The organism is Pseudoalteromonas sp. S4492 (genome assembly GCF_005886115.1).
GTDB lineage: Bacteria > Pseudomonadota > Gammaproteobacteria > Enterobacterales > Alteromonadaceae > Pseudoalteromonas > Pseudoalteromonas gelatinilytica.
Genome location: NZ_PNCP01000020.1, coordinates 1 through 57,671, shown reverse-complemented (window position 1 = coordinate 57,671; position 57,671 = coordinate 1). Strand labels below are relative to the sequence as shown.

Genomic DNA, 57,671 nt, shown 5'->3' with positions numbered 1-57,671 from the left:
TTTTACTTATGAGGATCTGGCTCTTTGTATTAATTATAGAGTATACAAAGGGTGAATGACGTTATTATGACACCGGTGTCAGGTAGCGTCAATACACATACCTTTTTAAAGGGTATTATAAAAATCTGGTCCGATGCCTTAGTAATTTTGATATACTGAGTGCAACGTCGCTTCATGATTTCGATGATTTATCTCAAGTTGGCTTACAAGCTCGCATTTTTGGGCTGCTTGGGTATAATGCGCGCGTAATTATTTTGATTAACTAACCAATAGTTGTTACCGAGGAGGACACTAAATGCAAGTTGCATTAGTAGGGTTAGGCGTTATGGGTAAAAATCTTGCCCTCAACCTGATTGAAAAAGGGCTGACATTAGTAGCTTATGATAAAAACCCAGATGCGGGTGCCGAGTTACTAAGCTGTGCGAAAGCACTAGGTTTGGCAGACCGTTTACATATTGTGTCTGATTTAAATGATATGGTTAGACGCTTAGAGCCGCCTCGTTCGATTCTACTTTTAGTTCCTGCTGGTGAATTGGTTGATAAAGTATGTACAGAGCTTGCAGAAGCAGGTGTTGACTGTGATGACATTATCGTAGATTGCGGCAACAGTAACTACAAAGATGGCATTAGCCGTAAACTTAAATATCAAAACAAATTTGAATTTGCCACTATGGGTATTTCTGGCGGTGCAGAAGGTGCACGTCACGGCCCTGCAATGATGGCAAGTGGTTCAGAAGGCGGCTGGGAGCGTGTTGAGCCGTGGTTTGAAAAAGTAGCGGCAAGCTACAAAGGTGAGTCGTGTTTCGCGCGTGTAGGCCAATCTGCAAGTGGTCACTTTGTGAAAATGGTTCATAACGGTATTGAATATGCGTTAATGCAATTAATTGCTGAAATGTATCAATTACTACGTTTAGGTACTAATCGTTCACCAAAAGAAGTGGCTGACATTTTCAATGAATGGTCAGAAGGCACTTTAAATAGCTACTTACTGTCAATTTCAAGCCATATCTTAAGTCTTGAAACGACAGAAGGTGAGCCGCTCGTTGATTTAATCGACAATAAAGTTGGCGCGAAAGGCACGGGTTTATGGACTGCACAAAATGCCCTAGAGCTTGGTATTGCAGTGCCATCACTAGTTGCAGCTGTTCAAGCACGTCACTTAACAAATACCTGTGATACGCATGCTGCTAAAGAAATGACTTACGCTGCTAAAGCAACGGATACGGTTGATTTAGACTTAGCTGAGTTAAAAGATGCATTTACATTGGCAAGTTTACTTGCTTATCGTCAAGGTTTAGCCCTTATCAAAGGTGCGTCACGTGCGCATCAGTGGAAAGTTGATCTTTCTAAAACGCTACAGACATGGCGCGCAGGTTGTATCATCCGTGCTGATTACTTAGACAATGTCGCTGAAGGTGTAGAATTTATTGATTCTATGCAGCGTGAATCAGCAGCATTACGTAAGGTAACGGGTGCAGCCGTTGCATCTGGTTTAGCTTTCCCTGTGTTAACAGCAACGCAAACTTACATCGCAACGTTAACAACGCCAAGTAATGGTCATCTTGTACAAGCACAACGTGACTACTTTGGTGAGCATGGTATTAAAACTCACAGTGGTGAGATTTGCCATTTAACTGACTTAGTTGAGATTGACGAAAAAGTTCGTTAATTATCAAAAGTATAAAAAGGCACCCGTAGGTGCCTTTTTTGTACTTGCTGCATTAACGGCTTAACTCACCGCGCAGATTGTCTTGCATCAAGTGACGAATTGTCTCTACTTCAAGCTTTTGACTAAATAGGTAGTGTAACTTGGTCAAACATGCTTCTAATGTCATATCGTAGCCACTGATCACGCCACAGTTTAATAAAGCATTACCGGTTGCATAACCGCCCATATTGACATGGCCTTTTAGACACTGTGTTAGGTTAACAATCACCATGCCACGTTTGCTTGCGTCATTAAGAATATCTAAAAATGCGGGATCTTGCGGGGCATTACCCACACCAAAGCTCAGTAAAACAAGTGCTTTGATATTGTCATTAACTAAGCTTTTCACCACCTCAGGACTGATCCCCGGATATAGGTAAAGTACACCAATAGGCTGTGGCGTGATATTCGATACCTGTAGTTCGTTATCAACGTAAGGGCTAAGTTGACCTTTGATTAGTTGAATATTAATTCCTGAGAGTGCTAATGGTTCAAGGTTTGGTGATGCAAACGCATCAAAGCCATCAGCATGGGCTTTTGTCGCACGGTTACCACGGAATAATTGATTATTGAAAAACAGGCTTACTTCTGCAATTGGATAATTAGCGGCTAAATACATTGCATTCAGTAAGTTGACTTGGCCATCAGAACGAAGTTGCGACAAGGGAATTTGCGAGCCTGTCACAATCACAGGTTTCGTTAGGTTTTCGAACATGAAAGACAAAGCAGAAGCCGTGTAGGCCATGGTATCGGTGCCATGTAAAACCACAAAGCCATCATAGTCTTGGTATTTACTCTTAATATCGTCAGCAATTAATTGCCAGTGGGCAGGGGACATATCTGAAGAATCAATGAGTGGGCAATATTCGTGAATATCAAACAAAGGCATTTCATCACGATTAAACTCTGCATTATTGACCACTGTTTCGGTTAAAAAACCCTCTGCCGGTACATAGCCGCGGCTCGATTTTTTCATACCGATGGTACCACCCGTATAGGCGATATATATACGTTTACGTTTCATAAAAAAAGCCCAGTTAAATAACTGGGCTTAGTATACCTAAAATCGTTTAGCTAAGTAACTTATTGAATTACATTACACACTAAACAACGAGCGTAAACGCCTTGTGGATCGTTGTAATCTTTTAGGTTATCAATTTCACTACTTAACTGATTAATAAGGCTTTGTAAGTTAGCTTGTGTTGCTAGTACTGAGTGTGATGAATCAGACTTAGCAAAGAAACTCTTAACAGCCGCTGTGCCAAAGATATCTTGCAGCATTTGCTCTTGTGGTGTTAATGACTGTTTGATGGTCTTAACATCATAATGATTAAGTTTAGCAAGCTCAGCAGCAGCCTTAATTGCATCTTGCTTATCGCCAAGTTTATCAACTAAACCCAGTTCTTTTGCTTGAGTTGCAATCCATACACGGCCTTGGGCAATTTTATCCACTTGCTCAGGGGTCATGTTACGTGCTTCAGCTACGACATTTAAAAAGCGTTTATATGCATTTTCAACGCTCATTTGAATGATGTTTGACATCTTCTCATCTAGTGGACGTGCAATAGAGAAGCCAGCAAGGTCAGTTGTTGCAACACCGTCAGAGTAAATACCTAACTCAGCCATGGTGTTTTCAAACGTCATGAAAGTACCGAACACACCAATTGAACCTGTAATTGTGCTAGGGGCTGCCCAAATTTCATTGGCAGCTGATGCAATCCAATAACCACCTGACGCAGCTACTGAGCTCATTGATGCGATAACCGGTTTACCTGCTGCTTTAAGTGCTAATACTTCAGCACGAATAACTTCAGAGGCAAACATACTACCACCACCTGAATCGATACGAAGCACAACCGCTTTCACTTTATCATCAAGACGTGCTTTACGAAGTAGGGCAGCTGTAGAGTCACCACCGATTTCACCTGCTTTACGTTCGCCATCAACAATGGTGCCTTTAGCTACAACAACAGCTACTTTTTCAGTAATTGGGTTATCGAACTCAACAGGCGGTTTTACAAGTGATAAATACTCACGGAAGCTTACTTGTTTAAATGTTTTACCTGTTTCTTCAGCACCGACTAATTCAATAAGTTGCTGGCGAATTTGTTGCGATGTTTTTAAAGAATCAACCCATTGATTATTTAACGCGTACTGACCTGAGTTACCGTCAACTGCTTGCATTTTTGCAAGGTAAACATCCATATCTTCATCAAAATTGCTTTCATCGAATGGACGGCTCGCTGCAACGTCAGTTTTGTACTCGTTCCAAAGTGCAGTTAACCAAACGCTGTTCGCTTCTTTTGCCGCATCTGACATATCATTACGAATGAATGGTTCAACCGCTGATTTATAAGTTCCCACACGGAAAATATGTTGAGTCACTTTTAACTTTTCAAGCGCGTCTTTGAAGTACAGTGGGAACATACCATAGCCTTCAATGCTCACACCACCATATGGGTGCATAGACACTTCATTGGCATGGGCAGCAATATAATATTGTGCTTGTGTATAGTAATAGCCCGTCGCAATAACTTGCTTGCCTGCATCTTTAAACGCATCAATTGCTTTAGTTATTTGTTTTAGCTTATTAATGTGCGCGCTTGGCATTTTTTGTAGGTCAAGAAGCATAACTGTGATGCGATCATCTTTAGTTGCTTCGTTGATCACTTCAATGACATCATCAAGAAGAATTTCTGATGGCGCTTCTTTGCCCATAGTTGCATCGTTGATGGCTGCTTCTACAGGATCAACATAGGTTTTTTCTTCAACAATAGGGCCATTTAAGTTTAGGCGTAGCACGGTTCCGTCTGCTACTTTTACTTGATCTTCTTCACCTGTTATGGCGACAAAGAAGAGTATTACTAGTAATAGAAATAATATGTTTAGGACCAAACGGCGGGAAAAATTAATCCCGGTCCAAATGCCTTTAAATATCTTTGCTAGCAAAATAAATCCTTAATTCAGTACAGCTTAGTAGTGAACTCATCTTAGCTTAGAATAACTTTAAAATTAACTGTTAAATAGTAACAGAGTGTTTAAAACGACAATTTGCTACAGATTAATTACGAGTGAAAAGTTGATTATTCTAAGTTATTGCCGCAGAATCTATTTCAAATAGAGGTTCGACCAGTTAACGGGGCACACAATGTTAGAACAAAAATTACAATTACCGCATACCGAACTTCGTAATCGTTTGGTTATGGGCTCAATGCATACCGGCTTAGAAGAAGGCTGGCATAACCGTAAACGCTTACGTGCATTCTACGAAGCACGTGCTAAAGGTGGCACGGGCTTGATTATTACAGGTGGCTACAGCCCAAATATTCGTGGCAAGTTATCTCCGTTCGCATCAACATTTAATTCTTTCTATGATGTGATCAAGCACAAAGCATATACTGATGCTGTGCATCAACATGGCGGAAAAATTTGCTTACAATTATTGCATGCAGGTCGCTACGCGTATCATCCATTCAATCAAGCACCAAGCTCGATTCAGGCTCCTATTAATCCATATAAACCTAAAGAAATGTCGTTAGGGTCGATTAAAAAAACCATCAAAGACTTTGCAAACTCAGCAAAACTGGCTGAAAAAGCAGGTTATGACGGTGTTGAAATTATGGGTTCTGAAGGCTATTTGATTAATGAATTCATGGCTAACCACACCAATAAAAGAACAGACAACTATGGTGGTAGTCTAGAAAACCGTATGCGTTTGGCGGTAGATATTGTTAAAGCTGTACGCGCTAAAGTAAGTCAAAAGTTCATTATTATATTTCGTTTGTCTGTGATGGATTTAATTCCTAATGGATCAACACCCGATGAAGTAAAGCAACAAGCCCTGGCACTTGAACAAGCTGGCGTTGATATCTTTAACACTGGTATCGGTTGGCACGAAGCTCGTGTCCCAACCATTGCCAGTATGGTACCAGCAGGTGCCTTTAAAGAAGCATCAAAACGCTTAAAAGATACGGTATCAGTGCCAGTTATCGCGGTTAACCGTATTAACACTCCAGAAATTGCCAATGGAATTTTAGAAGCAGGCGAGTCTGATTTAATCTCAATGGCACGTCCTTTATTGGCTGATCCTGAGTTCTTTAATAAGTACGCGAATAATAAAGCTGAGCAAATTAATATTTGTATTGGCTGTAATCAGGGCTGCTTAGACCATGTATTTAAAAATAAACGTGCTACCTGTTTGGTTAACCCACAAGCTGCGTTTGAATTAGATTATAGCCTTGAAAAAGCACCATCTTCTCGATTAGTACTGGTTGTAGGTGCAGGCCCTGCAGGCCTTGCTGCAAGTTGTTACTTAGCAGCGAAAGGTCACAAAGTGACTTTAATTGAACGTAAAGAACAAATGGGTGGCCAATTTAATTTAGCCATGCAAGTACCGGGTAAAGAAGACTTTAACCATACCCTTAACTACTTTACTAATGAATTAAAGCGTTTAAATGTCGATTTACAGCTAGGCACTGAATTTACCGACAATATGCTTAATCAATACGATGATGTGGTGTTTGCAACAGGTGTGCGTCCGCGAGAAGCGAAAATCGAATGCAGTGATGGCAAACGAGTATTCGCTTACGATGAAGTCATTCGTGGTGAAGTAAAACTCGGTGAGAAAATTGCGATTTTAGGTGCCGGTGGTATCGGTTTTGATATGGTTGCCTTTTTAAGTGAACACAAAGGACAAACAATTGAGCAGTTCAAAACTCAATGGGGTATTGAATGCGAAGCCGCGCCCGAAAAAGACAATCGCCAAATTTACATGCTTAAGCGAAGTGCAGGGCGGTTTGGTAGTGAACTGGGTAAAACAACGGGGTGGATCCATCGTCAAGTTGCCAAACAGCACGGTGTTAAACAAATCGCTGAGTGTCAGTATCTAAGCTTTGATAAGCAAGGTTTGAAGATTACTGTAAAAGGTGAAGAGCAAATCCTCGATGTTGATACTGTGATTGCCTGTATTGGTCAGGTGTCTAATACTGAAACGTTCGACAATCAAACCGAAAACGCTAAAGTTCACGTGATTGGTGGCGCAAAACTAGCTGCTGCTATCGATGCTAAACGTGCGATCTTTGAAGCGCTACAAGTTGCTCGTAAAATTTAATTGAAAGTAAACTAGAAAACGTGCGGTCTGTGTGATTAATCTATTTAGTCACGAGACCGCTATGTTGAAAACACACCTAATACCCCTTTACCAACGCATCTTAAATAAACTGCAGTTTCTAGATGGGCTTCCCAGCCTGTTAATTCGCTTGATCTTAGCCCCAGTGATGATCATTGCCGGCTTTAATAAACTAGCTTTGAGCGGTGATGTAACTCACATCTATCAATACTTTTTAGCGTCAGAAGATATTGTTGCTTGGTTCGGCAATAGTGAATGGGGTTTAGGCCTACCCATGCCCTCTGTATTAGCTTTTTTAGCTGCATGGACTGAGTTTTTAGGAGGGATCTTTATATTATTGGGTTTATTTACTCGTTTAACCGCAATTCCGTTGATGATCACTATGTTGGTTGCTGCGACGACCGTGCATGCTAGTAATGGCTGGTTTGCTGTAACACCCACAGATGCCAGCACGAGCCCTGCAAGAGTGCTGAATTGGCTTGCAATACCAGGAAGTGAAGCTAGTTTAGTTAATTCAAATGAAGCCAGTGAGCGATTAACGAAAATGCGTGAGTTGCTAGAAACACATGGTTATACAGAGTACCTCTATGCAAAAGGGAAACCAGTGATATTAAATAATGGTATTGAGTTTTCGGCTATCTATTTTGTGATGTTATTAAGTTTATTTTTTACAGGCGGTGGTCGTTTCGTCAGTATTGATTATTGGTTAACTAGAAAAGTATCGAATAGCTTTATTGCTCATAAAGATCAATGATAAGCTTGGGCTTTCTGCCCCTATTAATAAGGGGCGTCGTACTTAAGCATTTACGGAATATTCATGGACGCTTTAACGCTATTACAAACTCGACAATCAGATCCTCGCCTTATCGCACCAGGGCCTACAGCTGAACAACTTGACATAATTAAGCGTGCAGCCATTAAAGTACCCGATCATGGTTGTATTGCGCCTTGGCGTTTTATTGTGGTTGAAGGCGACGCACGTAATAAATTGGGTGAAATTTACCATCAAGCCGCTGTTGCTGAAAACCAAGATGATAGAACCATTGAGCGTGCTAAAGAGCTACCGCTGCGTTCACCTATGATGATCATTGCCATTGCGGATGTGAAAGAAAATCCAAAAGTGCCACGTATCGAACAGGTTCAAAGTGCGGGCTGTGCAGTACTCGCTATGCAACAAGCCGCATTTGCTCAAGGTTTAGGGGGAATTTGGCGCACAGGTTATTTTGCACAAAGCCCTGCTGTTAAAGCGGCACTTGGCTGTAAAGAAGACGATGAAATTGTAGGTTACCTCTATTTAGGTACGCCAGAAATTGACATTAAAAAACCTATTAGGCACAAACCTGAGTCGTTTTTTGAGAATTTATAAATAGTAGGAACTTTTATACAGTTAAGCAGTCAGACACTATTAAGCTTACTTATGTTAGTTTTTTCAGATTTAGCTTAGCTGTAAGAAGCGCACGGATGCAAAAAACGAAATAATTCTTCTTCAGTGTGTTTTTTAATCGGTTATTTTTTGTTAACGTATGGATGGTCTTAAAAAAATAACGATAAAGAAGACGAGAACAATGGGAAACTTATTTTTACGTGAAAAAGAAAATTGGTTCGCTTGGTCAGTTTGGGGCGTAATAGGCGCTGTAGTAACCTTCTTAGTTGCTATGTCTACGAAGCAACCTCATTACCTTGGCTTATCTGCTGTAGTAGTATTATTTCTACTTACATGGTGGATGCAAAGTACTAAACGATTCGATTTTGGCCGCGCTTTTAAAATTTGTTGCTACGTTTTAACGATCACCTGTTTACCCGCTTTCGCGTTAGTCATCATACCAAGTTACAATCTTAATAAAATTGATGTGATAGTGCAGGGCTCTGGATTTGCTTTAGTTAGTTTAATTGTTTGCTTAATTTGTTCATTAATTGCAAAACGGCCTAAACAGTATTACTGAAAATTACTTTTTTAAAGTTTTTTACAATTAAGACTTTACAACGAACGCGGTAAACACTATTATGCGCGCCGTACGGAGAGATGGCAGAGTGGTCGAATGCACCGGTCTTGAAAACCGGCAGGGGTTTGTAGCCCCTCTAGGGTTCAAATCCCTATCTCTCCACCATTATTTAAAAAACCGCCTAATTGGCGGTTTTTTGCTATCTGGAGATAAGTAATGTCTATAAGCGAGTCTTCTTCTACACAAATGCGCATAATTAAACATGTTTTGCTTTGGTGTATCTTTTCTTATTTTTATCACAGCGGCATTAATGTGCTTGTCGCTATGGCCCATGATGCGCAGCCCGACTACGGTTTATTGTCTTCGATTGCTTATGGTATCGGCTTTAATGTATTAGTCGGTCATTTGATCAGTAAGTATGATAAACATTGGCCATTAATTGCTGCTGCTGTTATTGCAACTGTGGGTCTTATTGCTGTGCCTTTAGTTATGTTCGGTAAAGAGGGGTTAATGAATGGGATTTTTATTGCCTCAATGATTGCCACACTACCTGTTTCTACATTTGTGATTGCTAAAATAAAGGAGCGAATTAGTGCAAACACTGAGCAAACGCAGTAAAACTAAGCGATATTCGTCGTTTTTTTATGTTAGTATGGGCACGTCTTTTAACTAAATAAACGTGAATTAAAAACATGTCAGATAATTTTACAACAGACGCTGAAAAAGCAAGTTACGGTATTGGTTTACAAATGGGTGAGCAATTAAAAGCAAATCCATTCGAAGGTTTAAACTTAAATTCTGTATTTGAAGGTATGAAAGACGCATACACTGGTAACGATTTCCAAGTTGAAATCCCAGCAATTCAAGCAGCTTTCGAGAAAATCAATGCTGAGATCCAAGCTCGTCGTGAAGAAGAAGCTAAAGTTCTTGCAGCTGAAGGTATCGCATTCTTAGAAGAAAACGCGAAGCGTCCAGAGATCACAGTTACTGAATCAGGTCTTCAATTTGAAGTATTAACTGCAGGTGAAGGTGAAAAACCAACTGCTGATTCAACTGTTCGTACGCACTACCACGGCACATTAATCAACGGCACTGTATTTGATAGCTCTTATGAGCGTGGTCAACCAGCTGAGTTCCCAGTAGGTGGCGTTATCAAAGGTTGGACTGAAGCACTTCAAATGATGGGCACTGGTTCAAAATGGCGTTTATACGTACCTCATGAGCTTGCTTACGGTGAGCGCGGTGCAGGTGCAGCAATCGCTCCTTTCTCAACGCTAATCTTTGACGTTGAGTTATTAGAAATTATCTAATCGATTTCTAATAGACATAAAAAAACCTGCTTAATGCAGGTTTTTTTATGTCTGAAGGAATAGCGAATTAGCTATTTGCTTCAGCGTATTCTTTACACGCAGCGATGTCTTCGCATTCACCATAAAGGTAAAGAGAGTGGTTAGTAAGCTTGATGCCATTCTCTTTTGCGATTTCTTCTTGACGACGTTCAATTGTATCGTCTTCGAACTCAACAACTTTACCACATTTTAGGCACACTAAGTGGTCATGGTGAGTGCTACCTGATAATTCAAATACTGACTTGCCACCTTCGAAATGGTGACGAGAAACAATACCTGCATCATCAAATTGGTTAAGAACACGGTAGACAGTTGCAAGACCAATCTCTTCGCCTTTGTCTAAAAGAATTTTATAGACATCTTCAGCGCTGATGTGTTGGTTGTCCGGAGATTGTAGAATCTCTAAAATTTTAATACGTGGCAAGGTTACTTTTAACCCTGCTTTTTTTAATTCCAAGTTGTGATCAGTCATTCAATCTGTCTCAATTTTATTTAGTTATACTAGGCATCATAAAGATGCACACGACACATTAGCAACTATTAGAATAACGTGCCTAGTTATTAAGTGCAAAGAACAATTCGTTTAATTGCCGATTTTTCAGACAAATATGAACTGGTTGTGCATCTTTACATCAGCTAGTAAATGCGAGTAGTACTTGTTATTAATCAGCAAGTTCCGCTAAACACATTTCATCATAAACCTGAGCACACCAGTCTTTAACACGCTTTTCAGTCAATTCTGGTTGACGGTCTTCATCAATACCTAAACCAACAAAATGGCCGTCATCTACTAGTGCTTTTGAAGCTTCAAAGTCGTAGCCTTCAGTTGACCAATGACCCACTACAATTGCGCCACGCTCAGTAACGATATCGTTGATCATGCCCATTGCATCTAAGAAGTATTCTGCATAGTCTTCTTGGTCACCACAGCCGAAAATAGCAACTAGTTTACCTTCGAAGTCAACTTCTTCTAATTCAGGGAAGAAATCATCCCAGTCACATTGTGCTTCACCGTAGTACCAAGTTGGAATACCGAATAACAATAAATCGAATTCAGCAATCTCTTCTTTAGAACTCTTTGCAATGTCATGAACCGCTACAAGCTTTTTACCTAATTCTTTTTGAATCATTTTAGCTACGTGTTCAGTATTGCCTGTGTCGCTTCCGAAAAAAATACCTACGCTTGACATGGATTTAAAACCTTCTATCTATCAATAGCCAATCTTTCTTGTAAAATTGTTTCAATCAACGCGCTACGGCTAATATTCTGCGCATCTGCCATATCGCTTAACGCTTGATATAACTGTGATGAAACCTTAAATTCTACACGCTTTAAACCACGTGCTTTATCTCGCTTTATTTGATTACGTTTGTTTACTTTTAATTGCATATCGCGAGGTAGGGGATTTGTTTTCGGCCTACCTGGACGCTTTTCGTATTCAAATAAATCGGGTGTTGTTCTATCTGTTTCTGACTTTGCCATGTCTAGCCCACACCTGCGCCTTGCCAGAAGACTTGAATAAGTCCTTTCGCTATAAACCCAGAACAGCCTAAAAATAGCACTAACCAAACGATGTATCGGCCAAATCGTGGTACATCACCTTTTTTAAGGACGTCTTGAATTGCCATTCCAATAAAAAAGAAAATACCGGCTAAGCCAAAATACAACCCTAAGGTATCAAATTCGTTAATTAACTGACTGACCATCAACGTATAAACCTTTAAATTAAACGGCGCGTACTATAGCACACAAATTTGTAATAATTTAGTGCGCACGATCAAAAACAGCGAATTTTATCAGGCCAATTATTGCGCTAAAAAATCACTGATTGCTTTATTTACAGCAAGTGGTTTTTGCGCATGAAGCCAGTGACCTGCACCATGAATAATTTTTGCTTTCGCATTAGGAAATAACGCAATAATAGCAGGGCGGTGCTCTGCTAAAATATAGTCTGAATCATTACCTTTAACGAATAAAGTATCACATAAACAAGAATCATTTTCATCAACTTGCGCTAAAATATTTTCATATTGCTGGTATAAAACCGCTAAATTAAAGCGCCATCGATAGTGACCTTGCTCATTCTTGGCAAAGCTTTTTAATAAAAACTGACGCACACCCATTTCATCAATGTGTTTGGCAAGAATTTCATCAGCTGCTTTTCTATCACTGACATTCGATTGTGCAACTTCGTTAAGGCCTGCAAAAATAGCACTGTGCCTTGGGTTATTCGCAACAGGAGAGATGTCTAACACAACAAGTTTATCAATAAGCTGTGGGTGATTAAGAGCTAATTGCATGGCTACTTTGCCACCCATTGAGTGACCTATGATGTGCGCTTTACTAATATTTAGATGTTCAAGTAACTCACTGACATCTTTCGCCATAGTGTGATAATTCATCGTATCGCTGTGGAATGACTTACCATGATTGCGTAAATCGATATTTGTTACGCGGTAATTTTCAGATAAAGCTTTAGCAATAACATTAAGGTTTTCAAGCGAGCCAAACAAACCGTGGATCAATACAACGTCTGAACCTTGACCCATTTGTTGGTAGTTTAATAGCATTTTCAACTCCTAATTTTAATGGCAGTATTTTGCCTAGTGAAATTACAAATTGCAAAACATAGAGAATTGCTGCGAGCTTAGGTATAATCATTGAGAACTTTTAAAATGTGACCCGTAAAGACAGGAATAACATGAAAAAAATCGACATAGACGACGAGTTATATCAATACATCGCAAGTAACACGCAAAGTATTGGTGAAAGTGCATCAACCATTTTACGTCGTTTATTAAACCTCTCTGATGGCACTAATGCCCCAGTTGAAACAACGACTACCAAAACTGAACAAGAAACCCCAGTTGTTGAAGTACAAGAAGAAATAAAACAAGAATTAAGCCCGCAATCGAGCACTGAAGATACAGAACATGCAGTTGAGACTGTCACAGCACCGACACAAGTTAAAGGTAATGTGTTTAATGTTCTTAATAAAGAAGAGCTCGCAATGCAAAAAGGTGTTGTAGGTCGTTTCTTATTTATTCTTGCGGCTCTTTATAGAACGCATAAAACTGATTTTGCAAATGTGCTTGAGATTAAAGGCCGTGACCGTGTGTATTTTGCAACAAGTAAAGAAGCATTACTTGAAAGCGGTAGCAGCATGAATCCAAAAAATATCACTGATACTGAGTATTGGGTGATGACAAATTCAAACACAACCAGAAAGAAAATGATGCTTCACGAAGTAGCACTGTGCTTAGGTTACAGCGCAGATGAAGCAGAAAAAATACGTGATTACTTATAATCCATAAGGAAATAATATGGCGATTCATCCAGATGCAGGCAAGCCTGCACCGCAAGAAAGCTTAGTGAATGTACCAAAACTGATCTCAGCTTATTACTTAAATGAACCAGACCTAGAACAAAATCCAGAACATTGCGTTGCATTTGGTACGTCTGGCCATCGTGGTTGTTCGTTCGATGTAAAATTTAATGAATCGCATATTTTAGCGATCACGCAAGCAATTTGTGATTACCGTAAAGAAAACAATATTTTTGGCCCACTTTTCTTAGGTAAAGATACTCACGCGTTAAGTGAAGCAGCTTTTAATTCTGCAATTGAAGTACTTGTAGCGAACGAAGTACAAGTCATAGCACAAGAAAATGATGACTACACACCAACACCCGTGATCAGCCATGCTGTTGTTTGCCATAACAAAGCAAACCCAAATGAACTTGCTGATGGTATTGTGGTAACACCTTCACATAATCCACCAGAAGATGGCGGCTTTAAATATAATCCGCCAAATGGTGGTCCAGCTGATACTGATGTAACAAAGTGGATTGAAGACAGAGCAAACCAATTATTGTTAGAAGATTTGGTAGAAGTGGAGTTATTCCCTTATGCAAAAGCATCACGCTCTGGCTTTATTAAGTATCAAGATTTGATTACACCTTATGTTGATGATTTAGTTAATATCGTTAATTTAAAAGCGATTAGCGATGCAAAAATCAAAATTGGTGTGGATCCACTTGGTGGTTCAGGTATCAATTTCTGGCCAGTTATTGCAGAAAAATATAATTTAGACTTAACGGTCGTAAATAAGTCTGTTGATCCAACATTCTCGTTCATGCCTTTAGATAAAGATGGCAAAATCCGTATGGATTGTTCATCTCCTTATGCAATGACAAACCTTATTGCATTAAAAGATGACTACGATATTGGCATTGGCAACGACCCTGATTATGACCGTCACGGTATTGTTACGCCTGACGGTTTAATGAACCCAAATCACTTTTTAGCGGTCGCTATTGATTACTTACTAAATAACCGTGAATGGTCAAACGATGTTGCAATTGGTAAAACGCTCGTATCTAGCGGTATGATTGATAAAGTCGTTGCACGTAATAACCGCGAAGTAAAAGAAGTCCCAGTAGGCTTTAAGTGGTTTGTTGAAGGCTTAAGCAAAGGTACGCTTGCTTTCGGTGGTGAAGAAAGTGCAGGGGCGTCATTCTTACGCTTCGATGGTACAGTTTGGAACACAGATAAAGATGGCTTTATTTTAGGTCTACTTGCTGCTGAGATTTTAGCAGTAACGGGTAAAACACCGTCGCAGCTTTACAAAGAGCTTGAACAAGAGTTCGGTGCACCTATTTATAAACGTATTGATGCACCAGCGAATGCTGAGCAGAAATCACGTTTAAAAGCGTTATCAGCAGATGATGTGACTGCTAGCACGTTAGCAGGAGACGCTATTACACAAAAGCTGACTCATGCTCCGGGTAACAATGCTGCTATTGGTGGTTTAAAGGTTGTGACTGAAAATGGTTGGTTTGCAGCACGTCCATCAGGTACCGAAGACATCTATAAAATTTACCTTGAATCATTCAAAGGTGAAGAACATCTAGCATTATTAGAAAAAGAAGCAAAGAAACTGGTTGATTCAGTAATTAGCTAATTTTTTTCATCTATCAAAACGGCTGATATTATCAGCCGTTTTTGTATTCTACTCTCACGCATTTTTAGGATAGAACAATGAGCTATTCAACCCCTTCATATCTTGACGAATTAAAATCTACCGGCGACTTCTTAACACTCACTCGCAACAATGAATTTTCACTTGAGCCAACGTCATTCACCCTTGAAAATGGCACAGAGGTCACAATTCATGATACGGGTATCATTGAGTTTCAACCAACACAGCAAACAAACAAAGATATTGTGCTTTCAAGTGCTATCCATGGTAACGAAACTGCGCCAATTGAGATCTGCGATCAATTAATCAAGTCAATCATTACAAACGAACTTGAACTAAAGCAGCGTGTTTTGTTTATTTATGGTAATCCTAAATCAATTAATATCGGTAAACGTTTTGTCGATGAAAACTTAAACCGCTTGTTTAATGGTCATCATACTATAGAAGGTATTGCCTCAAACCCTGAGCGAGTGCGTGCAAAGCTACTTGAAGATGTGGTTGCTGATTTCTTTGCTAGAGGCAGCGAGGGGAGTGAGCGTTTTCATTATGATCTACATACGGCAATTCGTGGCTCTAAAAATGAAAAGTTCGCAGTGTATCCTTTTTTACATGGTAAACCATGGAAAAAATCACAACTGCAATTTCTACTTAGCTGTGGCGTAAATACAGTATTAATGATGAAATCTGCAGCTACCACCTTTAGTTACTACTCATCGTTTGTACATGGCGCTGATTCGTTTACTGTTGAACTAGGCCAAGTAAAGCCATTTGGTGAAAACGATATGTCACGATTTGAGAAAACCGAACAAACTTTAATTGCATTAATTAGCCAAGAATCGATTCAATACAAAGAATTCAATGCAGAAGACTTTGAGTTGTTTTCAGTTTATAGAACAATAAACCGTACTTCAGAAGATTTTAGCTTTCCATTTGCTGATGATGTTGAAAATTTCACCGGGTTTGCGAAGGGGGAATTATTAGCTGTAGATGGTCAGACCAGATATGAAGCGGATGTAGACGGTGAAGCAATTATCTTCCCAAACGCAGATGTGGCCTTGGGTCAGCGCGCTTTGCTTACCGTTATCCCAATGCAAGTTGATAGCAACTTTATTTAAAATCTCTGCATTAACACCCACCTAAATTAAGTTAACTGTATGACTTTTAAGGTTTTATTTTGTTGTATAGTTAACTTTCCATGCGTTTTTAGCCATTTAGCGCCTATTCGTCTATGATTAGTTGAATAACAACTTACGTTAACGTAAAGTGACGGCAGTTTAATTTAATTAGATTGAATATTGCGCAAACTTTATCCTTACAGCTTATGCTGATAAAAATACAAATAAGGGCAGTGGCGTAGGTTTCTGACAACGAAAGAAGGTAGGTTATGAGTAATCCAAATAACGTATCGCTAAACATTAATCATGAACTGTCATTTATTGATGGTCACGCATTAACGATCCCTACATTAAGCATTCTTAATGAGGAAGGCGACATCTACGAAGGTGCAACCGCACCTGATATCGACAAAGCAACAGCAATCCGTTTATACGAGACAATGCGTTTTATTCGTGCGCTGGATGAGCGTATGCAGGCTGCACAGCGTCAAGGTCGCGTAAGCTTTTACATGCAATGTTTAGGTGAAGAAGCGGCTGTAACTGCATCAGCAGCAGCCCTTGATCAAAACGACATGATCATGGCCCAATACCGTGAGCAAGCTGCTCTACGTTATCGTGGTTTTAGTCTTGACCAATTCATGAACCAAATGTTCTCAAATGAAAAAGATTTAGGTAAAGGCCGCCAAATGCCAATTCACTATGGCTCTCGCGAACTTAACTACATGACCATTTCATCACCGCTTGGTACACAAATTCCACAAGCAACAGGCTATGCGTACGGTCAAAAAGTACGTCATATCGATGCCCAAACTGGCGAGTTAAATAGCACAATTGATAACATCACTATTTGTTATTTCGGTGAAGGTGCTGCCTCTGAGGGTGATTTCCATGCTGGTTTAAATATGGCCGCAGTTCACGAAGCACCGGTTATCTTCTTTGCACGTAATAACGGCTATGCGATTTCAACACCTGCAGAAGAGCAGTTTAAAGGCGATGGTATTGCATCACGTGGTGTCGGTTATGGCATTAAAACAATCCGTGTTGATGGTGCTGATGCTCTTGCTGTGTATGCTGCAACCAAAAAAGCCCGTGAGATTGTTACCACTCAAGGTGAACCTGTTTTAATTGAATCAATTGCTTATCGTTTAGGTGCTCACTCTACAAGTGACGATCCAAGCGGTTACCGTAGTAAAGATGAAGAAGCGAAACATAAAGGCTGCCCAATCGAGCGTTTCCGCAAATGGTTATTAAAGCAAGGTTGGTTAGACGAGGCGCAAGACGCTAAAGATAAAGAAGCTATTCGTGAAGAGATCTTAGCGGCTCTTAAGCGTGCAGAGAAGGTTGCAAAACCTGCTTTAGAAGAGCTTATTTCTGACGTATACGATACGCCAATTCCATCACTGCAAAAACAATACGAACAATTAAAAGAGCATATTTTGCAGCATCCTGATGCTTATCCAACAACTGCAGGGAGATTAAAGTAATGGCTAAAATGAACATGCTTCATGCAATTAACTCTGCCCTTGATATCACCATGGCAGAGCATCCAAATGCCTGTATTTTTGGTGAAGATGTTGGTTATTTTGGTGGTGTATTCCGTGCTACATCCGGCTTACAAGAAAAATATGGTAAGCACCGTGTGTTCAATACACCATTAACAGAACAAGGTATTTTAGGTTTTGCCAATGGCTTAGCGGCATTTGGTGCGCCGGCATTAGCCGAAATTCAATTTGCAGATTATATTTTTCCTGCATTTGACCAAATCGTGAATGAATCAGCTAAATTCCGTTACCGTAGTGGTAATGAATTTAATGTTGGCAACCTAACAATTCGCACCCCTTACGGCGGTGGTATTGCGGGTGGTTTATATCACTCTCAATCACCAGAAGCTTATTTTGCTCATACACCGGGTTTGAAGTTGGTTGTACCGCGTAACCCGTATCAAGCAAAAGGCTTACTACGTGCTTCAATTAAAGACAATAACCCTGTTATTTTCTTTGAGCCGAAACGTTTATACCGTGCATCAACTGGCGAAGTACCAGAAGAAGATTACAGCATTGAGCTTGGTAAAGCTGAAATCGTACAAGAAGGCACTGATGTTACTTTACTTGCTTGGGGTGCGCAGATGGAAATCATCGAAGATGCCGCTAAAAAAGCAGCAGAGCAAGGTATTAGTTGTGAAGTAATCGACTTACGTACCATTTTACCGTGGGATGTTGAGACTATTGCTAAATCAGTGACCAAAACGGGTCGTTTAGTGGTTAGCCATGAGGCACCTATTACCAATGGTTTTGGTGCAGAAATCGTTGCAACAATTCAACAAGAGTGTTTCTTACACCTTGAATCGCCAATTGCTCGCGTGTGTGGTTTAGATACACCATACCCATTAGCACTTGAAAAAGAATATGTGCCGGATGCACTTAAAGTGCTTGCTGCGATTAAGCAATCAGTAGAGTTTTAGGAGTCAGTATGTCTAAAGATTTTATCTTGCCAGATATCGGCGAAGGCATCGTAGAGTGTGAAATTGTTGAATGGTTAGTGGCAGAGGGCGAGTCAGTAAAAGAAGATCAGCCTATTTGTGATGTTATGACCGACAAGGCGCTTGTGCAAATTCCTGCTGTTCATGATGGTGTGATCAGTAAGCTTTATTATGCAAAAGGTGATATTGCAAAAGTTCATGCGCCACTATTTGCGATGGATGTTGATGGCGAAGCACCAACACAAAGTGAACAAATGCAAGCTCCAGCAGTTACAACAGGGTCGGCTGAACACTTAGAAGACTTTATTTTACCAGATATCGGTGAAGGTATTGTTGAGTGTGAAATTGTTGAGTGGTTAGTTAGTGAAGGCGACGAAATCGTTGAAGACCAAGCTGTGTGTGATGTAATGACAGACAAAGCATTGGTACAAATTCCGGCTAAATACACAGGTAAAGTAGAAAAGCTTTATTATCAAAAAGGCGATATTGCAGCGGTTCACAGCCCATTATTCCAAATGAGCATTGCCGGCCAAAGCGCAGAGCCAGATGTAAGCTCAGCGGTAGTTAAAGCACAAACAAATGCAGCGACTAAACCTGCACAGAAGCCTGCGGCTTCAACAAACTCTAGCAAACAACTTAATAAGAAAGCAGTTGCTTCACCGGCTGTTCGTCGTAAAGCCCGCGAACTTGATGTTGATTTAACGCAAGTACCAGGGTCTGGTAAAAATGGCCGTATTTACAAACAAGATATCGAAGATTTCTTGAATGAAACGCCAAGCCAAGCAGCATCACAACAAGCTGCGCCAAAAGCGGCAGAGCCTGTATCAACTACAGCGTCTGCTGGTGGTCGTCGTGTTGAGCCAATTAAAGGCATTAAAGCGGCAATGGCGAAGCAAATGGTTGCCTCAGTTTCTACAATTCCTCACTTTACTTTCTGTGATGAAATTGACCTAACTAAACTGATTGCAATGCGAAGTGAGCTAAAAGAGCAGTACAAGCAACAGGGCGTTAAGCTCACGATGATGCCGTTCTTTATCAAAGCACTGTCGTTAGCGATTAAGCAATTCCCAGTACTTAACTCGCAAGTGAATGATGATTGTAGCGAGCTGACTTACTTTGATGATCATAACATCGGTATGGCCGTTGATTCTAAGATTGGTTTACTCGTACCAAACATTAAATCATGTCAATCTAAGAGCATTGTCGATGTTGCTAACGAAGTTACCCGCTTAACTGAAGCGGCACGTGATGGTCGTGTTTCACCAGATGATTTGAAAGGCGGCACTATTAGCATTTCTAACATCGGTGCGATTGGTGGCACAATTGCAACCCCGATCATCAATAAACCTGAAGTAGCGATTGTTGCTTTAGGTAAGCTGCAACATTTACCTCGCTTTGATGCGCAAGGTAATGTGATTTCAGCAGCAATTATGCAAGTGAGTTGGTCTGGTGACCACCGTGTGATTGATGGCGGAACAATTGCTCGCTTTAACAACTTGTGGAAGTCTTATTTAGAAGATCCTGCAAAAATGATGATGGCGATGAGCTAAATCAGTAAGCATTAAAAAACCAGCCTCGGCTGGTTTTTTTAATGCTACGGATTATATGCCGTAAAAATACAGCCCATAACCGAGTAACAGCGCAGGTATTGTTGAATACACTGTCGCCATTAGTGCAGCTTTTGGTGCTAAGGCGATAGCTGGGAATAGGGCATCGCCATCATTTGAAATTGCATTGGCTGCCATCGCACTAAATGGAATAATACCTTGTATATACAGTGTCATCACAACGATTTGTGGCCCGCAGCCAGGTAATAAGCCAATAGCCACAGCCACCAGCGGTGCCAGATAAGCATACTCAGAAAACCAGGCAGTTAAATCAACGCCAACTAGATTAACGAGAATTTCGAACAGCATAAAACTGGCAACAACCCAAGCTGTGACAAAGTGCGTGTCCATTAACACTTTCGTGAGTTTAGAAGGAGGTGTGCAAGGCGCTTCTTCACTGGTTACTTGCTTATAGCTGCTGCCATTTGATGAAAGTGCCCATACAACCACAGTAAATAACGCCATGATTGAGCCAAACAGGGTGATGCCAGTGTTAACGCTATGACTAAATGCGCTCAGGTCAGAGTTGGTCGCTATGACAGAAGCAATAATTAAGCTTGGTACTAAGGTAAATTTCCAAATAGGTCGGCTAAACTTCAAAGCGCTTGGTTGGCATTGTGGCTGTTCGCTGTATTCACCTGCTTCATCAGGTTGAAATTGATTGGGGTTATGAAAGGTATTAACTATCTGACCGCAAATAATACCCACAGCAACACCGATTAACATCATTAATAAACCATCAAGCGGGCGGGTTGCTAAAAGTAAAAATGCGGCATCGCCCATGGTTGCTGTTAATACGGCAACAACAGAGCCAAAGCTAGCTTGTTTTTTGGTAAATTGGGTTACAACGATTATCGCACCCCCACAGCCAGGTAAAGCACCTAAAATAGACGCAAAGCCCACCTCTAAAATGCCTGATTTAGCGCGTAAATAGCTAAGCTGCAATTGAGGAAGTCGATCAATAAGGTAGTAATAGATTAATAAGGTGGCTGCAACAAACACAGATACTTGAAAAAAAGCATCACTTAATGCTTGTAGGGTAAACTCTCGGGTTGCAGGTATTGCTAGGGCTATTAGCAATAAAAGAGGTAAAAATAAGCGTTTATTGTCCGTAATATAACACCTCGTTTTGTGTGGAAAAAACCTCGTTTGTGTCAATGAAAGCATACAGTGCAACCTATCAATTAATCAGGTTACACTGTATTATTAAATTAAATGAAAATCAATCTCATTTGTATTTATTTACGTTGGAACTCTGAAGTCGCATTCCAAGTCGGCCATTCTTTACGTTCAGAGATATCAAAACCTACTTGATAGAATAACTGAAGGTCCTGAACGGCACCTGATAAATCCCACTCATCGCGGTAACGGTCACATGGCTGATGGTAACAACCACGGAGCACTAGGCTCATACGCTTACGATAATTTGCGGTTTCTTCATCAAGAGCTTCACTACCACCACCGGCATACATTGCAGGGACACCCATGTTTGCAAATGCAAAGTGATCAGAGCGGTAGTAACCACCTGAAGACGGTTTAGGGTCGCCAGATACTGTACGGCCTTGTGCTTTTGCAGCTGTTTCTAGCAGGCTATCCATTTCTGATTTACCAATACCAACAACACTGATGTCTTTTACTTTACCTAATAGGTTTAAGCTATCCATGTTGATGTTGGCAACCGTTTGCGACGCAGGGATCACTGGGTGTGCAGCGTAATACTTTGAGCCAAGTAGCCCTTGCTCTTCTGCAGTAACAGCTAAGAATGTCATTGAGCGACTAGGGTGCTCAGGTAAAGTAGCAAATGCTTCTGCAACTTCAATTAAACCCGCTGTGCCTGTCGCATTATCGTGGGCACCATTATAGATTTGGTCGCCTTTGCGGGTTTTATCAGTACCAAGGTGATCCCAGTGAGCAGAGTAAATGATGTGCTCATTAGGCTTTTCGCTACCCGGTAACGTCGCGATAAAGTTATACGAAATTGATTTTTTGATTGTGTTGTTTACTTCAACGCTCGCAGTTAGGTCGCCCATATCAACATGGTAAGCACCTTTTGCCGCATTAGCTTTCATGGTATCGAAATCTAAGCCTGCTTTTGTGAAAAGCTCTTTAGCAACATCAGTTGTTACCCAGCCTTCAACAGCCACACGATCCATGTTGTTATTTTCTTTTTGGAAACCAAATTGCTCACCGCTCCATGAGTTTTCAACTACAGACCATGGATAAGAAGCCGGTGCTGTTTCGTGGATGATAATCGCACCTGCTGCACCTTGACGGCTTGCTTCTTCATATTTGTACGTCCAACGACCGTAATAGGTCATGGCATCGCCAGTGAATAAATCAGGGTTTTTAGTTGCAAAACCCGGATCGTTTACCAGCATCACAACAGTTTTGCCTTTGACGTCTAAACCTTCGTAGTCGTTCCAGTTGTACTCTGGTGCATTAACACCGTAGCCAACGAATACTAATTCAGAATCTTTAATACTTTGTTTTGCACTAATACGGCTGCTACCCATTACCATGTCTTTTTTGTATTGGTAATCTTTACCGCCAATGCTAAGAACCATGTTTGAGTCTGCTTCAAGTGAAACAAGCGGTACTTCTTGTAAAAAGCTATCACCGTTACCCGGTTCGAAACCAAGTGCTTTAAATTGCTCTGTTAAATAGGCAAGCGTGAGCTCTTCACCTTTAGATGATGGTGCACGACCACCGAACTCGTCAGATGCAAGCACTTTAATGTGCTCTGCAAGTTGCTCTGCGTTAATGCTTTGATAGGCTTTTTCGACATCACTTGATGTGATACTTGTTGAAGCACAGCCAGCAAGAATGGCACTTGCAAGTACTGTGAGTGGAAAATAGCGTTTCATAATAGCTCTTTTTTTGTTTTATGGTGGCATTAGTATATGAGGTTCTATTAATGAGAACCAGTTTTTACGGTAAACTACCCACAATACATCAAGAAGTTAAAAATTAAGCAATGAAACGATTTACTGCTCCTGAGCAATGGTCAACGCAATACCTTACAACGGGTGCTTTTAGTGACCTAGCAACACTATTTAAGATCGATAAACTGTCAGATTGGCCGTCTTGCCAATGGTTTAGTCAATACCTCAATGCCGAAACGTCACAAGGCACTGCGATTAGTTTTGTTGAAGATGAAAAGTTTGCAGATGAAACCCGTTATTATGAGCAAATCATATTTGAGACAGGGCAAGTACCAACAAGACAACAAAATTGGCATGATCTTTTTGGTGGCTTTATTTGGTGTTTATTCCCAAAAACCAAAGCCTTGATCAATCATCAGCATATTGAAGAAATTAAACTGCATGGTCTAAAAGAGCGTAGTAAACACCGCAATGCGCTTACTTTATTTGATGAATGCGGCGTGGTTCTCGCGATTACTGAGCAAAGCTGGCAGCAGCAATTACGCGACCATCAATGGCAGCAGGCCTTTGTAGAACAACGAGAACAATGGGGTAAAAGTATTAGGCCATTTATGTTTGGTCATGCTAATTACGAAATGCTTACTCAGCCGTATATTGGTTTAACGGGTAAAGCATTATTTGTAATTGTACCTAATGACATATTTTGTAAAGATTTAAGCGAGCAATATGCGTATCTAGATCAACGGCTTTATGAGATGATAAAAGTCGATGATTGTTTACGTGATAATAAAAATTTATCACCTTTACCCTTGTTAGGCGTACCAGGATGGTGGACTGACAATGAAAATCCAGAATTTTACAGTAACACTGATTACTTTAGACCGAAACGAAGGAAACGCACATGATTGAAGTGGCAGGGCTTAAAAAGAAGTTTAAGCTAACAAAAGATCATAAAAAAAATAAAACGGACAACATAGACCCCCGTGAAGATAAAGAGTTTTTTCATTCTGTAAGAGACGTCAGCTTTCAATGTAACAAAGGTGAAGTACTCGGTTTACTTGGCCCAAATGGTGCTGGTAAAACAACCACTCTTAGAATGATTTCAACAGCCTTAAAACCCGATGAAGGCAGCATTACCATTTCTGGTCACGATATTGTTAAAAAACCTTTGGTTGGCCGCAAATCAATTGGATTTCTATCTGGTAGTACAGGCTTATACGGTCGTTTAACGGTAAAAGAAAACGTCGAGTATTTTGCTCGCTTACATGGCATGAGTAAAAAAGCAGTCGCAGCACGTTGTGACGAGTTATTCACCTTGCTTGATATGCACAATTTTATTGATAAACGCGCCGAAAACCTCTCAACAGGTATGAAGCAAAAAGCCAATATTGCTCGTGCAGTCGTTCATCACCCTGACGTGGTTATACTCGATGAGCCAACGACTGGTTTAGACATTATGACTACACAAACCGTAATTAACTTTATTCGCGGCCTTAAAGAGCAGGGCACACCGGTTATTTTCTCAACGCACCATTTAGATGAAGTTGCCTTACTGTGTGACCGTGTTGCGGTGATAAACCAAGGTATCAGTTGCTTTGATGGCACTTTAGATGAGTTTAAACAAACGGGTCAAAGCGAAGAGCTAAACCAAGCGTTTATGAATATTTTGACGGAGAGTCGTAATGTTTGAAGTATTTAAAAAGGAATTAAGAGAGCTGTTACGTGACCGTAAAACATTGATTTTCGTGGTCGCATTACCAGTTGCTGTTTTCCCATTATTATTTGCAATTATGGCCTTTATCAGTTCACAAGCGGCGTTAGAGGCAGAACAAGAGGTCCACACTTACGCCATTATTAATGGTAACTATGCACAAGAGTTTACAGATAAGGTGTTTTACCATAAAAGCTTTGCTTTATATAAAGGCGACGAAACCTTTAATACGGTAGAAGAGCTCACCAAAGCGGTTAAAGCAGGCACCATCGACATGGGGATCTATTTACCGTCAGACGCAAAGCAAACACTAGATGATGCCAAGCAAAGCGAATGGCAAGTTGTATATAACGACGCTAAGGCAATTAACTTTTTGTTTGACCGTGTAAAAGAGCTTGCAAAAGAGTATGGCGATAAACTGCGCACGACAAAGCTGTTAAGTTTTGGTGTATCAGAGCAGCAGCAAGCCGCCATTATTGAGCCTATTAAAGTGGTGAAGGTCGACACTGCTGATAAACGTGAAAATCTGGGTGAGAAAATTGGTGGGTTTATTCCTTACCTACTCATTCCTCTTGTATTAATGGGCGCAACATATCCGGCGATTGATCTCGGTGCTGGTGAAAAAGAGCGTGGTACACTCGAAACCCTTCTACTTACACCAATCACCCGTACACAGCTGGTGTTAGGTAAGTTTGTAACCTTGCTTGCTTCTTCAATTGCAACAACCACCATTACCGTACTCAGTATGGGGGTGTGGATATCAGTGGCCATTGCATTTGTAGATTTAGCAGTTGTTAAAAACGCATTTAGCTCTTTAACGGTATTAGATTTAGGGCTGATTTTTGTGTTGTTATTGCCTATAGCTGCAATCTTCTCATCATTAGCGCTGGCTATTTCTATATATGCGCGAACCTTTAAAGAAGCACAAAACTACATGGCACCACTAAGCATGGGTGTCATTTTTCCAATTATGGTTGCTTTAATGCCGAATGTTGAACTGACGAGCAAAACCGCTTTTATTCCTGTGACAAACGTTGCGTTGGCAATAAAAGAAATCATTAAAGGCACCGTCGATTACACACTTGTGGGTTTAATTTTCCTAGCGACAGTGATTGTCGCAGGTGCATTACTCGCATTTTGTGTTAAATGGTTTAATAAAGAAGATGTCTTGTTTAGATAAGCGATTTATTGATTTTAACTAATGATAAAGCACCATTTTGGTGCTTTATTTGTTTATGAGCTTATCTAAGTGCTTGCTAGTCCTTATTAATTAATATTTTTTCTGTATACTCCTCCTTTGCTATCAATCTCTCCTATACTCTAATGCAGAGTAGAAAAGAAGGCTTTCGATTCAATGGATTCTGGACATTCAGCGCATTTCTATCAACGTCATAAATTACCAATACTGGCATTATGTATTCTTTTAGTATTGGGCATTTTTGTTACTGTAAAATATGAATATGATCTACGAGAAGATGTGTTCACTCGCACCTTTGAACAGATGCAGCGAGAGCTCGACACTAAAGAAAGTGTATTAAAAACAAGTTTAAGAGAGAATATTTCAGCACTTAACTTCTTAGATTCAACCCCGCCAGTGCTTGCAATCATGCGTGCTACAAATGATCAAAATTTAGATCCCGTTTTAGGCACACCTATCTCAGCATGGAAAGACCGCCTAGCAAAAATCTTTACTGGTTTTATGTCAACAGATAAAGACCTCGCACAAGCTCGGTACATTTATATTGCTGATAATGGCAAAGAAGTTGTGCGGGTTGATAGTTTAAATGGTCAGGCTTATAGAGTGGCTGATGACAAGTTACAACACAAAGGCCAACGTGATTACATGCAAATTACGGCAAAGCTTGAAAATGGCCAAATTTACATTTCACCCATTAACTACAATCGTGAAAATGGCCGTTTACAACAGCCTTATATCAGCACATATCGGATAGCCAAATTAGTAAAAGATAATGAAGGTAAGCCGTTTGCAGTGTTGATCCTCAACTATTATGCAGCCGATTTGCTTAATAAGCTTACCAGTAACACCGCTGATAATCTGTCAGTGTATTTACTAAATGCGCAGCAACAATTTATCTATCATCCAAAGGAATCATACCGTTTTAGTTTTGAGCTGGATGATGCTCATTACTTGTCTGAAGAATTTAGCACTGAACAACAAATGGCAGGCGTTGATTTTTTTGATGTAGTTAACTTGCCCGAAAAATTATATGTTCAGAAAATTATTGAGTTTAACAATGGCGTTCAAATGCAGCCACTGACACTGGCTGTTTCAATAAATACAGATACATTGCTCAATGAAATACATCAAAAGCGATTAAGGTTTATTGGCATATTATGCTTAATCATTTTTGCAGTCATGATGTTATTTATAGTTTATCAACGTGACATCAACAGAAAAATTGAGCTCAGTTTTTTAAAAGAAAAAAACAGCAAAATAATTGAAAGCTCAACAGATGCCATCATTATGGTTCAGCCAAATGGCGTTATTTGTAATGCTAATGAAACAGCAAAAACATTTTTTGGTATCAAAGAACAAACGACCCATTTTGATACTTTATTTAATTATAATGATGAAGATTTTCAAGGGATTGGACAAGCCATAAAAGAGGGACAGCGATGCTCGTTTGAAGCGGTCCACATTAGCGAACAAAACACACACTACTTTTCTATCACTATGGCACCAGTCTTTGATGCTGCAAAACAGCAGTACCAAATAGCTGCCATACTGCGCAATATCGATTCACTAAAGTGTGCTCAACATCAACTTGAAAAGCTTAATGTGACTTTAGAAGAAAAAGTAAAAAGTCGCACAGCAGAACTTGAAAAGGCGACCGAAGAAGCATTAGCGGCCAGTAAAGCGAAAAGTGAATTTGTCGCTAATATCTCCCATGAAATCCGCACTCCGATGAACGGTGTTCTCGGTATGCTGGAAATGCTTGAAGAAGAGCCATTATCTACTCAGCAAATGCAATACTTACACTACGCGAATACCAGTGCAAACTCATTGATGACATTGATCAATGACATTCTAGATTTTTCAAAAATAGAAGCTGGTAAACTTGATTTAGATAGTCACGCGTTTGATGTTGTTTCAGTGTGCAGTGATTTAATAACGTCGATGGCTGTACAAGGACAGAAAAAAGGCCTTGAAATACTGTTTGATGCGCATGCTATCACTCAGCGAACCGTGATGGGTGATAGCCACCGCTTAAAACAAATTCTCAATAATTTATTGAGTAATGCATTTAAATTTACCCACAAGGGTCATGTTAGCTTAACGGTAAAAGAGCAGCTGCATTCAGACAATACGCTTTGCCTAAGCTTTGTTGTTGAAGATACAGGTATTGGTATTTCAAAAGAAAACCAAAGTAAATTGTTCGAAGTGTTTACACAAGAAGACTCAAGTACAACGCGCCATTATGGCGGTAGTGGCTTAGGACTTTCAATCAGTCGAAAACTCGCTCAGTTAATGGGGGGCGATATTATCGTAGAGAGTGAAAAAGGTCAGGGCAGCCGATTTTGGGCAAGTATTTGTGTATCAATAAGTGAATCGCCAAAAGGCCAACATCAGATCAATCTACTTAATGATAAACAAGTAGGCTGTGCGCTTCACTATGATTTACTAGCTAGCAATGTTGAGCTGCAACTAGAAACACTATGCCAGCATCAACGACCTACAATAACACGTTTATCCGATGTATCTGAAAACGCCTTTAAACAATTAGACTTACTGATTATCGACCACAAACACCCTGATTTTAATACTGTTTTAGGTTTAGCATCACACTATCCAGATAAACATGTATTAATTTTAGGTGTAATGGCATCGCTTAAGCAAAAGCAAACATTACCAGGTAACTGTACGGTTATAGCAAAACCAGTGACCCCGGATGAATTGGCTTATAAACTGGCTGTGTTGTTCAATGATAAAGACGCTGTAATTGAGCGTAAATCCCCTGATGACAAGGAACGTATTGAGCTGGATTTAACAGCTCGTTCAGTGCTTATTGTCGACGATAACATGATCAATATTGAAGTGAGCAAAGCGATTTTAAGAGATAGCCATGTGCATATTGAGTCTGCCGGTGATGGTCTAGAAGCACTTGAGGTATTAAACAACAGTGATACTCAGTTTGATCTGATTTTAATGGATTGCCAAATGCCAAACTTAAACGGTTATGACTGTACTAAAGCAATCCGACAAGGTAAAACAGGCCCAAGGTATCAAGATGTGGTGATCATTGCGATGACCGCAAGCGCCATGGCTGGCGATAGAGAAAAATGCTTAAGTGTTGGCATGAATGACTATATTACCAAGCCCATTAAACAAGCCACATTGCGCAAAAAGCTCTCAATGTGGCTGAAAGCTTAAGCGGCATCTTGGTTTTTATTAAATGCAGGTTTAGGTGTCAGTGTACTAATGTCTGCAGAGTGAATCACTTTTTGTGTTTCACTCCAATGTAGTAGCTCAATACGGCCAGCACTGTTTTCAACTAACGCAGTACAGTTTTCAATCCAGTCACCATCATTGCAATATAAGATGCCATCAACCACTTTCACGGTTGGGTGATGAATATGCCCACAAATGATGCCATCGACGGCTTGTTTTTTTGCTTCGTGAATGGCCGCTTTTTCAAATGCATCAATCGCTTCGCGCGCTTTATGCACTCGCGCTTTGATCCAAGAAGCTAATGACCAATAATTACCACCAAATAAACGGCGAATGCGATTAGTCCAGCGATTTAAAAATAGTAAAAAATCGTATCCTGCATCGCCTGCAATACTGATTAATTTGTTGTAACGCGTTGCTGAGTCAAAATCGTCGCCATGTAGAAGTAAAAACCGTTTATTGGCTTTTGTGGTATGGATATATTGCTTATGTACTTCGATACCGAATAATGAATCATTAGCATAATGGCGAAAGGTTTCGTCATGGTTTCCCGGTATATAAATGACGCGCGTGCCATCTTTCGCTTTTTGTTGAATAAGCGCTAGCACATCGTAATGGCTTGGGTGCCAGAAAAATTGCCGTTTCATTGACCATAAATCAACAATATCACCGACCAAATACAGTACATCGCATTCAATAGCATTTAAAAAGTCTAGTAAGTACTGTGCTTGGCAGTCTTTGTAGCCTAAGTGAACGTCGGAAATCCAAACGGCAGGATAGTGGGTTTTACTACTGCAAGTACTGTTATTCATGGCATTTACTCATGGTGTAATAAAGTAAATGCTAGGTAGGAACGATGACAGTTAAAAGACGCTTTAACGAAACATCTATGACAATTAATAAAACAAAAAAACCGCCGAAGCGGTTTTTTATATTTTGTAGAGCTGACTAAATTAGCCTTTAGTCAATGCTGCGATCTCTGCCACTGCAGTGTCTAAATCAAGCATTAACTTTTCACCAGTACGACGGTTTTTAAGCTCAACCTTGTTTTCGTCTAGGTTACGCTCACCAATAACGAGTGTGAAAGGTACACCTAGCAGTTCCATATCGTTGAACATTACACCAGGGCGCTCTTTACGGTCATCAAACAACACGTCTAAACCGGCTTCTTTCAAGCCTTTGTATAGGGTTTCAGCGATATCAGGAATACGATGAGACTTATGCATGTTCATTGGAACAATTGCTAAGTCAAATGGTGCGATTGGTTGTGGCCATTTAATACCGTATTGGTCGTTGTTTTGCTCAATTGCTGCCGCGACGATACGTGAAACACCAATACCATAACAACCCATTGTCATTATTTGGTTTTTACCAGACTCACTCAGTACGCCAGCTTTCATTGCTTCTGAGTATTTAGTACCTAGTTGGAAAATATGACCCACTTCAATACCACGTTTGATTTGCAGTGTACCTTGACCACAAGGGCTTGGGTCGCCTTCAACGATGTTACGAATATCGGCTACTTGGTAGTTTTCTACATCGCGATCCCAGTTAATACCACTGAAGTGTTCGCCATCGTTGTTTGCACCCGCAACAAAGTCAGCTAAAACATTAGCAGAGCGGTCAACAATGATTGGCATTGTAAGGCCTACTGGACCTAATGAACCTGGTTTTGCACCAATAGCAGCAACGATATCTTCTTCTTTCGCCATTTCAAGCGGTGAGTCTACTAGTGGGTGTTTTTCAGCTTTTAGCTCGTTTAACTCATGGTCGCCACGTAATACAAGGGCAACTAAACCACGTTGTTCGTTTTCATCTGGCGCACCATACACGATTAATGTCTTAACACCGCGATGAGGTTTAACACCATAATGTTCTTTCAGCTCAGCTATGGTTTTTGCATCAGGCGTTGGGAACGCTTTTAACTCTTTGCTTGCTGCTGGGCGTTCTTCAGCCGGTGCTAATGCTTCTGCTTTTTCGATGTTTGCAGCGTAATCACTTGCATCACTAAATGCGATTGCATCTTCACCTGACTCTGCAAGTACATGGAACTCATGTGAAACGCTACCACCGATAGAGCCGGTATCCGCGATAACAGGGCGGTAATCAAGACCAAGACGCTCGAAGATATTACAGTAAGCTTTGTGCATTACTTGGTAAGTTTTCTCTAAACACTCATCACTTAAGTGGAAAGAGTAAGCATCTTTCATGGTGAATTCACGGGCACGCATTACACCAAAGCGAGGGCGAACTTCGTCACGTACTTTAGTTTGTACTTGATATAAAGTAAGTGGTAATTGCTTATAAGAGCTCACTTCTTTACGCACAAAATCAGTGATCACTTCTTCGTGAGTTGGACCAAGGGCAAATGGGCGGTTGTGACGGTCATTGATACGCAGTAATTCAGGACCGAATTGCTCCCAACGACCAGACTCTTCCCACAGATCAGCTGGTTGGATAATTGGCATTAACATTTCGATAGCGCCTGCTTTATCCATCTCTTCACGTACAATGTTTTCTACTTTTTTAAGTACGCGTAAACCAGAGGGCAACCATGTATACAAACCCGACGCAACGCGGCGGATCATGCCTGCTCGTAGCATTAATTGATGAGAAACAATTTCTGCATCAGACGGAGTTTCTTTAAGTGTTGCGAGTATATATTGACTGGTACGCATCTCTATTCCAAGTAGTGTTAAAATTATTATCGTTTACTCAAGACGTTTGAGTAGTAACAAGGCGCTAAGTTTACCAGTGGACGCACTGACACTAAAGCGCTATGTGTTAAAAAAAGTGCAAAAAAGCTAGCATTTTTCAATGCTGGTCACTGTATTATGATTATCTTGAACATGCCACCTAATATTAAAATCATATAGGGTCATGCCATAGCTTTGATCAGACTCGCGTTGTTTTTTATAAGCTGGGCGAGGATCTTGCTTTAATACATTGGTGATAAACGCTTTTAATTCAGGTTGTTCGGTCTGTTTTTCGATAAACGCAAGGGCTTCATCGCTAAACTCGACACTCATATCGGTTTCTGGTCGGGTATCGGCAAAACCAGCACTGGCATCCGTCATGGCATCTGAATAGGGTAAGTAAGGCTTAATATCTAAAATTGGTGTGCCATCAAGTAAATCGATACCGGATAACAACAAGCTTAACTGACCATTTTTATATTCGATGCCCTCTAATTTTACGGCACTCATGCCAATTGCATTGGGGCGAAAGGTGGCACGTGTCGCAAATACACCTTTACGTTCATTACCGCCTAGGCGAGGGGGTCTCACCATCGCTGAATACCCCTTATCAGCGGTTTCATGAAATCTGAATAGTAGCCAAATATGGCTAAATTCATCGAGGCCGCGTACAAACTCTTCACGATTAAAATCGCTACTAAATACCAGCTTTGCTTTCGCTTCAGGAACCAAACGAGGTTGGCGTGGTATGGCAAACTTTTGTTTGTATGGAGATTGAATGTGGCCGACGGCAGTTAATTGGTATTCGCTCATTGTGCATTGTCGTTAAGAAAATCTGCCGACATTCTACATGCAAACGTAAAAAAAGGCAGTCGAGACTGCCTTTTTAACAATTAGACTGTTAAGTCTAAATTAAAACATGTATTGGAATGATACAGACGCTACATCCAAATCTGGGTCAATGTCATCTTCTAATTCATAGCGTTCATACTCTAAACGAACTTGCATGTTTGTTGTGAAAGCATATTCAATACCTGCACCATAAAACACGTCGCCGCCATCTGTATCGGCACTAATGCTACCAAGCTCACCTAAATCTTGCTCGATTTCAGCATCCCATTCTAGCCAGCCACCTTTGGCATATACAGAAAAGCTATCTGTAATTGGTGCTGCCAAACGTGCTGCAAGTGAAACACCGTCAATTTCAGCTTTTGAATCGATATCACTTACTTCATCAAAATTTTGATACGCAAGTTCCAGGCTTAAGTACTTGTTAAATTGAGTACCGATATAGCCCTTAAGCATTTGCGAATCATCATCGAAGTCAGTGTCATTTTCGCTGTCTTCAAATTGGAAAGAATATTGGCCGTAGCCGATACCGGTATAAATACGCGGAGAATCCATTTCGGTAATATCTGCATGTGCTGCATTGTTAAAACCTAGTAGTGCTAAAGAAAGTGCAGAAAGTGAAATTGCTTTAATCATTTAATAGCTCCTTTATAAAATAAATAAACGAATGTTTCGCGTCATTCATAAGGAGTATTGCAATGGCAATGCCAATACAAAATTAAAGCCTAAAGTATTGTTTTTAGGCTTTAATCAGCGGGTTTTTGCACAGTTTGTTGAAACTGTAATCAGCCATTCAGTTTGGCAGTCGTAACAATTTCAGGGTGCTCTGTAGAAGTTACTAGGTACAGTTTATATTTTTTGTTGCTTTAAATTTTAGGCTTTTTGTAAAAGGGTTTCTGTTTCTATCGCGATCTCTTTCATTTTTATCGCATAGTTTTCAATTTTCTTTTCTTCGTCTGTCACGGCAGTATATGAAGGTACTTCGATTGGGTAACCTGCTTCATCCATCGCTATAAAACTAATAACACAATGATTGGTTTCAACTAGATTTTGTGTTTTAGGGTCTCCGCAGCGTACTTGAATAAAGATTTGCATGCTGGTTTTACCCGTGTGGGCGATACTGGCTTTCACTTCGACTATTTGGCCAACCAGAATAGGGCGCTGAAACTTTACACCCGCAACAGACACAGTAACGCAGTAATGACCGCTCCAACCCGCAGCACAGGCGTAACCAGCTTGGTCAATCCATTTCATTACCACACCACCATGAACCTTACCGCCAAAATTGACATCGGTAGGTTCAGCTAAAAAACGAAAGGTTACACTTGAAGACGGCATACTTTACTCACTTATTAATTCACGACAGTTTCAGCATAGCCTAAAAAAGGGGCCGAAGCCCCTGCAATTTAGGATAAATTTTAATTAAATGAGTAACGTGCGTTACATATTAGGGTAGTTTGGCCCGCCAGCGCCTTCAGGTGTTACCCAAGTAATGTTTTGACTTGGGTCTTTTATGTCACAGGTTTTACAATGCACACAGTTTTGCGAATTAATCACAAACTGTTTTTCACCTTCGACTTCTTGTATTTCGTATACACCAGCAGGGCAGTAGCGTTGTGCTGGTTCATCAAATTGCGGTAAATTTACGGCAATAGGGATCGAGTTATCTTTTAGCTTTAAATGGCATGGTTGCGATTCTTCATGATTGGTATTTGATAAAAACACCGATGAAAGTTTATCGAAGCTTAGTTTGCCATCTGCTTTTGGGTAGTCGATTTTTTCGGCCTGATCAGCAGAAACTAAGGTGGCATGATCTGGCATGTTATCTTCAAAGTTAAACGGTAAGCTGCCACCAAATAGGTTTTGGTCTAGTGTGTTATAAGCACCACCTAAGAACTTACCCAATTTGTGCATAACAGGTCCAAAATTACGCGATTGATAGAGCTCTTTATACGCCCAGCTTTGTTCAAAGGCCGTTTTATATTCTGCTAAATCGGTATTTTCTTTTCCGTCGCTAAGGGCTGCTACAATCACATCAGCAGCGACCATGCCTGATTTCATTGCGGTATGGTTACCTTTGATCTTGGCAAAGTTTAATGTGCCGGCATCACAACCAACAAGTAAACCACCCGGGAAGTGCATTTTCGGTAAAGAGCGCAGGCCACCTTTGGCGATTGCTCTTGCACCATAGGCTATACGCTCACCGCCTTCTAAAACATCTTTAAAAACAGGGTGATGTTTCATGCGCTGGAATTCATCAAACGGGCTTAAATGGGGGTTTGAATAGTTAAGATCGACAATTAAGCCAACCACAACTTGATTATTATCGCTGTGATACATAAATGCACCACCACTGGTATCACCAGTTAAAGGCCAGCCTGTACCATGTACTACAGTGCCTTCTTTGTGTTTACTCGGGTCGATTTGCCAAATTTCTTTGAACCCTAAACCGTAATGCTGTGGTGACGCATCTTTATCAAGGGCAAAGTGTTTGATTAGCTCTTTACCTAAATGACCGCGGCAGCCTTCAGCAAATACCGTATATTTTGCTCTAAGCTCCATACCCGGCATGTACCCATCTTTTTCGTTGCCGTCTTTATCAAGACCCATATCGCCAGTGATAATGCCTTTCACTGTGTCGTCTTCAATAATTAAAGAATGCGCAGTAAAGCCTGGGAATATTTCAACCCCTAAGTTTTCCGCTTGCTCAGCTAAAAAGCGGCACACATTACCCATAGAAACAATGTAATTGCCTTCGTTATGGAATGTTTTAGGGCTAGCAAAGTGGGGGATGCTGGTGGCTTTTTCACTGTTATTGAACCAGTAAATATCATCTTGCGTTACTTTAGTGGTAACCGGAGCACCTAATGATTGCCAATCGGGTAATAACTCATCCAGCGCTTTGGTTTCAAAAACCGCGCCCGATAAAATGTGTGCGCCCACCTCAGAGCCTTTTTCTACCACACAGATCATTAATTCTTGTTGTTTTTCTTGTGCTTGTTGAGCCAATCTAATCGCAGTTGATAAACCTGCTGGGCCTGCGCCTACGATGACTACATCAAATTCCATGGTTTCGCGTTCGACCATATAAACCTCTTCTCGGTGACGGACCTGCTGTAAAGAACCTTATTTCATACTTGCAAATGAAACGTTACAGGCTGTGAATACTTTAAGGTTATTTTAGGTTGACGTTTACGTCAACAGGAAGTAGTCTGAATTCATAAAATAAATAAGTTGACGCGAAGGTCAACTTTGAGAACACACAATTGATGGAGTCACGATGAAAGTCCTCGTTCCAATTAAAAGAGTAATTGACTACAACGTCAAAGCACGCGTTAAAGCCGATAAAACGGATGTTGATCTAGCTAATGTAAAAATGGCGATGAACCCGTTTTGTGAAATTGCAATTGAAGAAGCTATTCGTTTAAAAGAAGCAGGGACGGCCACTGAGGTTGTTGCTGTGACTATTGGTAATAAATCATCTCAAGAGCAATTGCGTACAGCCTTAGCACTCGGTGCTGATAAAGCCATTCATATTGAAACAGAAGAAAAGCTTGAGTCTTTACATGTTGCAAAATTACTGAGCAAAATTGTAGAGCAAGAATCACCTGAGCTGGTTATTTTAGGTAAGCAATCGATTGACTCTGACAACAATCAAACCGGTCAAATGCTTGCTGCTTTAACGGGTCGTGGCCAAGGTACTTTTGCATCTAAAGTTGATGTTCAAGCGAGAACAGTTAATGTAACGCGTGAAGTAGACGGAGGTTTACAAACAGTTGCTCTTAAACTACCTGCTATTGTAACCACAGACTTACGTTTAAATGAGCCACGCTACGCTTCATTGCCAAACATTATGAAGGCAAAACGTAAACCACTTGATGTAATTGCTGCTGATAGCCTAGGTGTAGACCTTGCGCCTCGCGTGCAGCTGGTAGAAGTAAATGAGCCAGAAAAACGCAGTGGCGGCATCATTGTAGAAGATGTAGCAACATTGGTAGAAAAGTTAAAAACAGAAGCGAAGGTGATCTAAATGAAAACATTAGTGATAGCCGAACACGATAAAGGTGTTTTAAAGCCTGAAACCAATAAAACGATTACTGCTGCTGTTAAACTAGGCTTTGATGTAGATTTACTACTTGCCGGCGAAAACTTAGCTGCAATGAGCGAGCAAGCAGCGTCAATTGCAGGTGTTAGCAATGTACTGATTGCCGATGATGCAGCTTATGCTCATCAACTTGCTGAAAACCTGGCGGATTTGGTTTTATCTTTAGCAGATAACTATTCACACATTGTCGCGAGCGCTACAACAACGGGTAAAAACTTTATGCCACGTGTTGCAGCACTTTTAGATGTTGCGCAAATCTCTGAAATTATCGATGTGATTGATGCAGATACTTTCAAGCGTCCTATTTATGCAGGTAATGCGATTGCGACAGTAAAATCGCTAGATAGCAAAAAGGTGATTACTGTTCGAGCAAGTAGCTTTGATGTTGCACCAGAGCAAGCGCCAGTAGCTGTAACAAGCGTTACGGGTAAAGGTTCTGTTGGTCTGAGTGAGTTTGTATCAGAAGAACAAACTGAGTCAGAACGCCCAGAGCTAACGGCCGCACCTGTGGTTATTTCAGGGGGTCGTGGTATGCAAAATGGTGAAAACTTTGCGTTATTAAATGGTGTTGCCGACAAACTAGGCGCAGCAATTGGTGCTTCACGTGCTGCTGTAGATGCGGGCTTTGTACCAAACGATATGCAAGTGGGTCAAACCGGTAAAATTGTTGCGCCAGATTTATATATTGCTGTAGGTATCAGTGGTGCAATTCAACATTTAGCGGGTATGAAAGACTCTAAAGTGATTGTTGCCATCAATAAAGACCCTGATGCGCCAATTTTCCAAGTCGCAGACTATGGTTTAGTTGCTGATTTATTTGATGTATTACCAGAGCTAGAAACCGCTCTGTAAATCATAACGATTCTGGTTGTTAAAAGCTGTTCACCTTCTAGGTGCGCAGCTTTTTTTCGTTTTCTACTGTTTTACCGGAAGGTAACCAAACTCAAGCATCTTCTGTTGTAATTTAGTTGATTTGATGATCACGGCTAGCCTGTCGCCAATCTTTTTAGAGCGGGGTGATTGAGTATTTACGATAAGTACCAGCGGCCTTACAAAGGCATAGTCACCATTTTGAATTGATTCAACTGAAGGGCTTACACCATCAATCTCAAGTAATGTCACTTTATTAATACGTCTGTCATTTTCTAATTTACTAATAGCGCCATATGAATCGTAGGCAATGGCATTTGGAATACGCTGCACTATACCCAGTGCTTGATTGAACTGATCGTAAAGCTCCACTTTTTGTTCTGAAAATAAACCTCTATTACCCGCCATCTTTAGACGTATGTAATTACTGCCTGGTTCTTGAATATAATCTAAGTTTAAATATTCCAAAAACACATCAAAACTGCCATGACTAGTGCCTTTACTAAATAGCAGGATCTCATCATTTTTTGCGCTAAGCTCGGGAGTATAAGGCGACACCGCCGACCATTTGTTTAGTTTACCTTGGTAAATCTCGCTTAGCTTTTTAGTCGTTAGCTCAGTGATGTTTAAGTTTTTATTTACAAAAAATGCAATTGCGTCTTGGGCTATGATTATTTGCCGTAAAAAGGGCCAACGTTGCTGCTCTTCTTTTGTTAAGTAACGAGAGCTGGTACCAATATCAATTACATTATCAGCAATGGCTTTAATCCCTTTGTCACTGCCCATTGGTCTAATTTGTATGCTATTGCCAAACTCTTGGGTTAAGTCGTCTTTTATATCGACTAATAATTCTGTCACTGTGGTTGAGCCTGCAATAAATATTGGCTTCGAATTAATATTTTCTTCTATTGCATACGCACTATGTGCAGAGATAAGGGTTGTAGATAGCAAAAGGGCTTTCATAGAGCGAAATAGCATAGTAGACACAAACTCCTTAATAGTTAGCTACCTATCAATATAGGCAATATGTCTGGCTTTGCTAATGAAAATTTATAAAATATTGAATGATTTAGACACAAAAAAGCCGCTCGTGAGCGGCTTTTAGATTATGTGACGTTACTTATTAGTACGTCGCGCTGCCTTTTGTACGTGGGAAGGCGATTACGTCACGTACGTTGCCCATACCTGTTACATAAGCAACTAAACGCTCAAAACCTAGACCAAAACCAGAATGTGGAACCGTACCGTATTTACGTAGGTCACGGTACCAGCTGTAATCTTCTTTGTTTAAGCCCATTTCTTCTAGACGTTTATCTAATACATCTAGACGTTCTTCACGTTGAGAGCCACCGATGATTTCACCAATACCTGGTGCAACTACGTCCATCGCTGCCACTGTTTTGCCGTCTTCGTTTTGACGCATGTAGAAGGCTTTAATATCACGCGGGTAGTTTTTGATAACAACTGGCGCGTTAAAGTGTTCTTCAGCAAGGTAACGTTCGTGCTCAGATTGTAAGTCCACACCCCATTCAACAGGGAATTCGAACTTCTTGCCACATGCTTTTAAGATTTCGATAGCATCAGTGTAATCAACTTGTGCGAAATCTTTAGTTACGAACTCTTCTAAACGAGAAATAGCTGTTTTCTCAACACGTTGTGCAAAGAATTCCATATCATCGCGACGCTCAGTTAATACTGCATTGAAAACATATTTCAGCATGTTTTCAGCAAGTTTTGCGATGTCTTCTAAATCTGCGAATGCAACTTCAGGTTCAACCATCCAAAACTCAGCTAAGTGACGAGATGTATTTGAGTTCTCAGCTCGGAAAGTAGGGCCAAAGGTGTAGATTTTTGACATTGCAGATGCGTATGTCTCACCGTTTAACTGACCAGATACTGTTAAGAATGCTTCTTTACCGAAGAAATCTTCACTGTAATCGATGTCGCCTTTATCTGTGCGTGGTAAGTTTTCCATATCTAATGTAGATACACGGAACATTTCACCAGCGCCTTCACAGTCACTTGCTGTGATGATAGGTGTGCTGATCCAATAGAAACCTTGCTCGTGGTAAAAACGGTGAATAGCCTGTGCTAAACAGTTACGTACACGTGTTACTGCGCCCATGATGTTAGTACGAGGACGAAGGTGAGCGTGTTCGCGTAAATATTCAATGCTGTGACGCTTCGCAGCCATAGGGTAAGTATCTGGATTCTCAACCCAACCTAACACTTCAACAGAGTTAGCTTGAATTTCGAAAGATTGACCTTGACCCGCAGAAGGCACAAGAACACCCGTTACAGATACAGAACAACCTGCTGTTAAACGTGTTACTTCATCATAATTATTGAGTGAATTAGGTACTACCGCTTGAATAGGATCAAAACACGAACCGTCATGAACGGCTAAAAATGAAATTCCTGCTTTTGAATCGCGGCGTGTACGGATCCAGCCTTTTACTGTTACTTGGCTGTCTACCGCAACCTTGCCTTCTAATAGCTCTGAAATCGCTAAATGGCTCATCTTCACTCCAATGATATAAGTTGCCTAATATAATAATGCTGTGCATTGCACTTGAATCGACTATCTTACCCTCGTAAATCAAATAAAAAAACTATTCAGGCATACTCTTTAGTAGTTTTTCTTCAATTGAGTAAAATAGCAGCAATATTTTGCGTAAAATTTGCGTTTATTTAAATTCTCGCTGCGCTAATCGGTTATTTTGTGGCATTATTAACAATTCTCAATAGGATAATGGTCCTTTAATCTTTAATTAATTTGTATATCAGGTGCTATGAAACAAGTTTTTATTCTTCGCGGCTTACCCGGCTCGGGTAAATCATATTATGCGCAAAGCCTAGCTGATGAGCTGGTGGCTGGTAATGAAAGTGATTATGTAGTGTGCGCAACAGATGATTATTTTTACAATAGCGAAGGTGAGTATCAATTTGATAAGTACAAACTGCCTGAATATCACAACTTAAACTTGGCGCGTTTTATTAATGCGCTAGCTGAAGAAATCCCGTTAGTGATTGTCGATAACACCAATATCAAAAAATGGGAATTCATTGCCTATGCACAAGCTGCTACTGCACTGGGTTATCAAGTAAAAGAAGTGATCGTAGGTGAAATTAAAGATAAATCATTACAGCACCTTTATGCCAAGCGCTGTGAACATAAAGTGCCACTTCGCATGATAAGCAAAATGGCTTATATGTTTGAATGGTAAAGTTTAAAGGAAAAGGAAGCATTCGCTTCCTTTTTAGCAATACGCCTGCTGTTCTATGGCTGCATAAATAGCATTGCACAACTTAGTTAAGCTTTGTTCGTCGCTTATGTAAGGCGGCATCAAATAAATTAACTTGCCAAACGGGCGGATCCACACACCTTGCTCGATAAAAAAGCGTTGAATTTTTGCTACATCAACAGCTTGATTAAGCTCTACAACACCAATTGCCCCCAATGTTCGCACATCAACGACCGCATCGAGCTGCTTACACTTAGCAAGCTGCGCTGTCAGTACATCATTTATGTGTTCAATTTGCTCTTGCCAAGGTTGCTCTAGCAGTAAATCAATACTTGCACAGGCTGTAGCACAGGCAAGCGGGTTACCCATAAAAGTTGGGCCATGCATTAATACGCCGGCTTCACCTTCACTAATGCCAACAGCGACTTTGCTGGTGGTTAATGTTGCTGATAGGGTCATCATGCCACCCGTTAATGCTTTGCCAATACATAAAATATCAGGTGCTATGGAGGCGTGCTCAACAGCGAACAAGGTGCCAGTGCGGCCAAAGCCTGTGGCAATTTCATCACAAATAAGTAAAACATCATACTTATCACAAAGAATGCGCAGGTGTTTCAAGTAATCGGGATGGTAAAAATTCATGCCCCCAGCATTTTGCACAATGGGTTCGATGATAAATGCCGCAACATCTTGATGGTGAGCGGCAAAGTAGCTTTCAAGTGTATCAGCTTCAGCAGGGCTAAACTCGCCATTAAATTTAGCACTCGGCGCAGGCACAAAAACATGTTCAGGTAAAAACCCTGAATACATGCTGTGCATTGAATTAACTGGGTCGCAAACGCTCATGGCGGCAAATGTATCGCCATGGTAGCCCTTAAGCGGTGTCATTAGTTTTTGTTTGCCGGTATAACCTTGGCTTAACCAGTACTGCAAGGCCATTTTAATGGCAACTTCAACACTCACAGAGCCACTGTCGGCTAAGAACACCTTATCGAGAGACTTAGGTGTAATACTGACTAGCTTTTTACACAGCTCAACAGCGGGCTCATGAGTTAGGCCACCAAACATGACATGGCTCATTTTGCTAACTTGCTTGGTGATCGCTTCATTTAAAACAGGATGGCAGTAACCATGGATTGCACTCCACCAAGAGGCCATACCATCTATTAGGCTTTCGCCTGTTTCTAAGAAAATACGATTTGCATTGGCATGACTGACTGGGTACACGGGAAGGGGCTGAGTCATAGAAGTATAAGGGTGCCAAATATGCTCACGATCAAAATCTAAATCTATTGGTTGTTTATTAATCATATGTAAACTTTATATCACTTCGATTCGTTGACAATGTTACGTCAAGTCGTAGACTAAGCCAATCTAACCGTCCCAATAATTTAAAAAAAGAGACTATTATGGAGCACGCAGTTGTCCGTCACGATTGGACTCACCAAGAAGTAAAGGCATTATTTGAAATGCCGTTCAATGATTTGTTATTTAAAGCTGCCAGTGTGCATCGTGAAAACTTCAACCCAAATGAAGTACAAATTTCTACTTTGTTATCGATTAAAACCGGTGCTTGCCCAGAAGATTGCAAATATTGCCCTCAATCTGGTCATTATAAAACTGATCTAGAGCGTGAACGCTTAATGGAAGTAGAAAAAGTGGTCGAGCAAGCGCGTGTTGCCAAAGAAAAAGGCGCGACTCGTTTTTGTATGGGCGCTGCGTGGTCTGATCCGAAAGAACGTGACATGCCATACATCGAAAAAATGGTAAAAGAAGTGAAAGAGCTTGGGCTTGAGACCTGTATGACCCTTGGCATGTTAGATAATGACAAAGCTCATGCATTAAAAAACGCGGGTCTTGACTACTACAACCATAACCTAGATACATCACCTGAGTATTACCAACAGATCATTACAACACGTACTTACCAAGACCGTTTAAATACCATTGATAACGTGCGCGATGCCGGCATGAAAGTATGCTCTGGCGGTATTGTTGGTATGGGCGAGCAAGCTGCTGACCGTTTTGGTTTATTAATGCAATTAGCAAATTTACCGCAACAGCCAGAAAGTGTACCAATTAATATGTTGGTTAAAGTGAAAGGCACGCCACTTGAAGATGTCGAAGACTTAGATCATTTTGAGTTTATTCGTACTATCGCAGTTGCACGTATTATGATGCCGAAAAGCTATGTTCGTTTATCAGCGGGTCGTACGGCGATGAACGAACAGATGCAATCTATGTGTTTCTTTGCTGGTGCTAATTCAATTTTCTACGGTGATAAACTACTGACTACAGAAAACCCTGAAGCAGACGCAGATATGATGCTAATTAAAAAATTAGGCATGAACCCAGAAACACGTGAAGATTACTCAGATGAAGCAGTAGAAGCATCACTTTCATCAAAAGTTGCCGATAAAGCAACATCTGAATTATTTTACGAAGCGTAGCAATTAAATGGCTTTTGATTTTATTGCCGAGCATCTTGTTGAGCGACAAGCAGATGCATTACTGAGAAAGCGTCAACTTGTTGAGCAATCAAGCGGGCGCTTTATTCAGGTTGCAGGCAAACAGTATTTAAATTTTGCCAGTAATGACTACCTTGGCTTTGCGGATGATTTTATTGAAATACAAGCGCAGCATCTAGGTAGCCACAGTTCAGCGCTAGTAAATGGTTATAATCAAGCGCAGCAAACGCTTGAGCAGCGTTTATGCGAGTTATTAGGCTATGAAAGCGCCATGTTATTTAATAACGGATTTAGTGCTAATAGCAGCGTATTAAAAGCATTGTTTCAAGATAAAACCGTGGCGCAATCATCGGCAATATTTCAAGATAAGCTCAATCATGCCAGCTTAATTGATGGCGGACTTCATTCTGCCGCTGCCATGGTGCGCTTTAATCATAACGACCTTAAGCATTTAGAATCTCGGTTACAAAAGTCAAAAGCCAAGCATAAGCTCGTAGTAAGTGAAGGGGTGTTCTCGATGGATGGCGATCAAGCCCCCATTGAAGCACTCTGTAAACTCGCTAAACAATACAACGCGTGGCTGATGATTGACGATGCCCATGGCTTTGGCGTATTGGGCGAGCAAGGTTTAGGAAGTTGTGAGGCAATCAAGCCTGATTTACTTATCATCACCTTTGGCAAAGCACTAGCTAGTAGTGGTGCTTGCCTGCTTGCATCAAAACAAATGATTGATTACATGCTGCAGTTTAATCGCGAATACATTTATTCAACGGCGATGTCACCACTGATGGCAAGTTGTACTCTAGAGCGACTCGAAAGGTTATTAAAGGCGGATAAGAGACGCGCTCAGCTTTCAGAGAATATTGCCTACTTTAGAGCGCTTGCCAAAGAACATAACTTAGCATTAATGGAATCAACAACGGCTATTCAGCCTTTGGTATTGGGCGATGCAGAACACACGCTTGCCGTTGCTAATAAGCTTAAAGGTAAAGGCGTGTGGTTAACTGCTATTAGACCACCCACGGTCCCATTTAATACGGCTCGACTTAGGGTAACCCTAAGTAGCGCGCATCAAGCTGACGATATAAAAAAACTGGTTGATTCGCTAGTGGAGTGTTTATGAGTGTTCAACTGCAAGCGCCTTTAAGTTTTCAACACAGTAATAAGCTAACAACACAAACTAAGTTCTCTAAAGCGGCTGCAAATTACGCGAGCCATGCTAATGTTCAAAAACAAGCGGCTGCGCACTTATTTAAAATGATGGCAAGTAAACATCAGCAGGGTACTTGCCTTGATCTAGGGGCTGGGCCTTTAGTTAACACGGCAATACTTAAAACACATTTTGATACTGTATTGGCAATGGATTTAAGTCATTCCATGCTAAGCACAGAGCAAAACCCGCATTGTTTAAAAGTGTGTGCTGATATGGACAACCTACCATTACAGCAAAATTCGCTAGATTGTGTGTTTAGTAATTTTGCAATGCAATGGTCTGCTGATTTAAAAGGGCTACTTAAAAGTCTTTTTTACTCCCTAAAAGCAGGCGGCAAGGTTTATTTAAGCTGCGTGGTAGATGGATCGCTCAAAGAGATCAAACAGGCTTTTGCTTGTTTAGATGAGCAAAACCATATTAATCAGTTTCATTGTGCTAGTCACATTATTGATTATGCAAAATTGGCGGGGTTTAAACTCAATTTTGCAGCTGATAGATGTTATATAGATTCCTATAACTCTCCTTTAGATGCGCTGCGTTCGATAAAAGCGATTGGTGCTACCTCATTGCAAACTAAGCAAAAGCGCCATGGGTTATTAACAAGGCAGGCACTTAATAGTGTTTGTAAGGCATACCCTCTGGTTGATGGGCATGCTAGAGTGAGCTATCAAGTTGTCCTTTTAGAACTAGAAAAATAGAATTAACTCAAAAATGAAAGAATTTTTTATTACGGGTACAGACACCGATGCCGGAAAAACCCATGTCACCAGTTTATTACTAAACTTACTAGCGCAACATAAACAGCGTGCGGTTGGGTTTAAACCTATTGCAGCAGGTGCAGAAGAAGCATTTGGGCAGCTAGTCAATGATGATGCATTAACCTTAATGGAAAGCTCATCAATTGGGGTTAAATATAACATAGTTAACCCCTTTACCTATGAGCCACCCATTGCACCGCATATTGCAGCTGCTCAAGTAGGCGACAGACTGGCATTTGACAAGCTCGATGCTGCTTATGCGAATGTAAAAGCACTCAATACCGATTATATTCTTACAGAAGGTGCCGGCGGTTGGTGTTTACCTATCAACGAAACTGATTTGCTCAGTGATTGGGTTAAATCACAGCAGCTTGATGTGATTTTAGTCGTGGGTATGAAACTAGGATGCCTAAATCATGCTTTACTGACAGCAGCTCATTTTAAAGCGCTCGGTGTAAATTGTGTGGGTTGGATTGCAAATCATGTAGACCCAAATATGCGTGAACAAGACGCCAATTTAGAAACCTTAAAATCTGCATTACCTTTCCCGCTTTTGGCGATTAGTCCGTATACAGACGGCACCCCAAAATTAAAAATTTACAAAACCTTACTTGAAATTTTATCTATCAACCCATAATAATTGAGTTGTTACTTTTGACATACTCTGTCACAATTGGTTGCAATTAGTTTCTTGCAACCAATTGCATAAGCCCTAAACTGAGTTGGTAGAACACCCAGATAATTTTATTAACTAACGATTTTTAACCATGTCGTTAGTTAATACAATTGGTATGTTTATTCTGAGGTTTTTATGAAGCGTGTATTTTTGTTTCTACTGACTAACTTAGCGGTAATGCTAGTGTTAGGTATTGTGTTGTCTATTGTGATGAGCGTACTGGGTATTAGCCATCGCAGTTTAGGCGGCATTTTAGTTATTTCGACCGTATTTGGTTTTGGTGGCTCGTTTATTTCGTTATTTATGTCGAAATGGATGGCAAAAAAATCAACCGGTGCACATGTTATTGAACAGCCTCGTTCTGAAACAGAACAATGGTTAGTTTCGACGGTAGCAGCGCAAGCGAAAAAAGCAGGTATCGCGATGCCAGAAGTGGCTATTTACGATAGCCCTGAAATGAACGCATTTGCGACCGGCCCAAGTAAGAACAACTCGCTGGTGGCTGTGAGCACAGGTTTATTACATAACATGAATCAAGATCAAGCTGAGGCGGTATTGGCTCATGAGGTGTCACACATTGCAAATGGTGACATGGTAACGCTGACACTTATCCAAGGTGTAGTGAATACCTTTGTTATCTTTATGGCGAAAGTATTGGCAGGTATTGTTGATAACTTCCTTAATAGTGATGAAGAAGAGGGCGGTAGTAGCTGGACATACTTCTTGTTCGATATGATTTTCCAAATGTTATTTGGTGTCCTAGCAAGTGTGATTGTTGCTTACTATAGCCGTAAACGCGAATTCTCTGCGGATGCCGGTGCAGCTAAACTAGTAGGTGCAGATAAAATGCGTAGCGCCCTTGAGCGTTTAAAACAAAACCACCCATCACAACTAGAAGGTTCAATGATGGCATTTGGTATTGCAAGCGGTAAAGGTGTTGCCGAGTTATTCTCATCGCACCCACCACTTGATGAGCGTATTAACGCATTACGTTAATTTAAAACACGAAAAAGCCAGCTTGATGCTGGCTTTTTTTATTGTTGGTTTTTCTCACGCTCGAGTTGTTGTGGCAACAATACCTCAACAATTTCACGGGCCGGTAAGGTATACCTTACACCATCGAACATCACAGATGTGTGTTCATCAATACTGGTGATCCCTGTTAAGGTCCAGCCTTCGCCGCGCTCTTTACAGTACACTGTGGTGGTAGGTTGAATTACTTTAAATTCTTTACTCATCGAACTTAATCTAATTGCTTGAAATTGCGTTTATAGTAAGACAATAATGCCTGCTCATAAAGCAAAAAGAAGAAATTAACGTGTCTAGCCACGATGACTTAGCCTTTGACTTACGCCCCATTCGTCATAAAGATTGCCAAGCAATTTGGGATATTTTAAAAGATCCGCAAGTACAATCGTTTAATGATTACGGCACTGATATAACGAAAGGTGACGTGTATGATTTTATTCAAGGCGACATAGAACGTTTTTATAATCAACAAGGCATTCGTTTAGTTATTGTTTTACGAAGTAGTGGGCAAGTTATTGGTAGCGTGGGCTTATTTAACATAATTGACGGGCAGGGCATGTTGGGCTTTGAATTGGCATCGCAATACTTTGGCAAAGGAATAATGCAAAAGGTATTAGATATGCTATTTGAAAATCTGACGACCTTTGTAACGACACCACTAAACAGTGTGGTCGCCTTAATTAACCCAAATAACAGCGCCAGTATTAAACTTTTGACTAAATGCGGCTTTCAACAACATGACGCGCACTGGGTAAAGTACGTTTGCTAATTACTATAATAGTACAATCTTGTTCTGCTAGAGTTGCTACTATAAAATAGCGCCTTATTTTCACAAAGGAGCGCCAGCAACTATGGCAAAGGCCAAACCAATTACCAGTATTGAAAGTTACGGTATTTACAGTCATTGGGATGCAAAAGAAAAAGACCTGCCTCAAATCACCGAATTTACAACAGACGTTCCTGCACAGTTAGATATTGAATTTGGCTTTATTGTTAATATTAAAAAGGCCAAAGGACAAAAAATTAAATTTTGCGTTTACCACCCAGATATCCCCGATGAGGATGGCGAGATCATGCCACCGTTTGAGGGAGAACAGTACGTTAAAACAAACGATTGGCAGTTTTATTTAGGTGATACGATATGGGCGCCTGTTGATAATAAAGTCGGTATTTGGCGCATGACTATTGATTTAAATGGCCATATAATTGCTGATAAATCCTTTAACTTATTAAAGGAAGCCGAAGGTTCTGCCACTGAATTTTGGAAGCATCGCGGTTATTAATCTTTAAACTTGAGAGGGACTATGTATCAAGGAAGTTGTTTGTGCGGCAAAGTAAAAGTAACTGTTGCTGGTGGCATAGACTCAATTATTCATTGCCATTGCTCTTTATGTCGTAAAAATTCCGGCACAGCCTACGCAACCAATGGCTTTATTCATCGAGATGGTTTTAATCTCTCAGAAGGCAAGCAGCATTTAAGTGCCTTTGAATTTAAACCCGGCAGAATTCGCTATTTTTGCAGCTACTGTGGCTCGCCTATTTATAGTGAGAATAAAGAGGATCCAAGCCGCTTACGTATTCGTTTAGGTATACTAGATAGCGATATAGAAGAGCGTCCGCTAAGTCATAACTTTGTAAGCTCTAAAGCAAATTGGGATACGTTTAACACAGAAATCCCATGCTATGATGGATTTGAACCAAGCAGAGGGAAGTAACAGCCATGATAGCGAATACACCAACCCCCCCTTATTATGCCGTAATTTTTACGAATACCTTATCTGACGATACCACTGGTTATGAAGAAGTGGCTAATAGAATGGTAGAACTTGCAGAGCAACAACCAGGGTATTTAGGTATGGAGTCTGTACGTGATGGTTTGGGTATTACGGTGTCGTATTGGCAAAGCTTAGATGCAATAAAAGCCTGGAAAAAAAACGTAGAGCACTTAAATGCCCAACAGCTCGGCAGAGACAAATGGTACAGTGCGTTTACAACGCGTATTGCTAAAGTAGAACGTGATTATTCATTGTGATAATCATTAATCATCAAAGGAACACATCATACTATATTGGGCTTTATTTCAATCTCAGCATAGCTTTGAATTTAAGTTTTTAAATCTACAGGAGAGGTGTGTAGGAGGGAGTAATAATATACTCGTGTAATAAATGAGAATAATCGCATTATTTACTTATTCATAAATGCAAAAACTTTTATCCTTTCTATAATTGGAATATCAATGGCTTGCAAAAATTTACAGACGTATTTTTTGCCATCTTTTTGTACAGCTAATAGCGATATCAATAACAGCCGAACTTAAAGGATATAGGTGTTGTGGAATCTTCTTTGTTTATCAAATACGGTGGTTTTTCTCGAATATATACCGTGATCGTAAAGTTTTATGACAATATTTTAAAGTCAGAAACCCTTAATGCACATTTTAAAAACACCAACATGGAAAGGTTGATTCATCATCAAACCAGTTTTATCTCATCTTTAATGGGAGGGCCTGATTACATTAGTGATGAACAACTTGCACAAGCCCATAAAAATTTAGGTATTAATCTTAAAGATTGGCAAGAAATGATAAATATCTTGTCGCTTACATTTTCTGAACAAGGAATATCAGAAGATGACGCGAAACAAGTCATAGCTAAACTTGAAGCAAAACGAGACTTTATCGTATGCCATTAGAACAAAACAGCACGAATTATTCTGTCTTAAATTATTTGCAGTTACCTGTCATTGTTTTCTCAGCTAATGCACACACGGAAGTATTTAAAAACGAGTCATTTCAACTTGTTGAACAGTATTACTTACATGCATCGAACAACCCCACAAACAAACATTTAGCGCAAATAATTTACTCAAAATTATCAGAAAATGATACAGATAAGCTTGAAGTAGAAATTAATAACGGTTCTTATCGTCATATCTTAAGATTTACCGCTAATGTAGTGGGTGAGCACGTCATTGTTGAAGGTGAGGATATAACCGAACTTAAGAGAAACCAGTTTTTGTTTAACCGAACAAACACTCTCTTAGAAGACTACAGTAAGCAAATGTTTGAACTTGCTCATACTGACCAATTAACAAATGTACCAAATAGGCGTGCTTTGTTTGCAAAATTCAGTCAGTTACAATCAAAACATAAAGAATTTAGTTGTACAGTTTCACTTATCGATCTTGATTACTTTAAGCGTTTTAATGATTCATTTGGTCATGATTTTGGTGACCAAGTATTAGTCACATTTTCAAAGCATGTAAAAGATAGCATTGATGATACATGTTACTTTGCAAGACTTGGCGGCGAAGAGTTTTGCCTTATTCAAATAAACAATAAAGATACGGTTTGTTTTGCTAATACCGAAAAACTATTGCAAACAACTAAGACCATAAAGCTAATGACACCTGATAATTCATATATAGGCATGTCGTTTAGCGCAGGTGTTGCTGTGTATGGTAATGACGGCATTTCACTTGATGAGCTTTTGAATAATGCTGATAAAGCACTTTATTTTGCCAAAGAGAATGGCCGTTCGCGTGTAGTAAAGTTTGAAGGTGCTTAAAATACTAATTTGATAAATGTTACTTAATACATTTTAGATTCGCTTAAAGATTAACATCTAACTTTGCAGCTCTCCTATCTATCTCAATATACGTAACACGTAAAGGTTATGTTCAAAAGTTAAGTATTAACCATCACTCGGTTTATCTGAAATTAGTGCCTTCTATTGTAAATCTTTCTTTTGCCTAGCAATTAGTTAATTACTCTGGTAGAAAGGAATAATAAAAAAGCGAACTCTCATGTTTAGATAAACACGCTATTAGTTAGCTATAAGCATATTTTTGGACTTGGGATTATGTGTATCAACCTAGATTCATTTGAAGTTTTTAATCTTGTGTTGGGGAGCTGTTCAAGTTTACCTGATGGATATCATGAAAAAGGAAGTGTTAGTTATCATATTCTAGGTTCAATTCTCAAATGTATAAATGTACGTTTAGGTGAGTTTTACACTAAAGGTGAAATTTATACTGGCGATTTGGTAATTAATGAAGAAGTTGTTGCTATGAACTCACAATTTCAACCTGAAACTATTACGCATAAGTTCTCAAACCAAACTGATTATTGGGACGATGGGGTGGAAGTGAATTATCAATTTAAAGTTGAAAACGTTAATATTGAATTTAGCTGGCATTGGCTTGCTGATAAATTAGTTCCAAACTATATCTGTATTCAAATTGATTAGTGTAAATATGCTAAAAAGCTAATTAATAAAGATAAATATTGGTTATCAGCTTTTGCTTACTATATCCTTTGCAAGAAACTAGAAATATATTTGATAATTAAATGCTGTTGAAAAGTAGCTAAAGTAGATGTCACTTAGGCTGTTACATGCCTTAGGATAGATTTTCGCTTCTTAAGCTTTACAGGAGTGACTATGGGTCTGGAAAAAGGAATCCACATTAGTGAACTTAATAACTTTTTTAATCATATCTTCGAATATGATGTTTTAGTTTATGAAGCATATTCAGATTTTGATAGTGACCTGAAACATTTTTCCTCCTTAAATGAAATAAAAGATTACGTCAATTATAAACTCCAGAAAAATGAAGACCATCACAAAAATATAAATTTATCATTACATTATAGAGATTCTTGCGGCCAAGTTTTTATTGAAAAGCACGACCTCAACGCAGATAAGTGTAATGGTGCCAAATACCGATATACCAGCGATGGGTGGGGCATTATTAACTTTAACGTATTTATTGAAGGCGACTATTTTTGTTTGTTTTGTTTACACTGTCGTTGTGAAAAAGAAGCGAAGGAGTGGGCTGATACATTACCTGAATTTGGCAATCCTAGTTCTTGGGATTGGAAAAAAGTAAATTATCATATTAAGAGACTTACCAAGTCTTATAAAAATATTCATAAAAAGCTAGCAGTAAAACTCTAAATAGACCGTGCTCTAGGGCTATTTTAGTATGCATTGTATTCATTCTTCACTTTGTTTAGTCTATTATTTATAGCTTGTTATTTGAGCATTAGGTTTCAATGTTATGAATAAATGGAAATTCCTTCGTATTGCTTTAATAACCTGTGTAGCAGTCTCATCTCTATTTACACCGCTTGAGCCGAAAGCTAACCCGGCTATCAATTTGAGTGCATTAGGTGTTATTTTTGTATTTACCTTTTTGGCTCTTTTATTTGTTGTTGGCATGCAAGTTGTTAATCCACTATCAACAAAGGTATGGCACAAGCCAGATTGGAATCGCAACCCATTCAGCTTGAAAGATCCAATACAGTTCTTTCATCTTGCTGCGTATATAATGCTTGTTCAAGGCGCTGTTGTTTTTTTTCGGTTGCTTATCTCAAGTATTCCATTTTACTTAGAAAGCTTAGTCCCGTTCGTTATAGGGGCTGGCGCACTAATTGGAATCAAGCTTGCTATGCTTCTTTTTAGGGTGAAGTATGCTGAAAACACCTAACAACAGAATTAGAACGTTCATTATGATGCGGTTATTTAGCTACCCTATATGTATTACGAAGAGTTGAATAATGAATGAAATAATGGAACAACTGAGAGACAAGAAATCCCAAAAACGTCGTTCAGCAGCAAAGAAGTTGCGGAAGCTAAAAGATATTGATGCTGGTCCGTATTTATTGGCTTCGCTTGAGAATGAACTCAATGATGAAAGGACTTGGGAAACACAATATCAGATGATCATGGCTATAGGTGAATGTGATTATAAGCCAGCATTGCCATTTTTAAATGAATTCTTAAAGCAAGATAATAAAGCAACTATGCTTTACGTCGCTATTGGAGATGCAATAGTAAGACTTTCTACAGAGAATGAAAGAGACACTGCTACAATATTTAAGCTTATTGATATTGGCAATGAGGCACTCATTGAAGGGGCTTTTAGAGCAATGGCTATGCTAAAAATGATACCGGGTGATAGTGAGATAGAAAAAATTATCAATTACGTTGCTGCAAAAGATTTGAAGCAAGGTATTCATTTTTGGGTCGTAGCAGCAGCTCCTGGGTGGTCAGGATCAATAGTAGAAGAATACTTAAATTATTGCGAAAGGTCACCGCGTGAAGAAATCACCAACGCTGTTGCTCTTGCACGTAAGGGGAATTACAAGAAATGGAGTCCACTGTAAAATGAAAAGCAGTAAATACGCCTTAACGCGTAGCTACCTAGCATCATTTTTAATTTTATTTAGTGGCGGAGTCAATGCAGTTGTTGAGCTAGAAATACTTAAAATGAACGGCTAATAGGGTAGTTATAATCTTTATAACAAGTTTAAGCTAAACGTTTTATGACTTGGCACCATACATTTCCTAAAAACACTCAATACTTGTTTAACTTAAATGTGCTTAATGTAACCAGCATCACACCAATAGCAAACCCCATTACTAAACCACCCGATAAATCGGAACTAACACCTAATACATAATCCGACTCTCTGACATCTGTTAGCCAGTAAAAGAGCATGAACGAAACGCTAGAAATTGATGAAAGTAGAATTAGCTTTATCTTGTTAGACATAACAACCTCAAATATTGACGTATTTTAGTTTTATGGTTGTTAAGTAATAGCAGTTGTTGATTGATATTGCGACCAAAAAAGAAAATGTACGAAAGTGATTTATTGCGAGTTTAAAGCCCACAATAGTGGGCTAAGTGTTTATCGTAATTACAAAGTATAATTAAAACCGATAGCTATACCGTCATCTTCGGTTTGTGACATCTGTGCTTCTTGCTCAGCGTCATTACTCGAGAAGTCGCTAAAATCTTTACGAGCTTCAATATATAAAATGGTGTCTTCTGCCATAAAGTAGTGCGCACCAATTACTGCAAATTGGCGTTTAAACACATCTTCAGGGTCGGCATTAAAATTCGGCTGAATAACATAGTCACTACCTGCATCAAAAACGTTATAAGCAACAAAAGTACGTATGTCATTGTCAAAGCGGTAGCTTAAAATTGACTCTAATCCAACAGCATCTTTTATTAAGCGACCTAAGTTGTCGGTATCGTGGTTTTCGTTTTTATTGATATTCGCTGATGCATACCAACCCGGTTTATAAAAATCACCATAGGTAATGCCCATACCATAAATTAAATCGTTTACTGATTGATTTCGGCCACCGGCATACACAATATCAAACTGGCCACGGTTAACACCGGCAGTAACTTTTAAATTAGGGCTAACCGAGTAGGTGAGTGCGGCGCCATAAGTCGAGTTAAATTCTACTTTTTGTGCAGCATTATTGCCTTGGTTCCAAAGTACTTCACAAGAGCTTCTTGAAATATCAACGATGTCGCAGGTATAAAATTCATCAGATTTTAGCTGTGCCTGAAGAGCAAGATGAAAATCACCCCAGGTATTACGATACTGCAGTACTTTATCGCCGCGGCCTGTGCCATTTACAGCTCCGTCATCTTTATTGTAGGTATAAACACCTGCAGCATTACCATCCCACACTAAGCTGTAGTTAGTGTTATAAACAACGTCGTACCATGCACCCCATTGCTTACCTAATGTAACTTGGCCGTAATCGTCATGTTTAAGGCCAACATAGCCTAAGCGGTTATATAAAAACTCATCTTGAATTGATTCAAAGCGATTGCTGTATACGATATCGCTGCTACCAACAGGGTTTACACCCCATTCAAGTAAAGCAAACGCTTGCCAGCCGTTTTTTAATTGGCGCTTAAAATCAAAATTAATGCGTGATGCACCGTTTACTACCTCAGTTTCGCCTTGCGTATTAATCACCCTAGCATCGATAAAACCACCAACTGTGACGCTATTGGTTTGATCGTTATAGATCTCGATGGCATTGGCTGTAGGTATGGCAAGCATGCCTGCAACAAATAAGGCAGTGTGTGTTCTTTTCATAAAGTACCTTGATTAAATATTGTCCCTAATAGGTATAATTTAGTTAAGGAACGGAGATTATCAAAGCTAAAATAGGGTCAAAAGTGAAAAATTATCATGCAACAAACCGGCTTTGAGGAAAAATTATTCACTTTAGGTTCACTATATTGAATTATCAATGAGTTACTGAGCCTAAAAAATAGACACCTTCTGGCTTAGCGTTCTAAGCATGAGTTTAGTATTTGGGGTTTCGGCGCCTAAGCCATACAACAAGGTCATAAAATAGCAGTCGAGCAATATAGCTGCTTTCACTTTATTAAATTGCGGTTGGTCGGCAAAAACTAATGATTGAATTAATTCCATGTGTTGTTGTTGGAATGCTTGCGAAAACAATCGCTGGCTAAAGAGCACTTTATAAAAGCGGTGATGTAAACAATAAAACTGATAAAAATATTGTGCGTAATGATTAATCTTTAAGCGAGCAGGGCGGTGAATATCGGTTTCTTTTGCGCGCTCCAACACATCATTAAATTTGTCTTCGAGGCAGGCTTCTAAAATAGCCACTTTATCAGCAAAATGATTAAACAAGGTGCCAACCGCTATGTTGCTTGCTGCTGAAATTTGCCGCGTAGAAGTATCGTTAAATCCTTGCTCAGTAAAGAGTCGCCAAGCCGCCTCTAAAATACGTTGGTGAGTATCACCATGTTTGCTCATTTTTAACCTGCTGTTTTTATTTGGTTATTTTAAAAGTGAGCGTGCTCATATATATAAATGAGCGCGCTCATTAAAGGTAGTCGCTAGGTGTGAGCTTGTAAAATTAGCCTGTGTATTTAATTAAACTTTCATGGCGTGCCAAGCGGCTTTAGTTTAAAATTGCACACAGTTTCATTTTTACTTTTTACCCGCTGGAGGGTACCGCTATCATTAGTACAGCTAATATCACCATGCAATTTGGTGCTAAACCTTTATTCGAAAATATCTCAGCAAAATTTGGCGATGGTAACCGTTACGGTTTAATCGGTGCGAATGGCTGTGGTAAATCAACCTTCATGAAAATCCTAAGTGGTGAACTAGAGCCATCTTCAGGTAATGTCAGCACAGATCCAAACGAGCGTATCGCAAAACTAAACCAAGACCAGTTTGCATACGAAGAGTTTTCTGTAATCGACACAGTGATCATGGGTCATAAAGAGCTGTGGGAAGTAAAAAAAGAGCGTGACCGTATTTACAGCTTACCTGAGATGAGTGAAGAAGATGGTATGCGTGTAGCAGACCTAGAAACTGAGTTTGCTGAAATGGATGGTTATTCAGCAGAAGCAAAAGCGGGTGAGTTACTAATTGGTGTAGGTATTGGCACAGATCAACACTACGGCCCTATGTCTGAAATCGCACCGGGTTTTAAACTGCGAGTGTTACTTGCACAAGTACTGTTTTCTGATCCAGATATCATGCTTCTGGATGAGCCTACCAATAACTTGGATATTTACACCATCAAGTGGTTAGAAGACGTGTTAAACCAGCGCGACTGTACCATGATCATCATTTCGCACGACCGTCACTTCTTAAACTCAGTATGTACACACATGGCTGATATCGATTACGGCGAGCTTCGTATTTACCCTGGTAATTACGATGAGTACATGTTTGCAGCAACGCAAGCTCGTGAGCGTCTACTAAGCGAAAATGCGAAGAAGAAAAGCCAAATTGCAGAACTTCAACAGTTCGTATCGCGCTTCTCTGCAAACGCTTCAAAAGCAAAACAAGCAACATCACGTGCTAAACAAATTGATAAAATTCAGCTTGAAGAAGTTAAAGCTTCTTCGCGTCAAAGCCCTTTTATTCGCTTTGAACAAGAAAAGCAGCTATTCCGTAATGCCTTAGAGTTAACAAACTTAGCGCAAGGTTTTGACGAAATGCTTTTCAGCGGTCTTGAAGGTCTAGTCGAAGTAGGCGAGCGCATTGCAATCATCGGTGAGAACGGTGTTGGTAAAACTACATTATTAAATACTCTAGCTGGTCGCTTAGCACCTAAACAAGGTGAATTTAAATGGTCTGATAACGCTAATATTGGTTATTACGCACAAGACCATGCTGACGAGTTCGAAAAAGATATGAACTTATTCCAGTGGATGGAACAATGGCAACAAGAAGGTGACGACGAGCAAGTTGTTCGTAGTTTCTTAGGTCGTATGCTGTTTTCACAAAACGACATTAAAAAGTCAGTTAAAGTGATTTCAGGTGGTGAGCAAGGCCGTATGTTGTTTGGCAAAATTATGATGCATAAACCAAACATCTTATTAATGGATGAGCCAACCAACCACATGGATATGGAATCTATCGAAGCGCTTAACTTAGCACTTGAAGCATACGAAGGTACTTTGTTGTTCGTATCTCACGATAGACAATTTGTATCATCACTTGCTAACCGTATTTGGGAAATCAAAGACGGCAAAATTATCGACTTTAAAGGTACATACACAGAGTACCTAGCAAGTAGAGAAGCATAATTAGCTAATGAGTGATTAAAAGCCATGCATGTCATGGGCTGATACTTTATTA

General features: G+C 40.0%; 58 protein-coding genes and 1 tRNA gene. 37 read left to right on the top strand and 22 right to left on the bottom strand.

Going from position 1 to position 57,671, the window contains the following annotated elements:
- The first annotated feature begins 295 nt into the window (after positions 1 to 295).
- The gene (gnd, locus tag CWC28_RS06345) at positions 296 to 1,669 is read left to right on the top strand and encodes an NADP-dependent phosphogluconate dehydrogenase (RefSeq protein WP_054553937.1); all 1,374 of its coding nucleotides are present in this window, start codon (positions 296 to 298) and stop codon (positions 1,667 to 1,669) included.
- Positions 1,670 to 1,721: 52 nt separating this feature from the next.
- Here gnd and ansA read toward each other — a convergent pair whose 3' ends face one another.
- Entirely contained in the window at positions 1,722 to 2,732 is a 1,011-nt protein-coding gene (ansA, locus tag CWC28_RS06340; protein ID WP_063705045.1) for an asparaginase, read from the bottom strand.
- A gap of 59 nt (positions 2,733 to 2,791) precedes the next feature.
- Positions 2,792 to 4,657: a signal peptide peptidase SppA gene (gene sppA, locus CWC28_RS06335; protein ID WP_105174175.1), complete on the bottom strand. Its 1,866-nt coding sequence runs from the start codon at positions 4,655 to 4,657 to the stop codon at positions 2,792 to 2,794.
- A gap of 199 nt (positions 4,658 to 4,856) precedes the next feature.
- Between sppA and CWC28_RS06330 the strand changes: the two genes are divergently transcribed.
- The 7 genes from CWC28_RS06330 to bamJ all read left to right on the top strand — a co-directional run bounded on the left by CWC28_RS06330 (position 4,857) and on the right by bamJ (position 10,089).
- Positions 4,857 to 6,818, top strand: a complete 1,962-nt coding sequence (locus CWC28_RS06330; RefSeq protein WP_138624897.1) for an oxidoreductase — start codon at positions 4,857 to 4,859, stop codon at positions 6,816 to 6,818.
- Positions 6,819 to 6,879: 61 nt separating this feature from the next.
- Positions 6,880 to 7,590 (top strand): HvfX family Cu-binding RiPP maturation protein, encoded by a 711-nt coding sequence (locus CWC28_RS06325; protein ID WP_138624896.1) that lies wholly within the window; start codon positions 6,880 to 6,882, stop codon positions 7,588 to 7,590.
- 63 nt (positions 7,591 to 7,653) lie between these two features.
- Complete coding sequence (locus tag CWC28_RS06320; RefSeq protein ID WP_063705054.1) at positions 7,654 to 8,202, top strand: NAD(P)H nitroreductase; 549 nt, start codon at positions 7,654 to 7,656, stop codon at positions 8,200 to 8,202.
- A 199-nt stretch (positions 8,203 to 8,401) separates the two neighbouring features.
- Positions 8,402 to 8,779: a hypothetical protein gene (locus CWC28_RS06315; RefSeq protein ID WP_063705056.1), complete on the top strand. Its 378-nt coding sequence runs from the start codon at positions 8,402 to 8,404 to the stop codon at positions 8,777 to 8,779.
- 74 nt (positions 8,780 to 8,853) lie between these two features.
- Positions 8,854 to 8,944, top strand: a tRNA-Ser gene (locus CWC28_RS06310).
- A 51-nt stretch (positions 8,945 to 8,995) separates the two neighbouring features.
- Complete coding sequence (locus tag CWC28_RS06305; RefSeq protein ID WP_138624895.1) at positions 8,996 to 9,397, top strand: hypothetical protein; 402 nt, start codon at positions 8,996 to 8,998, stop codon at positions 9,395 to 9,397.
- Between the two features lie 74 nt (positions 9,398 to 9,471).
- The gene (gene bamJ / locus CWC28_RS06300) at positions 9,472 to 10,089 is read left to right on the top strand and encodes a BamJ family beta-barrel-assembly machinery protein (protein ID WP_063705059.1); all 618 of its coding nucleotides are present in this window, start codon (positions 9,472 to 9,474) and stop codon (positions 10,087 to 10,089) included.
- 67 nt (positions 10,090 to 10,156) lie between these two features.
- Here bamJ and fur read toward each other — a convergent pair whose 3' ends face one another.
- From fur to CWC28_RS06275, 5 genes are all read right to left on the bottom strand, one after another.
- Entirely contained in the window at positions 10,157 to 10,600 is a 444-nt protein-coding gene (gene fur, locus CWC28_RS06295) for a ferric iron uptake transcriptional regulator (RefSeq protein ID WP_138624894.1), read from the bottom strand.
- A 190-nt stretch (positions 10,601 to 10,790) separates the two neighbouring features.
- Positions 10,791 to 11,318, bottom strand: coding sequence for a flavodoxin FldA (fldA, locus tag CWC28_RS06290; protein WP_063705064.1), 528 nt, complete (start codon positions 11,316 to 11,318; stop codon positions 10,791 to 10,793).
- 14 nt (positions 11,319 to 11,332) lie between these two features.
- Positions 11,333 to 11,611, bottom strand: coding sequence for a LexA regulated protein (ybfE, locus tag CWC28_RS06285; protein WP_004586673.1), 279 nt, complete (start codon positions 11,609 to 11,611; stop codon positions 11,333 to 11,335).
- A 2-nt stretch (positions 11,612 to 11,613) separates the two neighbouring features.
- Positions 11,614 to 11,835, bottom strand: coding sequence for a DUF2788 domain-containing protein (locus tag CWC28_RS06280; protein WP_036968243.1), 222 nt, complete (start codon positions 11,833 to 11,835; stop codon positions 11,614 to 11,616).
- 99 nt (positions 11,836 to 11,934) lie between these two features.
- Positions 11,935 to 12,699: an alpha/beta fold hydrolase gene (locus CWC28_RS06275; RefSeq protein ID WP_138624893.1), complete on the bottom strand. Its 765-nt coding sequence runs from the start codon at positions 12,697 to 12,699 to the stop codon at positions 11,935 to 11,937.
- Positions 12,700 to 12,830: 131 nt separating this feature from the next.
- Here CWC28_RS06275 and seqA point away from each other — a divergent pair, with 131 nt between their 5' ends.
- From seqA to CWC28_RS06245, 6 genes are all read left to right on the top strand, one after another.
- Positions 12,831 to 13,436, top strand: a complete 606-nt coding sequence (seqA, locus tag CWC28_RS06270) for a replication initiation negative regulator SeqA (RefSeq protein WP_063705069.1) — start codon at positions 12,831 to 12,833, stop codon at positions 13,434 to 13,436.
- A 16-nt stretch (positions 13,437 to 13,452) separates the two neighbouring features.
- A complete protein-coding gene (pgm, locus tag CWC28_RS06265) occupies positions 13,453 to 15,090 on the top strand; it encodes a phosphoglucomutase (alpha-D-glucose-1,6-bisphosphate-dependent) (RefSeq protein WP_063705070.1) in 1,638 nt (545 codons plus the stop codon).
- Positions 15,091 to 15,167: 77 nt separating this feature from the next.
- Positions 15,168 to 16,223, top strand: coding sequence for a succinylglutamate desuccinylase (gene astE, locus CWC28_RS06260; protein ID WP_105174170.1), 1,056 nt, complete (start codon positions 15,168 to 15,170; stop codon positions 16,221 to 16,223).
- A 269-nt stretch (positions 16,224 to 16,492) separates the two neighbouring features.
- Positions 16,493 to 17,707, top strand: a complete 1,215-nt coding sequence (locus CWC28_RS06255) for a thiamine pyrophosphate-dependent dehydrogenase E1 component subunit alpha (protein ID WP_063705072.1) — start codon at positions 16,493 to 16,495, stop codon at positions 17,705 to 17,707.
- Complete coding sequence (locus tag CWC28_RS06250; protein ID WP_063705073.1) at positions 17,707 to 18,684, top strand: alpha-ketoacid dehydrogenase subunit beta; 978 nt, start codon at positions 17,707 to 17,709, stop codon at positions 18,682 to 18,684. The genes CWC28_RS06255 and CWC28_RS06250 overlap by 1 nt, the downstream gene beginning before the upstream one ends.
- A gap of 8 nt (positions 18,685 to 18,692) precedes the next feature.
- Entirely contained in the window at positions 18,693 to 20,252 is a 1,560-nt protein-coding gene (locus CWC28_RS06245; protein ID WP_138624892.1) for a dihydrolipoyllysine-residue acetyltransferase, read from the top strand.
- 51 nt (positions 20,253 to 20,303) lie between these two features.
- Here the strand turns inward: CWC28_RS06245 and CWC28_RS06240 are convergent, their stop codons facing one another.
- On the bottom strand, positions 20,304 to 21,476 hold the full coding sequence (locus CWC28_RS06240; protein WP_138624891.1) for a putative manganese transporter: 1,173 nt from the start codon (positions 21,474 to 21,476) through the stop codon (positions 20,304 to 20,306).
- A gap of 71 nt (positions 21,477 to 21,547) precedes the next feature.
- A complete protein-coding gene (locus tag CWC28_RS06235; RefSeq protein WP_105180859.1) occupies positions 21,548 to 23,173 on the bottom strand; it encodes a M28 family metallopeptidase in 1,626 nt (541 codons plus the stop codon).
- Positions 23,174 to 23,283: 110 nt separating this feature from the next.
- Here CWC28_RS06235 and CWC28_RS06230 point away from each other — a divergent pair, with 110 nt between their 5' ends.
- The 4 genes from CWC28_RS06230 (at position 23,284) to CWC28_RS06215 (ending at position 29,295) form a co-directional block, all read left to right on the top strand.
- On the top strand, positions 23,284 to 24,096 hold the full coding sequence (locus CWC28_RS06230) for a DUF3025 domain-containing protein (protein WP_063705081.1): 813 nt from the start codon (positions 23,284 to 23,286) through the stop codon (positions 24,094 to 24,096).
- Positions 24,093 to 24,881 (top strand): ABC transporter ATP-binding protein, encoded by a 789-nt coding sequence (locus CWC28_RS06225; protein WP_063705083.1) that lies wholly within the window; start codon positions 24,093 to 24,095, stop codon positions 24,879 to 24,881. Before CWC28_RS06230 ends, CWC28_RS06225 begins: the two co-directional genes overlap by 4 nt.
- Entirely contained in the window at positions 24,874 to 26,082 is a 1,209-nt protein-coding gene (locus CWC28_RS06220) for an ABC transporter permease (protein ID WP_063705085.1), read from the top strand. Before CWC28_RS06225 ends, CWC28_RS06220 begins: the two co-directional genes overlap by 8 nt.
- A gap of 174 nt (positions 26,083 to 26,256) precedes the next feature.
- A complete protein-coding gene (locus CWC28_RS06215; RefSeq protein ID WP_138624890.1) occupies positions 26,257 to 29,295 on the top strand; it encodes an ATP-binding protein in 3,039 nt (1,012 codons plus the stop codon).
- Here the strand turns inward: CWC28_RS06215 and CWC28_RS06210 are convergent.
- The 6 genes from CWC28_RS06210 to CWC28_RS06185 form a co-directional block, all read right to left on the bottom strand.
- A complete protein-coding gene (locus tag CWC28_RS06210; protein ID WP_138624889.1) occupies positions 29,292 to 30,125 on the bottom strand; it encodes a UDP-2,3-diacylglucosamine diphosphatase in 834 nt (277 codons plus the stop codon). The two genes, CWC28_RS06215 and CWC28_RS06210, sit on opposite strands and share 4 nt — an antisense overlap.
- A 141-nt stretch (positions 30,126 to 30,266) precedes the next feature.
- Positions 30,267 to 31,991, bottom strand: coding sequence for a proline--tRNA ligase (locus CWC28_RS06205; protein ID WP_138624888.1), 1,725 nt, complete (start codon positions 31,989 to 31,991; stop codon positions 30,267 to 30,269).
- 126 nt (positions 31,992 to 32,117) lie between these two features.
- A complete protein-coding gene (gene tsaA, locus CWC28_RS06200; protein ID WP_138624887.1) occupies positions 32,118 to 32,822 on the bottom strand; it encodes a tRNA (N6-threonylcarbamoyladenosine(37)-N6)-methyltransferase TrmO in 705 nt (234 codons plus the stop codon).
- Positions 32,823 to 32,921: 99 nt separating this feature from the next.
- On the bottom strand, positions 32,922 to 33,494 hold the full coding sequence (locus CWC28_RS06195) for an outer membrane beta-barrel protein (RefSeq protein ID WP_138624886.1): 573 nt from the start codon (positions 33,492 to 33,494) through the stop codon (positions 32,922 to 32,924).
- A 237-nt stretch (positions 33,495 to 33,731) separates the two neighbouring features.
- The gene (locus CWC28_RS06190; RefSeq protein ID WP_054561436.1) at positions 33,732 to 34,196 is read right to left on the bottom strand and encodes an acyl-CoA thioesterase; all 465 of its coding nucleotides are present in this window, start codon (positions 34,194 to 34,196) and stop codon (positions 33,732 to 33,734) included.
- 102 nt (positions 34,197 to 34,298) lie between these two features.
- Positions 34,299 to 35,945, bottom strand: a complete 1,647-nt coding sequence (locus tag CWC28_RS06185; protein WP_138624885.1) for an electron transfer flavoprotein-ubiquinone oxidoreductase — start codon at positions 35,943 to 35,945, stop codon at positions 34,299 to 34,301.
- Positions 35,946 to 36,138: 193 nt separating this feature from the next.
- Between CWC28_RS06185 and CWC28_RS06180 the strand changes: the two genes are divergently transcribed.
- Entirely contained in the window at positions 36,139 to 36,888 is a 750-nt protein-coding gene (locus tag CWC28_RS06180) for an electron transfer flavoprotein subunit beta/FixA family protein (RefSeq protein ID WP_138624884.1), read from the top strand.
- Positions 36,889 to 37,815: an FAD-binding protein gene (locus CWC28_RS06175; protein WP_138624883.1), complete on the top strand. Its 927-nt coding sequence runs from the start codon at positions 36,889 to 36,891 to the stop codon at positions 37,813 to 37,815.
- Positions 37,816 to 37,878: 63 nt separating this feature from the next.
- On the opposite strand, the gene CWC28_RS06170 is transcribed toward CWC28_RS06175, so the two are convergent.
- Together CWC28_RS06170 and asnS are read right to left on the bottom strand one after the other, a co-directional pair.
- Positions 37,879 to 38,811: a substrate-binding domain-containing protein gene (locus tag CWC28_RS06170; protein WP_082874076.1), complete on the bottom strand. Its 933-nt coding sequence runs from the start codon at positions 38,809 to 38,811 to the stop codon at positions 37,879 to 37,881.
- A 145-nt stretch (positions 38,812 to 38,956) separates the two neighbouring features.
- Complete coding sequence (gene asnS, locus CWC28_RS06165; protein WP_063705104.1) at positions 38,957 to 40,354, bottom strand: asparagine--tRNA ligase; 1,398 nt, start codon at positions 40,352 to 40,354, stop codon at positions 38,957 to 38,959.
- Positions 40,355 to 40,625: 271 nt separating this feature from the next.
- Here asnS and CWC28_RS06160 point away from each other — a divergent pair, with 271 nt between their 5' ends.
- Positions 40,626 to 41,060 (top strand): ATP-binding protein, encoded by a 435-nt coding sequence (locus CWC28_RS06160; RefSeq protein ID WP_054553905.1) that lies wholly within the window; start codon positions 40,626 to 40,628, stop codon positions 41,058 to 41,060.
- A gap of 33 nt (positions 41,061 to 41,093) precedes the next feature.
- Here CWC28_RS06160 and bioA read toward each other — a convergent pair whose 3' ends face one another.
- The gene (gene bioA, locus CWC28_RS06155) at positions 41,094 to 42,389 is read right to left on the bottom strand and encodes an adenosylmethionine--8-amino-7-oxononanoate transaminase (protein ID WP_063705106.1); all 1,296 of its coding nucleotides are present in this window, start codon (positions 42,387 to 42,389) and stop codon (positions 41,094 to 41,096) included.
- Positions 42,390 to 42,487: 98 nt separating this feature from the next.
- Between bioA and bioB the strand changes: the two genes are divergently transcribed.
- The 5 genes from bioB to htpX all read left to right on the top strand — a co-directional run bounded on the left by bioB (position 42,488) and on the right by htpX (position 47,189).
- On the top strand, positions 42,488 to 43,528 hold the full coding sequence (bioB, locus tag CWC28_RS06150; protein WP_105180849.1) for a biotin synthase BioB: 1,041 nt from the start codon (positions 42,488 to 42,490) through the stop codon (positions 43,526 to 43,528).
- Positions 43,529 to 43,535: 7 nt separating this feature from the next.
- Positions 43,536 to 44,669, top strand: a complete 1,134-nt coding sequence (locus tag CWC28_RS06145; protein WP_138624882.1) for an aminotransferase class I/II-fold pyridoxal phosphate-dependent enzyme — start codon at positions 43,536 to 43,538, stop codon at positions 44,667 to 44,669.
- Positions 44,666 to 45,457, top strand: coding sequence for a methyltransferase domain-containing protein (locus tag CWC28_RS06140; RefSeq protein WP_063705112.1), 792 nt, complete (start codon positions 44,666 to 44,668; stop codon positions 45,455 to 45,457). Before CWC28_RS06145 ends, CWC28_RS06140 begins: the two co-directional genes overlap by 4 nt.
- Positions 45,458 to 45,470: 13 nt before the next feature.
- A complete protein-coding gene (gene bioD / locus CWC28_RS06135; RefSeq protein ID WP_135924455.1) occupies positions 45,471 to 46,154 on the top strand; it encodes a dethiobiotin synthase in 684 nt (227 codons plus the stop codon).
- 174 nt (positions 46,155 to 46,328) lie between these two features.
- Positions 46,329 to 47,189, top strand: coding sequence for a protease HtpX (gene htpX, locus CWC28_RS06130; RefSeq protein WP_054561446.1), 861 nt, complete (start codon positions 46,329 to 46,331; stop codon positions 47,187 to 47,189).
- A gap of 38 nt (positions 47,190 to 47,227) precedes the next feature.
- Here the strand turns inward: htpX and CWC28_RS06125 are convergent, their stop codons facing one another.
- On the bottom strand, positions 47,228 to 47,431 hold the full coding sequence (locus tag CWC28_RS06125; protein WP_063705116.1) for a hypothetical protein: 204 nt from the start codon (positions 47,429 to 47,431) through the stop codon (positions 47,228 to 47,230).
- An 80-nt stretch (positions 47,432 to 47,511) separates the two neighbouring features.
- Here CWC28_RS06125 and CWC28_RS06120 point away from each other — a divergent pair, with 80 nt between their 5' ends.
- The 10 genes from CWC28_RS06120 to CWC28_RS06075 all read left to right on the top strand — a co-directional run bounded on the left by CWC28_RS06120 (position 47,512) and on the right by CWC28_RS06075 (position 53,388).
- Positions 47,512 to 47,991 carry a GNAT family N-acetyltransferase gene (locus CWC28_RS06120; protein ID WP_063705118.1) on the top strand — a complete coding sequence of 160 codons (480 nt, stop codon included), beginning with the start codon at positions 47,512 to 47,514 and terminating at the stop codon, positions 47,989 to 47,991.
- Positions 47,992 to 48,073: 82 nt separating this feature from the next.
- Positions 48,074 to 48,505 carry a DUF3859 domain-containing protein gene (locus CWC28_RS06115; RefSeq protein ID WP_063705120.1) on the top strand — a complete coding sequence of 144 codons (432 nt, stop codon included), beginning with the start codon at positions 48,074 to 48,076 and terminating at the stop codon, positions 48,503 to 48,505.
- Between the two features lie 21 nt (positions 48,506 to 48,526).
- Positions 48,527 to 48,937 carry a GFA family protein gene (locus tag CWC28_RS06110; RefSeq protein WP_138624881.1) on the top strand — a complete coding sequence of 137 codons (411 nt, stop codon included), beginning with the start codon at positions 48,527 to 48,529 and terminating at the stop codon, positions 48,935 to 48,937.
- A 5-nt stretch (positions 48,938 to 48,942) separates the two neighbouring features.
- Positions 48,943 to 49,254, top strand: coding sequence for an antibiotic biosynthesis monooxygenase family protein (locus tag CWC28_RS06105; protein WP_138624880.1), 312 nt, complete (start codon positions 48,943 to 48,945; stop codon positions 49,252 to 49,254).
- Positions 49,255 to 49,553: 299 nt separating this feature from the next.
- The gene (locus tag CWC28_RS06100) at positions 49,554 to 49,913 is read left to right on the top strand and encodes a group I truncated hemoglobin (protein ID WP_171038294.1); all 360 of its coding nucleotides are present in this window, start codon (positions 49,554 to 49,556) and stop codon (positions 49,911 to 49,913) included.
- Positions 49,904 to 50,788, top strand: a complete 885-nt coding sequence (locus CWC28_RS06095) for a GGDEF domain-containing protein (protein ID WP_138624878.1) — start codon at positions 49,904 to 49,906, stop codon at positions 50,786 to 50,788. Before CWC28_RS06100 ends, CWC28_RS06095 begins: the two co-directional genes overlap by 10 nt.
- Positions 50,789 to 51,082: 294 nt before the next feature.
- Entirely contained in the window at positions 51,083 to 51,469 is a 387-nt protein-coding gene (locus CWC28_RS06090) for a hypothetical protein (protein WP_138624877.1), read from the top strand.
- A gap of 192 nt (positions 51,470 to 51,661) precedes the next feature.
- Positions 51,662 to 52,177 carry a hypothetical protein gene (locus CWC28_RS06085; protein WP_138624876.1) on the top strand — a complete coding sequence of 172 codons (516 nt, stop codon included), beginning with the start codon at positions 51,662 to 51,664 and terminating at the stop codon, positions 52,175 to 52,177.
- A 103-nt stretch (positions 52,178 to 52,280) separates the two neighbouring features.
- Positions 52,281 to 52,709, top strand: a complete 429-nt coding sequence (locus tag CWC28_RS06080) for a hypothetical protein (RefSeq protein WP_138624875.1) — start codon at positions 52,281 to 52,283, stop codon at positions 52,707 to 52,709.
- 70 nt (positions 52,710 to 52,779) lie between these two features.
- Positions 52,780 to 53,388 (top strand): HEAT repeat domain-containing protein, encoded by a 609-nt coding sequence (locus tag CWC28_RS06075; RefSeq protein ID WP_138624874.1) that lies wholly within the window; start codon positions 52,780 to 52,782, stop codon positions 53,386 to 53,388.
- 191 nt (positions 53,389 to 53,579) lie between these two features.
- Here the strand turns inward: CWC28_RS06075 and CWC28_RS06070 are convergent, their stop codons facing one another.
- The 3 genes from CWC28_RS06070 to CWC28_RS06060 all read right to left on the bottom strand — a co-directional run bounded on the left by CWC28_RS06070 (position 53,580) and on the right by CWC28_RS06060 (position 55,826).
- Positions 53,580 to 53,777 carry a hypothetical protein gene (locus tag CWC28_RS06070; RefSeq protein ID WP_138624873.1) on the bottom strand — a complete coding sequence of 66 codons (198 nt, stop codon included), beginning with the start codon at positions 53,775 to 53,777 and terminating at the stop codon, positions 53,580 to 53,582.
- 147 nt (positions 53,778 to 53,924) lie between these two features.
- On the bottom strand, positions 53,925 to 55,133 hold the full coding sequence (locus tag CWC28_RS06065) for a porin (protein WP_105180844.1): 1,209 nt from the start codon (positions 55,131 to 55,133) through the stop codon (positions 53,925 to 53,927).
- A gap of 171 nt (positions 55,134 to 55,304) precedes the next feature.
- Positions 55,305 to 55,826, bottom strand: a complete 522-nt coding sequence (locus tag CWC28_RS06060) for a TetR/AcrR family transcriptional regulator (RefSeq protein WP_138624872.1) — start codon at positions 55,824 to 55,826, stop codon at positions 55,305 to 55,307.
- 206 nt (positions 55,827 to 56,032) lie between these two features.
- On the opposite strand from CWC28_RS06060, the gene CWC28_RS06055 reads away from it, so the two are divergent.
- Complete coding sequence (locus tag CWC28_RS06055) at positions 56,033 to 57,619, top strand: ABC-F family ATPase (protein ID WP_138624871.1); 1,587 nt, start codon at positions 56,033 to 56,035, stop codon at positions 57,617 to 57,619.
- Positions 57,620 to 57,671 lie beyond the last annotated feature (52 nt).

Bases quoted from the DNA above. Each gene is read 5' to 3' on its own strand.
- gnd (WP_054553937.1), top strand. From the start codon at position 296: ATGCAAGTTGCATTAGTAGGGTTAGGCGTTATGGGTAAAAATCTTGCC.
- ansA (WP_063705045.1), bottom strand. From the start codon at position 2,732: ATGAAACGTAAACGTATATATATCGCCTATACGGGTGGTACCATCGGT.
- CWC28_RS06330 (WP_138624897.1), top strand. From the start codon at position 4,857: ATGTTAGAACAAAAATTACAATTACCGCATACCGAACTTCGTAATCGT.
- CWC28_RS06325 (WP_138624896.1), top strand. From the start codon at position 6,880: ATGTTGAAAACACACCTAATACCCCTTTACCAACGCATCTTAAATAAA.
- CWC28_RS06320 (WP_063705054.1), top strand. From the start codon at position 7,654: ATGGACGCTTTAACGCTATTACAAACTCGACAATCAGATCCTCGCCTT.
- CWC28_RS06315 (WP_063705056.1), top strand. From the start codon at position 8,402: ATGGGAAACTTATTTTTACGTGAAAAAGAAAATTGGTTCGCTTGGTCA.
- CWC28_RS06305 (WP_138624895.1), top strand. From the start codon at position 8,996: ATGTCTATAAGCGAGTCTTCTTCTACACAAATGCGCATAATTAAACAT.
- bamJ (WP_063705059.1), top strand. From the start codon at position 9,472: ATGTCAGATAATTTTACAACAGACGCTGAAAAAGCAAGTTACGGTATT.
- fur (WP_138624894.1), bottom strand. From the start codon at position 10,600: ATGACTGATCACAACTTGGAATTAAAAAAAGCAGGGTTAAAAGTAACC.
- fldA (WP_063705064.1), bottom strand. From the start codon at position 11,318: ATGTCAAGCGTAGGTATTTTTTTCGGAAGCGACACAGGCAATACTGAA.
- ybfE (WP_004586673.1), bottom strand. From the start codon at position 11,611: ATGGCAAAGTCAGAAACAGATAGAACAACACCCGATTTATTTGAATAC.
- CWC28_RS06280 (WP_036968243.1), bottom strand. From the start codon at position 11,835: ATGGTCAGTCAGTTAATTAACGAATTTGATACCTTAGGGTTGTATTTT.
- CWC28_RS06275 (WP_138624893.1), bottom strand. From the start codon at position 12,699: ATGCTATTAAACTACCAACAAATGGGTCAAGGTTCAGACGTTGTATTG.
- seqA (WP_063705069.1), top strand. From the start codon at position 12,831: ATGAAAAAAATCGACATAGACGACGAGTTATATCAATACATCGCAAGT.
- pgm (WP_063705070.1), top strand. From the start codon at position 13,453: ATGGCGATTCATCCAGATGCAGGCAAGCCTGCACCGCAAGAAAGCTTA.
- astE (WP_105174170.1), top strand. From the start codon at position 15,168: ATGAGCTATTCAACCCCTTCATATCTTGACGAATTAAAATCTACCGGC.
- CWC28_RS06255 (WP_063705072.1), top strand. From the start codon at position 16,493: ATGAGTAATCCAAATAACGTATCGCTAAACATTAATCATGAACTGTCA.
- CWC28_RS06250 (WP_063705073.1), top strand. From the start codon at position 17,707: ATGGCTAAAATGAACATGCTTCATGCAATTAACTCTGCCCTTGATATC.
- CWC28_RS06245 (WP_138624892.1), top strand. From the start codon at position 18,693: ATGTCTAAAGATTTTATCTTGCCAGATATCGGCGAAGGCATCGTAGAG.
- CWC28_RS06240 (WP_138624891.1), bottom strand. From the start codon at position 21,476: ATGCTTTCATTGACACAAACGAGGTTTTTTCCACACAAAACGAGGTGT.
- CWC28_RS06235 (WP_105180859.1), bottom strand. From the start codon at position 23,173: ATGAAACGCTATTTTCCACTCACAGTACTTGCAAGTGCCATTCTTGCT.
- CWC28_RS06230 (WP_063705081.1), top strand. From the start codon at position 23,284: ATGAAACGATTTACTGCTCCTGAGCAATGGTCAACGCAATACCTTACA.
- CWC28_RS06225 (WP_063705083.1), top strand. From the start codon at position 24,093: ATGATTGAAGTGGCAGGGCTTAAAAAGAAGTTTAAGCTAACAAAAGAT.
- CWC28_RS06220 (WP_063705085.1), top strand. From the start codon at position 24,874: ATGTTTGAAGTATTTAAAAAGGAATTAAGAGAGCTGTTACGTGACCGT.
- CWC28_RS06215 (WP_138624890.1), top strand. From the start codon at position 26,257: ATGGATTCTGGACATTCAGCGCATTTCTATCAACGTCATAAATTACCA.
- CWC28_RS06210 (WP_138624889.1), bottom strand. From the start codon at position 30,125: ATGAATAACAGTACTTGCAGTAGTAAAACCCACTATCCTGCCGTTTGG.
- CWC28_RS06205 (WP_138624888.1), bottom strand. From the start codon at position 31,991: ATGCGTACCAGTCAATATATACTCGCAACACTTAAAGAAACTCCGTCT.
- tsaA (WP_138624887.1), bottom strand. From the start codon at position 32,822: ATGAGCGAATACCAATTAACTGCCGTCGGCCACATTCAATCTCCATAC.
- CWC28_RS06195 (WP_138624886.1), bottom strand. From the start codon at position 33,494: ATGATTAAAGCAATTTCACTTTCTGCACTTTCTTTAGCACTACTAGGT.
- CWC28_RS06190 (WP_054561436.1), bottom strand. From the start codon at position 34,196: ATGCCGTCTTCAAGTGTAACCTTTCGTTTTTTAGCTGAACCTACCGAT.
- CWC28_RS06185 (WP_138624885.1), bottom strand. From the start codon at position 35,945: ATGGTCGAACGCGAAACCATGGAATTTGATGTAGTCATCGTAGGCGCA.
- CWC28_RS06180 (WP_138624884.1), top strand. From the start codon at position 36,139: ATGAAAGTCCTCGTTCCAATTAAAAGAGTAATTGACTACAACGTCAAA.
- CWC28_RS06175 (WP_138624883.1), top strand. From the start codon at position 36,889: ATGAAAACATTAGTGATAGCCGAACACGATAAAGGTGTTTTAAAGCCT.
- CWC28_RS06170 (WP_082874076.1), bottom strand. From the start codon at position 38,811: ATGCTATTTCGCTCTATGAAAGCCCTTTTGCTATCTACAACCCTTATC.
- asnS (WP_063705104.1), bottom strand. From the start codon at position 40,354: ATGAGCCATTTAGCGATTTCAGAGCTATTAGAAGGCAAGGTTGCGGTA.
- CWC28_RS06160 (WP_054553905.1), top strand. From the start codon at position 40,626: ATGAAACAAGTTTTTATTCTTCGCGGCTTACCCGGCTCGGGTAAATCA.
- bioA (WP_063705106.1), bottom strand. From the start codon at position 42,389: ATGATTAATAAACAACCAATAGATTTAGATTTTGATCGTGAGCATATT.
- bioB (WP_105180849.1), top strand. From the start codon at position 42,488: ATGGAGCACGCAGTTGTCCGTCACGATTGGACTCACCAAGAAGTAAAG.
- CWC28_RS06145 (WP_138624882.1), top strand. From the start codon at position 43,536: ATGGCTTTTGATTTTATTGCCGAGCATCTTGTTGAGCGACAAGCAGAT.
- CWC28_RS06140 (WP_063705112.1), top strand. From the start codon at position 44,666: ATGAGTGTTCAACTGCAAGCGCCTTTAAGTTTTCAACACAGTAATAAG.
- bioD (WP_135924455.1), top strand. From the start codon at position 45,471: ATGAAAGAATTTTTTATTACGGGTACAGACACCGATGCCGGAAAAACC.
- htpX (WP_054561446.1), top strand. From the start codon at position 46,329: ATGAAGCGTGTATTTTTGTTTCTACTGACTAACTTAGCGGTAATGCTA.
- CWC28_RS06125 (WP_063705116.1), bottom strand. From the start codon at position 47,431: ATGAGTAAAGAATTTAAAGTAATTCAACCTACCACCACAGTGTACTGT.
- CWC28_RS06115 (WP_063705120.1), top strand. From the start codon at position 48,074: ATGGCAAAGGCCAAACCAATTACCAGTATTGAAAGTTACGGTATTTAC.
- CWC28_RS06110 (WP_138624881.1), top strand. From the start codon at position 48,527: ATGTATCAAGGAAGTTGTTTGTGCGGCAAAGTAAAAGTAACTGTTGCT.
- CWC28_RS06105 (WP_138624880.1), top strand. From the start codon at position 48,943: ATGATAGCGAATACACCAACCCCCCCTTATTATGCCGTAATTTTTACG.
- CWC28_RS06095 (WP_138624878.1), top strand. From the start codon at position 49,904: ATGCCATTAGAACAAAACAGCACGAATTATTCTGTCTTAAATTATTTG.
- CWC28_RS06090 (WP_138624877.1), top strand. From the start codon at position 51,083: ATGTGTATCAACCTAGATTCATTTGAAGTTTTTAATCTTGTGTTGGGG.
- CWC28_RS06085 (WP_138624876.1), top strand. From the start codon at position 51,662: ATGGGTCTGGAAAAAGGAATCCACATTAGTGAACTTAATAACTTTTTT.
- CWC28_RS06080 (WP_138624875.1), top strand. From the start codon at position 52,281: ATGAATAAATGGAAATTCCTTCGTATTGCTTTAATAACCTGTGTAGCA.
- CWC28_RS06075 (WP_138624874.1), top strand. From the start codon at position 52,780: ATGAATGAAATAATGGAACAACTGAGAGACAAGAAATCCCAAAAACGT.
- CWC28_RS06070 (WP_138624873.1), bottom strand. From the start codon at position 53,777: ATGTCTAACAAGATAAAGCTAATTCTACTTTCATCAATTTCTAGCGTT.
- CWC28_RS06065 (WP_105180844.1), bottom strand. From the start codon at position 55,133: ATGAAAAGAACACACACTGCCTTATTTGTTGCAGGCATGCTTGCCATA.
- CWC28_RS06060 (WP_138624872.1), bottom strand. From the start codon at position 55,826: ATGAGCAAACATGGTGATACTCACCAACGTATTTTAGAGGCGGCTTGG.